44 protein-coding genes (2 of these 44 only partly in view) are annotated in these 57,671 nt (G+C 58.3%); 30 read left to right on the top strand and 14 right to left on the bottom strand.

Annotated elements, in window-relative coordinates; genetic code table 11:
- Positions 1–794, top strand: the end of a protein-coding gene (locus ACZZ0G_RS00975) for an AMP-binding protein (protein ID WP_463554978.1). The gene continues 904 nt to the left of window position 1, outside the view; 794 of the gene's 1,698 nt are visible here — the last part of the coding sequence; its start codon lies off the left edge, out of view; its stop codon occupies positions 792–794.
- A gap of 670 nt (positions 795–1,464) precedes the next feature.
- On the opposite strand, the gene ACZZ0G_RS00970 is transcribed toward ACZZ0G_RS00975, so the two are convergent.
- The 3 genes from ACZZ0G_RS00970 to ACZZ0G_RS00960 all read right to left on the bottom strand — a co-directional run bounded on the left by ACZZ0G_RS00970 (position 1,465) and on the right by ACZZ0G_RS00960 (position 3,983).
- Positions 1,465–2,364, bottom strand: coding sequence for a hydroxymethylglutaryl-CoA lyase (locus tag ACZZ0G_RS00970; protein WP_463554977.1), 900 nt, complete (start codon positions 2,362–2,364; stop codon positions 1,465–1,467).
- Between the two features lie 143 nt (positions 2,365–2,507).
- The gene (locus ACZZ0G_RS00965; RefSeq protein WP_463554976.1) at positions 2,508–2,906 is read right to left on the bottom strand and encodes a MerR family transcriptional regulator; all 399 of its coding nucleotides are present in this window, start codon (positions 2,904–2,906) and stop codon (positions 2,508–2,510) included.
- Between the two features lie 141 nt (positions 2,907–3,047).
- Complete coding sequence (locus tag ACZZ0G_RS00960; protein ID WP_007917233.1) at positions 3,048–3,983, bottom strand: LysR family transcriptional regulator; 936 nt, start codon at positions 3,981–3,983, stop codon at positions 3,048–3,050.
- Between the two features lie 171 nt (positions 3,984–4,154).
- On the opposite strand from ACZZ0G_RS00960, the gene ACZZ0G_RS00955 reads away from it, so the two are divergent.
- Positions 4,155–5,384: an acyl-CoA dehydrogenase family protein gene (locus tag ACZZ0G_RS00955; RefSeq protein ID WP_016986545.1), complete on the top strand. Its 1,230-nt coding sequence runs from the start codon at positions 4,155–4,157 to the stop codon at positions 5,382–5,384.
- A 62-nt stretch (positions 5,385–5,446) separates the two neighbouring features.
- Here ACZZ0G_RS00955 and ACZZ0G_RS00950 read toward each other — a convergent pair whose 3' ends face one another.
- The 3 genes from ACZZ0G_RS00950 to xthA all read right to left on the bottom strand — a co-directional run bounded on the left by ACZZ0G_RS00950 (position 5,447) and on the right by xthA (position 9,127).
- Complete coding sequence (locus tag ACZZ0G_RS00950; protein ID WP_463554975.1) at positions 5,447–6,637, bottom strand: NHL repeat-containing protein; 1,191 nt, start codon at positions 6,635–6,637, stop codon at positions 5,447–5,449.
- Positions 6,638–6,790: 153 nt separating this feature from the next.
- Positions 6,791–8,125, bottom strand: a complete 1,335-nt coding sequence (locus tag ACZZ0G_RS00945; RefSeq protein WP_463554974.1) for a substrate-binding domain-containing protein — start codon at positions 8,123–8,125, stop codon at positions 6,791–6,793.
- A 189-nt stretch (positions 8,126–8,314) separates the two neighbouring features.
- Positions 8,315–9,127: an exodeoxyribonuclease III gene (gene xthA / locus ACZZ0G_RS00940; RefSeq protein WP_008082104.1), complete on the bottom strand. Its 813-nt coding sequence runs from the start codon at positions 9,125–9,127 to the stop codon at positions 8,315–8,317.
- Positions 9,128–9,423: 296 nt separating this feature from the next.
- Here xthA and ACZZ0G_RS00935 point away from each other — a divergent pair, with 296 nt between their 5' ends.
- The 8 genes from ACZZ0G_RS00935 (at position 9,424) to ACZZ0G_RS00900 (ending at position 22,059) form a co-directional block, all read left to right on the top strand.
- Entirely contained in the window at positions 9,424–10,074 is a 651-nt protein-coding gene (locus tag ACZZ0G_RS00935) for a GNAT family N-acetyltransferase (protein WP_064389274.1), read from the top strand.
- A gap of 66 nt (positions 10,075–10,140) precedes the next feature.
- Positions 10,141–11,868: an autotransporter assembly complex protein TamA gene (locus tag ACZZ0G_RS00930; protein WP_463554973.1), complete on the top strand. Its 1,728-nt coding sequence runs from the start codon at positions 10,141–10,143 to the stop codon at positions 11,866–11,868.
- Positions 11,865–15,539: a translocation/assembly module TamB domain-containing protein gene (locus tag ACZZ0G_RS00925; RefSeq protein WP_463554972.1), complete on the top strand. Its 3,675-nt coding sequence runs from the start codon at positions 11,865–11,867 to the stop codon at positions 15,537–15,539. The genes ACZZ0G_RS00930 and ACZZ0G_RS00925 overlap by 4 nt, the downstream gene beginning before the upstream one ends.
- A gap of 118 nt (positions 15,540–15,657) precedes the next feature.
- On the top strand, positions 15,658–16,977 hold the full coding sequence (locus ACZZ0G_RS00920) for a hypothetical protein (RefSeq protein WP_463554971.1): 1,320 nt from the start codon (positions 15,658–15,660) through the stop codon (positions 16,975–16,977).
- 255 nt (positions 16,978–17,232) lie between these two features.
- Complete coding sequence (locus ACZZ0G_RS00915; RefSeq protein WP_077573642.1) at positions 17,233–17,715, top strand: MarR family winged helix-turn-helix transcriptional regulator; 483 nt, start codon at positions 17,233–17,235, stop codon at positions 17,713–17,715.
- Positions 17,705–19,174 (top strand): efflux transporter outer membrane subunit, encoded by a 1,470-nt coding sequence (locus tag ACZZ0G_RS00910; protein WP_463554970.1) that lies wholly within the window; start codon positions 17,705–17,707, stop codon positions 19,172–19,174. Before ACZZ0G_RS00915 ends, ACZZ0G_RS00910 begins: the two co-directional genes overlap by 11 nt.
- A 15-nt stretch (positions 19,175–19,189) precedes the next feature.
- Positions 19,190–20,392 carry an HlyD family secretion protein gene (locus ACZZ0G_RS00905; RefSeq protein WP_008082123.1) on the top strand — a complete coding sequence of 401 codons (1,203 nt, stop codon included), beginning with the start codon at positions 19,190–19,192 and terminating at the stop codon, positions 20,390–20,392.
- Positions 20,393–20,529: 137 nt separating this feature from the next.
- Positions 20,530–22,059, top strand: a complete 1,530-nt coding sequence (locus tag ACZZ0G_RS00900; protein ID WP_166224055.1) for a DHA2 family efflux MFS transporter permease subunit — start codon at positions 20,530–20,532, stop codon at positions 22,057–22,059.
- A gap of 219 nt (positions 22,060–22,278) precedes the next feature.
- Here the strand turns inward: ACZZ0G_RS00900 and lpxH are convergent, their stop codons facing one another.
- A complete protein-coding gene (gene lpxH / locus ACZZ0G_RS00895; protein ID WP_463554969.1) occupies positions 22,279–23,025 on the bottom strand; it encodes a UDP-2,3-diacylglucosamine diphosphatase in 747 nt (248 codons plus the stop codon).
- Complete coding sequence (locus tag ACZZ0G_RS00890; protein ID WP_102901282.1) at positions 23,022–23,528, bottom strand: peptidylprolyl isomerase; 507 nt, start codon at positions 23,526–23,528, stop codon at positions 23,022–23,024. The genes lpxH and ACZZ0G_RS00890 overlap by 4 nt, the downstream gene beginning before the upstream one ends.
- Before the next feature lie 249 nt (positions 23,529–23,777).
- Between ACZZ0G_RS00890 and ACZZ0G_RS00885 the strand changes: the two genes are divergently transcribed.
- The 4 genes from ACZZ0G_RS00885 to ACZZ0G_RS00870 all read left to right on the top strand — a co-directional run bounded on the left by ACZZ0G_RS00885 (position 23,778) and on the right by ACZZ0G_RS00870 (position 29,840).
- Positions 23,778–25,475 carry a glutamine--tRNA ligase/YqeY domain fusion protein gene (locus ACZZ0G_RS00885; protein WP_463554968.1) on the top strand — a complete coding sequence of 566 codons (1,698 nt, stop codon included), beginning with the start codon at positions 23,778–23,780 and terminating at the stop codon, positions 25,473–25,475.
- A 21-nt stretch (positions 25,476–25,496) separates the two neighbouring features.
- A complete protein-coding gene (gene cysS / locus ACZZ0G_RS00880) occupies positions 25,497–26,879 on the top strand; it encodes a cysteine--tRNA ligase (protein ID WP_463554967.1) in 1,383 nt (460 codons plus the stop codon).
- A 504-nt stretch (positions 26,880–27,383) separates the two neighbouring features.
- Positions 27,384–28,601: an MFS transporter gene (locus tag ACZZ0G_RS00875; RefSeq protein ID WP_463554966.1), complete on the top strand. Its 1,218-nt coding sequence runs from the start codon at positions 27,384–27,386 to the stop codon at positions 28,599–28,601.
- A 97-nt stretch (positions 28,602–28,698) separates the two neighbouring features.
- Positions 28,699–29,840 (top strand): IS3 family transposase gene (locus ACZZ0G_RS00870; RefSeq protein WP_463554965.1). Its coding sequence is split into 2 segments (ribosomal slippage): positions 28,699–28,951 and positions 28,951–29,840, totalling 1,143 coding nucleotides; the frame shifts between segments, so codons are not numbered across the junction.
- A gap of 197 nt (positions 29,841–30,037) precedes the next feature.
- On the opposite strand, the gene ACZZ0G_RS00865 is transcribed toward ACZZ0G_RS00870, so the two are convergent.
- Positions 30,038–31,876, bottom strand: coding sequence for a sigma-54-dependent Fis family transcriptional regulator (locus ACZZ0G_RS00865; RefSeq protein WP_463554964.1), 1,839 nt, complete (start codon positions 31,874–31,876; stop codon positions 30,038–30,040).
- A 340-nt stretch (positions 31,877–32,216) separates the two neighbouring features.
- On the opposite strand from ACZZ0G_RS00865, the gene ACZZ0G_RS00860 reads away from it, so the two are divergent.
- Genes ACZZ0G_RS00860 through ACZZ0G_RS00835 form a run of 6 tightly spaced genes read left to right on the top strand, consistent with a single transcriptional unit; the run spans position 32,217 to position 38,163 of the window.
- Positions 32,217–33,311 (top strand): ABC transporter ATP-binding protein, encoded by a 1,095-nt coding sequence (locus ACZZ0G_RS00860; protein WP_007912480.1) that lies wholly within the window; start codon positions 32,217–32,219, stop codon positions 33,309–33,311.
- Entirely contained in the window at positions 33,311–34,417 is a 1,107-nt protein-coding gene (locus tag ACZZ0G_RS00855) for an ABC transporter ATP-binding protein (protein ID WP_463554963.1), read from the top strand. Before ACZZ0G_RS00860 ends, ACZZ0G_RS00855 begins: the two co-directional genes overlap by 1 nt.
- On the top strand, positions 34,414–35,280 hold the full coding sequence (locus ACZZ0G_RS00850) for a carbohydrate ABC transporter permease (RefSeq protein WP_007912484.1): 867 nt from the start codon (positions 34,414–34,416) through the stop codon (positions 35,278–35,280). Before ACZZ0G_RS00855 ends, ACZZ0G_RS00850 begins: the two co-directional genes overlap by 4 nt.
- 9 nt (positions 35,281–35,289) lie before the next feature.
- Positions 35,290–36,090 (top strand): carbohydrate ABC transporter permease, encoded by an 801-nt coding sequence (locus tag ACZZ0G_RS00845; protein ID WP_090284391.1) that lies wholly within the window; start codon positions 35,290–35,292, stop codon positions 36,088–36,090.
- A 10-nt stretch (positions 36,091–36,100) separates the two neighbouring features.
- The gene (locus tag ACZZ0G_RS00840) at positions 36,101–36,373 is read left to right on the top strand and encodes a DUF2160 domain-containing protein (RefSeq protein ID WP_007912485.1); all 273 of its coding nucleotides are present in this window, start codon (positions 36,101–36,103) and stop codon (positions 36,371–36,373) included.
- A gap of 47 nt (positions 36,374–36,420) precedes the next feature.
- Positions 36,421–38,163, top strand: a complete 1,743-nt coding sequence (locus ACZZ0G_RS00835) for an ABC transporter substrate-binding protein (protein ID WP_064389298.1) — start codon at positions 36,421–36,423, stop codon at positions 38,161–38,163.
- Positions 38,164–38,468: 305 nt separating this feature from the next.
- On the opposite strand, the gene ACZZ0G_RS00830 is transcribed toward ACZZ0G_RS00835, so the two are convergent.
- From ACZZ0G_RS00830 to ACZZ0G_RS00820, 3 genes are all read right to left on the bottom strand, one after another.
- Positions 38,469–38,672: a hypothetical protein gene (locus ACZZ0G_RS00830; RefSeq protein ID WP_463554962.1), complete on the bottom strand. Its 204-nt coding sequence runs from the start codon at positions 38,670–38,672 to the stop codon at positions 38,469–38,471.
- A 393-nt stretch (positions 38,673–39,065) separates the two neighbouring features.
- Positions 39,066–40,499 carry a heavy metal sensor histidine kinase gene (locus ACZZ0G_RS00825; RefSeq protein ID WP_463554961.1) on the bottom strand — a complete coding sequence of 478 codons (1,434 nt, stop codon included), beginning with the start codon at positions 40,497–40,499 and terminating at the stop codon, positions 39,066–39,068.
- Entirely contained in the window at positions 40,496–41,170 is a 675-nt protein-coding gene (locus ACZZ0G_RS00820; protein ID WP_463554960.1) for a heavy metal response regulator transcription factor, read from the bottom strand. The genes ACZZ0G_RS00825 and ACZZ0G_RS00820 overlap by 4 nt, the downstream gene beginning before the upstream one ends.
- 535 nt (positions 41,171–41,705) lie before the next feature.
- Here ACZZ0G_RS00820 and ACZZ0G_RS00815 point away from each other — a divergent pair.
- The 10 genes from ACZZ0G_RS00815 (at position 41,706) to ACZZ0G_RS00770 (ending at position 55,523) form a co-directional block, all read left to right on the top strand.
- Entirely contained in the window at positions 41,706–42,953 is a 1,248-nt protein-coding gene (locus ACZZ0G_RS00815; RefSeq protein WP_463554959.1) for a TolC family protein, read from the top strand.
- Positions 42,954–43,002: 49 nt separating this feature from the next.
- Entirely contained in the window at positions 43,003–44,190 is a 1,188-nt protein-coding gene (locus ACZZ0G_RS00810; RefSeq protein WP_463554958.1) for an efflux RND transporter periplasmic adaptor subunit, read from the top strand.
- Between the two features lie 15 nt (positions 44,191–44,205).
- Complete coding sequence (locus tag ACZZ0G_RS00805) at positions 44,206–47,361, top strand: CusA/CzcA family heavy metal efflux RND transporter (protein WP_463554957.1); 3,156 nt, start codon at positions 44,206–44,208, stop codon at positions 47,359–47,361.
- A 200-nt stretch (positions 47,362–47,561) separates the two neighbouring features.
- Positions 47,562–49,055 (top strand): RHS repeat domain-containing protein, encoded by a 1,494-nt coding sequence (locus ACZZ0G_RS00800; RefSeq protein WP_463554956.1) that lies wholly within the window; start codon positions 47,562–47,564, stop codon positions 49,053–49,055.
- Between the two features lie 183 nt (positions 49,056–49,238).
- Positions 49,239–50,465 carry an RHS repeat-associated core domain-containing protein gene (locus ACZZ0G_RS00795; protein WP_463554955.1) on the top strand — a complete coding sequence of 409 codons (1,227 nt, stop codon included), beginning with the start codon at positions 49,239–49,241 and terminating at the stop codon, positions 50,463–50,465.
- 108 nt (positions 50,466–50,573) lie between these two features.
- The gene (locus tag ACZZ0G_RS00790; protein WP_463554954.1) at positions 50,574–53,393 is read left to right on the top strand and encodes an RHS repeat domain-containing protein; all 2,820 of its coding nucleotides are present in this window, start codon (positions 50,574–50,576) and stop codon (positions 53,391–53,393) included.
- Positions 53,394–53,823: 430 nt separating this feature from the next.
- Complete coding sequence (locus ACZZ0G_RS00785; RefSeq protein WP_150730408.1) at positions 53,824–54,027, top strand: co-regulatory protein PtrA N-terminal domain-containing protein; 204 nt, start codon at positions 53,824–53,826, stop codon at positions 54,025–54,027.
- A gap of 78 nt (positions 54,028–54,105) precedes the next feature.
- Positions 54,106–54,438, top strand: a complete 333-nt coding sequence (locus tag ACZZ0G_RS00780) for a DUF2790 domain-containing protein (protein WP_463554953.1) — start codon at positions 54,106–54,108, stop codon at positions 54,436–54,438.
- 373 nt (positions 54,439–54,811) lie between these two features.
- Positions 54,812–55,192, top strand: a complete 381-nt coding sequence (locus tag ACZZ0G_RS00775; protein ID WP_463554952.1) for a DUF6124 family protein — start codon at positions 54,812–54,814, stop codon at positions 55,190–55,192.
- 85 nt (positions 55,193–55,277) lie between these two features.
- Positions 55,278–55,523, top strand: a complete 246-nt coding sequence (locus ACZZ0G_RS00770; RefSeq protein ID WP_077573626.1) for a hypothetical protein — start codon at positions 55,278–55,280, stop codon at positions 55,521–55,523.
- Positions 55,524–55,986: 463 nt separating this feature from the next.
- On the opposite strand, the gene ACZZ0G_RS00765 is transcribed toward ACZZ0G_RS00770, so the two are convergent.
- Together ACZZ0G_RS00765 and ACZZ0G_RS00760 are read right to left on the bottom strand one after the other, a co-directional pair.
- Positions 55,987–57,312 carry an OprD family porin gene (locus ACZZ0G_RS00765; RefSeq protein ID WP_463554951.1) on the bottom strand — a complete coding sequence of 442 codons (1,326 nt, stop codon included), beginning with the start codon at positions 57,310–57,312 and terminating at the stop codon, positions 55,987–55,989.
- Positions 57,313–57,596: 284 nt separating this feature from the next.
- Positions 57,597–57,671: the end of an RHS repeat domain-containing protein gene (locus ACZZ0G_RS00760; RefSeq protein WP_463554950.1), read on the bottom strand. Its footprint extends 2,538 nt past the window's final position; the window shows 75 of its 2,613 coding nt (coding positions 2,539–2,613); its start codon lies off the right edge, out of view; its stop codon occupies positions 57,597–57,599.

Genomic DNA, 57,671 nt, shown 5'->3' with positions numbered 1-57,671 from the left:
ACGGCGTACCGACCATGTTCATCGCCATGCTCGACCAGCCACAGCGCGGCGAATTCGATCTGTCGAGCCTGCGCACCGGGATCATGGCCGGCGCAACGTGCCCGATCGAAGTGATGCGCCGTGTCATCAGCGAGATGCACATGAGCGAAGTGCAGATCGCCTATGGCATGACCGAAACCAGCCCGGTGTCACTGCAAACCGGGCCGAACGATGAGCTGGAACTGCGCGTCACCACCGTCGGCCGCACCCAGCCACAGCTGGAGAGCAAGATCATCGACGAAGCCGGCAACCTCGTGCAGCGCGGCACCATCGGCGAACTCTGCACTCGCGGTTACAGCGTGATGCTCGGCTACTGGAGCAATCCGCAAGCCACGGCCGAAGCCATTGATGAAGCGGGCTGGATGCACACCGGCGACCTGGCGAGCATGAACGAGGACGGTTACGTCAACATCGCCGGGCGCAACAAGGACATGATCATTCGTGGCGGCGAGAATATTTACCCGCGTGAGCTGGAGGAGTTTTTCTTCACCCACCCGGCCGTGGCGGATGTTCAGGTGATCGGCATTCCGTGCTCGCGTTACGGCGAGGAGATTGTTGCCTGGATCAAATTTCACCCCGGCCACAACGCATCCGAACTGGAACTGCAAACCTGGTGCAAGGAGCGTATCGCGCACTTCAAGACGCCACGGCACTTCAAGTTCGTTGAAGAGTTTCCGATGACGGTCACGGGCAAGATTCAGAAATTCAGGATGCGTGAGATCAGTATCGAAGAACTGAAAACTATCGAGCGGTAACCGCAACCTCTGTGGGAGCGAGCTTGCTCGCGAAGGCGTCAGGTCAGCCAATATCTTTGTTGATTACACACCGCATTCGCGAGCAAGCTCGCTCCCACAGGGGCTAGGTGTTGAGGAAAAAAGGAATTACAGAAAGCACAAAGGGGAGCCGAGGCTCCCCTTTAATTTTGTCGTCGCGTGCTCTTTTTTATTATTGAGGGTCGGTCTGTTGTTGTTTTTGGCAACCGTGGCCCTTTACCGCTGTTTTTGGCGACCCCCATCCGGGGTCAAGAGCAAACGTATTTTTTTGAGCGCTGATCTGCTTTCTCGCTAAGCGATCCAACCGATTCGGGAGCTACCTGAAGGTAGTTTTATTGTTCTCTGCCCGGTTGCGGGTCACTCCTGAGAGCACCCTGAAAAGCACACCTTCTCCAAAAAAATCTGTTAGCTGCGTCTCTGCCGTGTTGTTTTTGTTATGTCAGAGTCGGTACGTCTTATTTTTATTGGTTTGCTGCTTTTTATTCTTGTTATGCCATAGAGATAGCAGAAGCCGTGCCAACTTTTAAAAGTCCTTATAAATCAATAATTTGTGAATTTGTAAGATTTTTCGGTCAGACGAAACCAGACAATTTGTTTCCGTGTTACTCGCTTAAGCCCCACATTCCGGACACAGCGGTAACACCTTTGCCCGTCACTGTGCGCTGCGAGCCTTGGCCACGCGCGAACCGCTCGGGCGACCGAGCACTGCGCTGATCTGCTGACCCGCAGCAATCAAGGCGTCCAGGTCGATTCCGGTCTTGATACCCAGCCCGTTGAGCAGGTACACCACGTCTTCGGTAGCAACGTTACCGCTCGCGCCTTTGGCGTACGGACAGCCGCCGAGGCCGGCGATAGAGCTGTCGAACACCGAAATGCCTTCGAGCAGGCTGGCGTAGATGTTGGCCATGGCCTGGCCGTAGGTGTCGTGGAAATGCCCGGCGAGTTTGTCCCGTGGCACGTGTGCCGACACCACTTCGAACAAGCGGCGAGTCGCACCCGCAGTGCCGGTACCGATAGTGTCGCCCAGCGAAACCTCGTAGCAGCCCATCGCGTACAACTCGCGGGCAACCATCGCCACTTGCTCCGGTGCGACCGTGCCTTCGTACGGGCAACCGAGCACACAGGACACGTAACCGCGCACGGTAACGCCGTGCTGTTGCGCCGCTTCCATGATCGGCGCAAACCGCGCCAAGCTCTCGCTGATCGAGCAGTTGATGTTGCGTTGTGAGAAGGCTTCGGAAGCAGCGGCGAACACCGCAACTTCCTTGACCCCGGCAGCGATGGCATCTTCAAAGCCGCGCAGGTTTGGCGCCAGTGCTCCGTAGGTTACGCCGGGTTTGCGCTGGATCTGCGCGAACACGTCGGCGGAACCAGCCATTTGTGGCACCCATTTGGGCGAAACGAAACTGCCAACTTCTATATAGCCAAGGCCCGCGGCGCTGAGGGCGTCGACCAGTTGTACCTTGTCGGCAACGCTGATCGGTTGGGCTTCGTTCTGCAGGCCATCGCGCGGGCCGACTTCGATCAGGCGTACTTGGGAGGGGAGGGACATGGGCTGACCTGCTCTTTTGAATTCGTGGAGAACCCTGTGGGAGCGAGCTTGCTCGCGAATGCAATCTGTCATTCAACATCTATGGTGATTGACCCGGCGCATTCGCGAGCAAGCTCGCTCCCACAGGGGATTTGTGTTGTCGGCTAGATCGCCTGCTGGCTCTTGAGGGTTTGTTCAAGCGCCTGCACGCAGCGCTCTTCAGCGGTATCCAACTCCAGCTTCATCTGTTCGATATCCAGCAACTGCTGCTCAAGCTGCTCGCGGCGCTCAGTGATTTTCGCCAGCATGCTGTTGAGCTGTTTGGTGTTACCGCTGGACGGGTCGTAGAGTTCGATCAGTTCGCGACATTCGGCCAGCGAAAAACCGATGCGTTTGCCGCGCAGGATCAGCTTCAGGCTGACCTTGTCGCGCGGCGAATAGATGCGTTCCTGGCCACGGCGCTCAGGGCTGAGCAGGCCTTGCTCTTCATAAAAGCGGATCGCCCGGGTGGTGATGTCCAGCTCGCGGGCGAGGTCGGAGATGCTGTAAGTCTGGTTGCTCATGGAAGCGCTCGAAAAAGGTCTTGGCGCTAAGCTAATGGCGAGTTGACGTTTACGTCAAGCAAGAAAAAGATCGCAGCCTTCGGCAGCTCCTACACCAATCTATGTAGGAGCTGCCGCAGGCTGCGATCTTTTGATCTTTCCTCAAACCACCTGCTTATCGAGCTTCTTCTCCTGCGCCGTCACCTGCTGGCACAACTCGATCATCTGCTCACGCATCCAGCGATTCGCCGGGTCCTGGTCAGTGCTTTCATGCCAGTACAGATGCGTCTCCACCGGCGGCACATCATTCACCGGCAGATTAAACGCCTGCAATTCATGCCGACGGGCAAAGCGCTCCGGTACGGTCATGACCATGTCGGTCTGCTGCATCACTTGCGACGCCATCAAATAATGCTGTGAGCGCAGGGCGATCTTGCGCTGAATGCCCATTTTGCCCAGCGCCAGATCGACATACCCCAAGCCACTACGACGGCTGGAAATGTGGATATGGGTCAGCGACAAGTAATCATCCAGCGAGAGCTTCTCCTTGCCCGCCATTGGATGACCCTTGCGCATCGCACACACGTAACGGTCCTCCATCAGTTTGACGTGGCGCACTTGCGGGTCGGTATTAAGCGGCGCATCCACGGCAAAATCCAGACGCCCGGCAGCCAGCTCTTTAGTGGTTTCGCGGCGTTTCGACAGAAAACTTTCGATGATCACCGTCGGCGCCAAACGGCGCAAACGCTGGAACAGCGGCGGCAGAATCACCGCTTCGGTGAGGTCGGTCATGCTGATGCGGTAGGTCTTCACCGCTTGCGCCGGGTTGAAAATGCGGCTTTCCTGAACCGAAACCCGCAGCAGCGACAGGGCGTTGCGTACCGGGCCGATGATGTTCTGCGCCATGGGAGTCGGCACCATGCCCTGCGCCGTGCGCACGAACAGCGGATCGTTGAAGGTCTCGCGCAACCGGGCCAAGGCGTTGGACACCGCCGGCTGAGTAATGCCGACAATCTGCCCGGCGCGGGTCAGGTTGGCTTCGGTGTAGATCGCGTCGAAGACGATGAAAAGGTTGAGGTCGACCTTACTCAGATTCATAACGCGGCTTCTCTTGTTATTTAGGGCGGTGTTTTGGGGGCTGGCAATCAGCCGATCATATATCGGTGATGAATGTTTATACACGCCGAGAATAGGCTAGGTAAATTATCAACGCTGTTCTAGCATCGATTGCATGACTTGAACAACCTCTGCCCAAGAAGGTAATTGATCATGGATTTCGCTTATTCGCCCAAGGTGCAAGAACTGCGTGAGCGCGTGACCGCGTTCATGGACACTTACGTTTACCCGGCCGAAGCCGTGTTCGAGCGTCAGGTTGCCGAAGGCGATCGCTGGCAGCCGACCGCGATCATGGAAGAGCTCAAAGCCAAGGCCAAAGCCGAAGGCTTGTGGAACCTGTTTCTGCCGGAGTCGGAACTCGGTGCCGGCCTGAGCAACCTCGAATACGCGCCATTGGCAGAAATCATGGGGCGCTCGCTGCTCGGTCCCGAGCCATTCAACTGCTCGGCGCCGGACACCGGCAACATGGAAGTGCTGGTGCGCTACGCCAACGAAGAACAGAAACAGCGCTGGCTTGAACCGCTGCTGCGCGGCGAGATTCGCTCGGCGTTCGCCATGACCGAACCTGACGTTGCTTCGTCTGACGCCACCAACATGGCCGCCCGCGCCGAGCGCAATGGTGACGAGTGGGTCATCAACGGCAAAAAATGGTGGACCTCCGGCGCCTGCGATCCGCGCTGCAAGATCCTGATCTTCATGGGCCTGAGCAATCCCGATGCACCGCGCCATGCGCAGCACTCGATGATCCTCGTGCCGGTCGACACCCCCGGCGTGAAAATCGTCCGTCCGTTGCCCGTATTTGGTTATGACGACGCGCCGCACGGCCACGCCGAGGTGTTGTTCGACAATGTGCGCGTGCCGTACGAAAACGTTCTGCTCGGTGAGGGCCGCGGTTTCGAAATCGCTCAGGGTCGTCTTGGCCCAGGCCGGATTCACCACTGCATGCGTTCGATCGGCATGGCCGAGCGTGCATTGGAATTGATGTGCAAACGCGCGGTGAGCCGCACTGCATTCGGTAAACCGCTGGCGCGTCTGGGCGGCAACGTCGACAAGATCGCTGACTCGCGAATGGAGATCGACATGGCACGCCTGCTGACGTTGAAAGCAGCGTACATGATGGACACCGTGGGTAACAAAGTGGCGAAAAGCGAAATCGCGCAGATCAAAGTCGTCGCACCTAACGTCGCGCTGCGGGTGATCGACCGGGCGATCCAGATGCATGGCGGGGCAGGAGTCTCCAACGACTTCCCGCTGGCCTACATGTATGCCATGCAACGTACTTTGCGCCTGGCCGACGGCCCGGACGAAGTGCACCGCGCGGCAATCGGAAAGTTCGAAATCGGCAAATATGTGCCGAAGGAAATGTTGCGTAGCGGTCATTAATGATCAAATGCGCCAGCACAGGGATGTAGCTGGCGCATTGTTTTTTTGAATCAAAAAAGACGTCAGCGTTGTACGCCGTAGAGGACAGCCGTTTCAGGTCCTGAAGACCGACCTGCGATGATGAAACGTCCAGGTTGCATCACGATGTCGAAGGGTATCCCGCTAAGTCCCTTCGACCAGCCTTTGGTTCCAAAGCTGTCGTCGCTCGAACCGTCTTCATTCAGCCGCCCCCAGAACATCCGGATTGAGGAGGTTATGTCCCAACCAGCGGCAACAATTTTTCCGTCTTCAGGTTGTACTGCCACGGCGGATAATGTCCCATTGTAAGAATCAGCATCAATCAAAACTTCTTTGCCGCCGTTGAATGTCGGGTCGGGACGACCGTCCGAATCAAAGCGCATCAACAATGCTTTGTAATTACCGATACCGCCGGAGCAGACCAGTTTACCGTCCGGGAGAGCGATCAGTTTTTGAAGCTGATACGAACGGTCTTCCTCTCCTAGATAAGCAATTCCGTCAACACCAAAAGTTTTGTCCAGTTCGCCGGTGCTCAGGTAACGCGTAAGGATGATACGAGAGCTTCCTGGAGAGAGTTTCACGTAATTGGCACCAATGACTATCTTGTCGTCTGGTTGAATCGCCACACTGACCATTCGATTGATATCTTTTCCCCAATCGATTACGACGTGCCCTTCATCGCCAAAGCTGGTGTCGGGGTTGCCGTTTGCCTGAAAACAGGTCAACTGACCCTTATCATGCATCAGGTGGTCTTCGGTTCGCTGGCTCAGGATCAGGATTCGTCCATCCCCAAGCACGTCTCCATCGCTGGCGTCGCCGTTGGAAGATATCGCCGGAAGCGGCACCAGAGCCGGTTGGAAAACCAGATCCGGGCTACCACTTTCATTCAGTCGTTTGGCGGCAGGCGTTCCTAGCACTCCACTCGGCAGGGCATCACCCACGATAATAATCTTCTTGTTTCGCGCGATCAGGCGAGTAGGTTTGGAGTTTTGATTGTCTCTGAACTGGCCTTGGACATTCTCCCCGTTGCCAAAAGAAGTATCGGGCTGCCCGCCAGGCAACAAACGGTGAATATGATAAAAACCCTGATGATGTGTCGCGTAAACCAACTTCCCGTCGGGTTGAGCGACTATAGAATAGTTGATTGCACCAGCCGGGCCAGAAACAACACCATTCACAGCAAATTGTGTGTCGAGATCGCCGGGCTTTCTTGGTAATGCACTTTGAGTGTTCATGACCGATCCTTGAGTTTTACCCAGGGCACTGACAGCACCTGTCTCGTGGGCATTCAACAGGTCAGTCGTGCCGATTCTAGGCAGAACACTACGGTTCACACACCTGTCAACTCTGACAGTATCCAGATTCCTGCGGCGTGGAGTTTGCCGCTCTCAATACACCCAAACCTCAACCCGCCGATTCTTGATCCTTCCTTCATCCGCATTGTTCGCCGCCACCGGCATCAACGCGCCAAAGCCACGAACCTCACGCAGCACCACGCCGTTCTTCACCAGTTCCCGGCGCACCGCCATCGCCCGCAGCTTCGACAGCAGATCCGCCCGTGCCGGGTCATCCTTGGCATCACCAAAGCCGACCAATGTCACCGCGCGTTCGGTTTTGTCACGCCGCTTTATATAGTCGATCACCCGAGCCAGATCCTGCCGCGCCTTGTTATCCAGACTCGCGCTGCCTTCCTCAAAACGGAAATTCACTGTCAGACGCTGGGCGTGACGGCTGAGGGATTGATAACCCTCGGGCATCAGCGCATTCGGTGCCACCGTCATGGCGTGCACGGTCTGACTTATAAATCCGTTGGCCGCGACAATCGCCTGACCCTGACGACTTTGCGCAAACGTTACCAAGGCCTGTGCCCACGGATTGTTGCTGTCGTGCGGTAGATAAAAAAACAGCCGTCGTGACAGTGGGTAGTCTTCGGTCGCGATCAAGCTGTTGAGCGGCAGCATCGATTGCGACGCACCGTCGGCAATGGCCACGGCTTTGGCCTGACGCACGTAGGGCAAACCGATAAAACCTATGCCCTGCGGATCGGCGCTGACGGCATCGGACAATTGCTCGCTGGATTCAAAGCGTTTCGCGGCGTTGCTCAGACTTTTCCCACGACGACTCAGGACCAACTCCTTAAACGTGTCGTAGGTGCCCGACTGATCATCCCGCGCATATAAATGAATCGCACCGCCACGCCCGCCGAGGTCCTCCCAGGTCTTCACCTCGCCGGCGAAGATCCGCGCCAGCTGCTCAGTGTCGAGTTGCTGCAGTGGATTGTCGGGATGAAGAATGATTGCCAGGCCGTCGATGGCGATGACTTGCTCGGCGGCGACGCTTTTCAGATCGCCCAGTGATTGCAGCGTTTGCAACTCACTGTCCTTGATCTCGCGGGAAGACGCGGCGAGATCGGCGCTGGCATTTTTCAACGCGGTGAAACCGGTGCTGGAACCGTGGGCGGCGACTTCGACGACCACGCGTTTACCTTCGCTGGTCTGGCCGACGATGCGCAGTTCGTTGGCGGTGTCTGGGGTTTCGCGGTGGATTTTCAGCAGACCCTGTTCTTGCAACAGGCCTTCGACCAGTGCCGGTCCAAGTTCGGCGCCGATGGTGTTGGAGCCTTGAATACGCAGCGCCGGGCCGTTTTCAGGAAGGGGCAGGGCGGCGGCAGAAACCGTCAGCCACGCACTCAAGAGAAAAACGCACAGAACACGCAGGGTCATGCCGGCACCGAATCAAGCCAAGGGGATTGCCGGGGAGATTAAGTCAGAAAAGTTACTTGAAGATGACAGTGATCTAAATGTGGGAGCGAGCCTGCTCGCGAATGCGGTGTGTCAGTTACAAAAATGTTTCTGATACACCGCATTCGCGAGCAAGCTCGCTCCCACAGGGGATTTCAGGCGACTCGTAAATCAGGCCAGTTCAAGCCAGATCGGCGCATGGTCGGAAGGTTTTTCCATCCCGCGCAATTCATAGTCGACACCGGCGGCCTTCACCCGTGGCAACAAACCATGGGACGCCAGAATCACATCGATGCGCAGGCCACGCTTCGGCTCATCTTCAAAGCCACGGCTGCGGTAATCGAACCAACTGAACATGTCGGTTACGTCCGGGTTCAAGTGGCGATAGCTGTCGGTCAAACCCCAGTTCTTCAGGCGTGCCATCCACTCGCGCTCTTCCGGCAGGAAGCTGCATTTACCGGTTTTCAGCCAGCGCTTCATGTTGTCCGGGCCGATGCCGATGTCGCAGTCTTCCGGGGAAATGTTTACATCGCCCATCACTACTACGGGCTGTTCGTTGTGGAACTGGCTTTCCAGCAACGCTTGCAGATCGCTGTAAAAACGCTGTTTAGCGGGGAATTTGGTCGGGTGGTCGCGGCTTTCACCCTGCGGGAAGTAGCCGTTCATGATCGTCACCGGTACGCCATTGGCGTCAGCGAACGTGCCCCAGATAAAGCGCCGCTGGGCGTCTTCTTCGTCGGTGGCGAAACCTTTGTGAATGGCGATCGGTTCCTGGCGCGACAGCATCGCCACGCCGTAATGGCCTTTTTGGCCGTGGAAGTACACGTGGTAGCCGAGGGCACGGACTTCTTCGAGCGGGAACTGGTCGTCGTGGACTTTGGTTTCCTGCAGGCCGATGACGTCCGGCTGGTGTTTTTCGATCAGCGCTGCCAGCTGATGCGGACGGGCGCGCAGTCCGTTGATGTTGAAGGAAACGATCTTCATGGTCGGCAGTCCTGGCAAAAGGGCGATGCTAGCTGACATGTGGGATGGGGGCCAGTGTGGGAGAAATCATTTTGGCCTGTGGGATTTGTGTTGCGGGTAAGTGCCTCTTCGCGAGCAAGCTCGCTCCCACAGGGGAATGCGTTCCAAATGTGGGAGCGAGCTTGTTCGCGAAGGCGTCCGCCCAGTCGATGAAGATCCCGACTTGGTCTATACCTGTGGGGAACCACGCCACCCGCAAAAGGTTCGTACCAACAAGAGCGCCGCCATTTGCACGCGCCCCGGGGAGAATCACCGTTATGCCTGAAACCCAGACCGCCATCGCCGACATTCATATGCTCGACCGCGGTTATTCCCGCGAAGCTCGATCGCTGCTCTATCAGGCCTATCGCCATGAGCCAACCTTCGGCTACCTGTTCGAAGCCGAGCGTCCCGGCTACGAGCAACGGGTGCGGGCGACGGTGCGTGAGCTGGTCAAACAACACTTCCTTCAGGATCTGCCGGCCATCGGCCTGCTGGTCAACGATCGCTTGATCGGCATCGCCCTGATCGCGCCGCCGCAACGCCGTTTGGGTATCACCGAAAGTTGGGCGTGGCGTTTGCGTATGGTGCTCAGCACCGGTTTCCGCTGTACCCGCCGTTATCTGGAATACCACGACGCGGTCGCCGCCTGCGTGCCCAGCGATTCGGTGCACATGCTGCCGCTGCTGGGGATTCACCCGCAATTTCAAGGCAAACATTTCGGTGAACAACTGCTGACGGCGGTACACAACTGGTGCGCAGTCGATGAAACCTCGCAAGGCGTGGTGCTCGACACGGGTAACCCGCGCTATCTGGAATTCTATAAAAGGCAGGGTTACCAAGAGATCGGCGAAGTTGCCGTCGGGCCGGTGCGTGAACACGTATTTTTTCACGCCAATCCGCAGGTGTTACAAACTGCAACAGCATGACAATCGAACTTCTTGGGAAATTTCCTGTTCTATCACGCTCCCAAGCCCGTGATAGCATCCGCGCCTATGAAGTTTCCAGGAAGATTTACCAGTGGCGTGCTCCTGCTGTTAACCAGCTGCACGGCGCTGGCGCAAAGTGAATTGGATGTGCGGATCAAACCGTCCAACGATGAACTCAAGGCCAATATAGAAGGCTATATCGGCAGCCTCGGCGATCGTGACGAAGAAGCGCTGCAGCGCTTCAGTCGCGGTGCCGAAGAGCAGGCGCGCAAGGCGGCCCAGGCGTTGGGCTACTACCAGCCGCAGATCGAAAGTGACGTCAAGGGCGGCGAAAAACTGCGCCTGGTGTTGAATATCGATCCCGGCGAGCCGATTCGCCTGCGCAACGTGACCATCCGTGTCGACGGCCCGGCGGCCTCCCTCAAATCCTTTCGTGTACCGAAAAGCGACGTGCTGAAATCTGGTGCGGTGCTCAATCATGGGCGTTATGAAGACGCCAAAAGAATTATTCAGAATCAGGCTTCACGCTTCGGCTTCTTCAGTGGCCATTTCACCAGCCAGAAACTTTTGGTCGATCCGCGCGCCGGTGTCGCCGATGTAGAACTGATCTACGAAAGCGGCCCGCGCTATGCGCTGGGCAAGGTCACATTCGAAGGCGACACGCCGTTCGACGAAGACCTGCTGCAACGCATGGTGCCGTTCAAGGAGGGCGAACCCTACGACTCCGAGCTGATCGCTGAACTCAATCGCGATCTGCAATCGAGCGGTTACTTCGAGGGCGTACGCGTCGATGCCGCACCGACCACGGCGAAAAATGACGTGATCCCCGTGGACGTCAAACTCGACACGCGCAAACCACGGACCATGGGCCTGGGCCTGGGTTATTCGACCGACGTCGGCCCGCGCATCAAAGCCAACTGGACCCGCCATTGGGTCAACCCGCAAGGCGACAGCTATGGCTGGGAAGCCGAACTGTCGGCGCCACGGCAAAACGTCGGGCTGTTCTACGACATCCCGCTCGACCCGCCACTGACAGACAAACTGCGTTGGGCCGGCGGTTATCAGTTCGAAGACATCGACGGTTCCGACACGCTCAGCAAACTGCTGACCTTCGGCCCGGAATGGCACAGCAAGTTGCCAAGCGGCTGGCAGCGGGTGATCTCGCTGAAATGGCAGCGCGAAGAATATGAGCTGGGCGACGACTCGGGTCTGAGTACCTTGCTGATGCCCGGCATCAGTTATTCCTACCTGAAAAGCGACAACCGCATCGACCCGCACAACGGCTATCGCCTGAGCTTCGAAAGCAAAGTGGCCAAGGAAGGCATCGGCTCGGACAACAACCTTTTATATGGCACCGCGCTGGTCAAAGGCCTGACCACAGTGTTCGATAAACACCGCTTCCTCGGCCGCGTGCAGGTCGGCGGCAGCGCCACCAACGGTTACAACTCGATTCCGCCGTCGCTGCGCTTCTTTGCCGGTGGCGATCAGAGCGTGCGCGGTTACGACTACCAGAGTCTGTCGCCGAAAAACTCCGACGGTGATCGGATCGGCGGCCGTTACATGGTCGCTGGCAGCGTCGAGTATCAATATTCGATCGCCGAGAAATGGCGCGTCGCGACTTTCGTCGATCAGGGCAACTCCTTCAATAAACTCGAACTGCCGAACCTCAAGACCGGGGTCGGTATTGGTGTGCGCTGGGTCTCGCCGGTGGGGCCGATCCGCCTCGACCTGGCCCACGCACTCGACGACGATGGCGGCATCCGGCTGCACTTTTCCATGGGGCCTGAGCTGTGAAGCGTGGTTTGAAAATAACGGCGCTGGCGTTGTTGGCGCTGGTGTTGTTGATTGTATTGAGTGTCACCGCCGTACTCGGCACGGCGGCTGGCAGCCGTTGGGTGCTGGGCCTCGTGCCCGGCCTCAGCGTCGAGAATTTCCAGGGTCGCCTCGGCGGGCAGTGGAGCGCCGATCATCTGTTGTGGCAGCAGGACAGCAGTCGCGTCGAACTGAGCAAGGCGATCTTCGCTTGGTCGCCGTTGTGCCTGACGCGCATGACCCTGTGCATCGAACAGCTCAAGGCTGATCAGGTGATTCTGCAATTTCCACCGAGTGAAGAAGCCACCGAAAGCGGCCCGATCAAACTGCCGGATCTGCAATTGCCGGTGGCCATCGAACTGGGCGACGTAAAGGTCGGCAGTCTGCTGTTCAATGGCAGCGAACAGCTCAAGGGTTTGCAACTGGCAGCGCATTGGACTGCCCAGGGTATGCAGATTGAAAGTATCAAATTGCAGCGCGACGACCTCAGCCTGAACCTGTCCGGAACACTCACGCCGACCGGCAACTGGCCGCTGAACATCGCTGGTGACCTGACGTTGCCATCTCCCGGCACGGGGCCGTGGACATTGGCGTTGAAAGTCGACGGCGACCTGTTGAAAACCCTCAACCTGCACGCCGACAGCCGTGGCTACCTCGACGGTCAGTTGAGCGGCGAGCTGCAACCGCTGGCGGAAAACCTGCCGGCCAAGGTGCGCATCACTTCCGAGGCATTCAAGCCGAGCGCCGACCTGCCGGACACCCTGCAACTCAACCAACTGGTGCTGACCGGCGAAGGCGACCTGAAAAACGGTTACCAGCTCAACGGCAACGCGACGCTGCCCGCCGACAAAGGCCCGGTGGCGCTGCTGCTCAAAGGCAAAGTCGACGCCAGCGGCGCGCAGATTGCCGGCCTTGATCTGACAGCCAACGACAAGCAAAGCCTGAAGCTCACTGGCAGCGTCGATTGGAGCAAAGGCCTCAGCGCGCAAGCCAATATCAACTGGCAGGATTTCCCGTGGCATCGGCTCTATAACGAAATCGACGAACCTGAGGTCGCTTTACGTACCTTCACTGGCGAAGTCTCCTACACCGACGGTCAATACCTCGGCAACTTCGCCGCCGCACTGGATGGGCCGGCGGGCGCGTTTACGTTGAGCAGTCCGTTCAGCGGCAGCCTTACACAAATCGCTTTGCCTCAATTGAAAATGCAAGCCGGGCAGGGCAAGGCTGAAGGGCACGTCAACGTACAGTTCGCCGACGGCATTGCCTGGGACACGGCGCTGGATCTGTCGGCGCTGAATCCGGCTTATTGGGTTGCGGAATTGCCGGGCACTTTGGCCGGGCCGCTGAAGAGCAAGGGCGAAATGAAGAACGAACGCCTGAGCCTCACCGCTGATCTCGACTTGAAAGGCAAGCTGCGCGGTCAACCAGCGATCCTCCAGGCCAAGGCCGACGGCGCTGGCGAGCAGTGGAATCTCAACGCCCTGCAAATCCGGCTCGGCGACAACATCATTAACGGCAAGGGCAGCCTGCAACAGAAACTCACCGGGCAGATCGACATCAAGTTGTCGCGTCTGGCCCAGCTCTGGCCGCAGCTGCGTGGGCAGATCACTGGCCAGGTGAACGTCGCCGGTACGCTGAAGGCACCGCAGGGCAAACTCGACCTGCAAGGTTCGCAACTGGCGTTCCAGGACAATCGCCTGCAAAGCCTCAACCTCGATGCCACTCTCGACAGCGCACAGCGGGCGAAAATCGATCTGAAGGGCAGCGGCATTCAGGCCGGCAATACCTCGTTGGGCACGCTGACCGCCAGTGCTCAGGGCGATATCAAAAGCCAGAAACTCAACCTCGACCTGATCGGGCCGAAGCTGAAACTGGCCCTCGGTCTGGACGGCAATCTGGACAAAGGCAACTGGCGTGGGCGGCTGGCCAGCGGTGACATTCAGGCCGGCGGCCAGGACTGGAAACTGCAGAACCCAGCCAAGCTCGAACGTCTGGCTGACGGCAAGATCAACTTTGGCGCGCATTGCTGGATGTCCGGCGACGCCAGCCTGTGCGGTGAAGATCAGCGCCTGATGCCGGAGCCGAAACTGCGCTACCACCTCAAGCAGTTCCCGATCGAAAGCCTCGCACAGTGGATGCCAAAAGATTTCGCCTGGAAGGGCAAGCTCAACGCCGATCTGCAACTGGATCTGCCGGCCAGCGGCCCGAACGGCGTGGTCAGCATCGACGCCAGCGGTGGCACCTTGCGCATGAAAGAAAAGGATCAGTGGCTGGATTTCCCCTACCAGACGCTGAAACTCACCAGCAAATTGACGCCGAAGCGCGTCGACACCGAACTCAACTTCGTCGGCGGCAAGCTCGGCGAACTGATGGTGCAAGCGCAGCTCAATCCGCTGCCAAAAAACAAACCGCTGAGCGGCTCGTTCCGCCTCTCCGGGCTGGATCTGTCGGTGGCGCGGCCGTTTGTGCCGATGGTCGAGAAACTTACCGGGCGCCTCAACGGTAGCGGCACCATTTCCGGCGGACTGCTCGCGCCGTTGGTCAACGGCACCGTGCAACTGAGCGACGGCGAAGTGTCCGGCGCCGAGTTGCCGATGGAGCTGCAGAATCTGCAACTCACCGCAATGATTGCCGGCGAATCGGTGCGCCTCGACGGCGGCTGGAAAAGCGGCAAGAGCGGGCAGGGCAGTCTGAACGGCAATGTGGCCTGGGGTCAGGCACTGACAGTTGATCTGGCGCTCAAGGGCACGCAACTGCCGGTCACCGTCGAGCCGTACGCCAAGCTGGAAGTGGCGCCGGACCTGAAGATTTCCATGGCCGGCGATGAGTTGGCGATTGCCGGTAAAGTGCTGGTGCCGCGAGGCGAAATCACCGTGCGCGAATTGCCGCCGTCAACGGTGAAAGTCTCCGATGACACGATCATCGTCGGTGCGCAGACCGAAGAGGGCAAACCACCGATGGCGATGAAAATGGATATCGACGTGGTGGTCGGCGAAGACAAACTGGCCTTCGCCGGTTTCGGCCTGACCGCCAACGTGAAAGGGCACGTACACATCGGCGACAACATGGACACCCGTGGCGAGCTGTGGCTCAACGACGGCCGCTACAGTGCCTACGGCCAGCGCCTGCAAGTGCGGCGCGCGCGTCTGCTGTTCGCCGGCCCCCTCGATCAGCCATATCTGGACATCGAAGCGATTCGCCAGACCGACGACGTCATCGCCGGTATTCGCCTGAGCGGCAGCGCCGAGCAGCCGACCACACAGATCTTCTCCGAGCCGGCGATGAGTCAGGAGCAGGCGCTTTCCTATCTGGTCCTCGGCCGACCGCTGAGCACCAACGGCGAAGACAACAACATGCTCGCGCAAGCGGCGTTGGGGTTGGGCTTGATGGGCAGTTCCGGAGTCACCAGCAGCCTGGCCAAGGATCTGGGGATTCAGGACTTCCAGCTCGACACGGCGGGCAGCGGCGATGCCACCAGCGTGGTGGCCAGCGGCAATATTACCGAGAAGCTCAGTTTGCGTTATGGCGTGGGCGTGTTTGAACCGGCCAGCACCATTGCGTTGCGTTACAAGCTGAGCAAGAAGGTTTACGTCGAGGCGGCCAGTGGCGTGGCCAGTTCGCTGGATATTTTCTACAAGCGCGATTTCTGACGCGCGTTTCCCCCTGCCGGGTCGCGTCGCTGCGATCCGGCTTTTGCAGAATGAATTAGACTCAACGCTACTTGAATGCTGCGCGGTTGGCGGCTGCCCGAAAACAACAGAGACGCCTATGGTCCGCTTGAGTATGGTCTTGCTCGGTCACGAATTCGTCCGCAAGCGTTGGTCTGCGCTGGCGCTGACGGGCATCGTCTGGGGCGCGGCCGGCGTGGGCATCTTCATTGATGCGCTGGACGGGGTTTTGTATTTCCCGCTGCATCTTTTCGGTTATCTGTTGTTGCTCGAAGCCCTGATCCTGCTGCTGGTGCCGGCACCAACAGCCGGAACCGCTGCGGCCCTGCGCAGAGCGCGCGGACTGGCTTTTCTCTTGCTGGGACTGCTGATCGTCGACCGGCAACATGCCGCCGGGCTGATTCTGGCGGTGCTATTTGGCGGGGCTTTCATAATTGATGGGGTCTTCAGGCTGGCGGCTGCGGTGGTGGTGCGCTTTGTCGGTTGGCAAGTGTCGCTGCTGGCGGGGTTGTTCGAAATCGGCTTTGGCGTGTTTATCCTCGAACCGTACCCGACGCTGTACAAGGGCACGGTGCCGTTCTGCATCGGCATGAGCCTGTTTCTCACCGGTTGCGCCTTGTTGCGCCAAGCCGTGCGCTTCAAACACCAGCCGCCGCTGACCAGCCCTTTGTCGGTCAGTGCGCCGGCCAGCAGCGGCGCATTGGTGATTCACGTCTGGACCCCCAGTGGCACCGTCGACGACACCTTGGTGCGCAATCGGCTGCTCAACCGCTACATTGCGGCGGTCGATATCAACGGCGTGATCTCCGCCGGCCATGCGGCACTGGAATGTGGTCCGGACATTTACATCAGTCATTACCCGCAGGACGACATTGATCGTTCGGCGGGGGATTTCGTGCGCTTGCTGCGGGCGACGCCGAACAACGATGTCGCCGGCAGATTTTTGCCGGATTATGCCGGTGAGGTGGCGGACTGGTGCCCGTCTTCGGTGCAGGTCAGTTTTGCCCATTACGACGCCCGGCGCCTGCATGCGTTCTGGACGGAGTATCGGCAGAACAGCACGTACAACCTGACCAGCCGCAACTGTTCCAGCGCCGTCGCGCATAGCCTCGAAGCTGCGCTGGAAGGGGCGATGAACCGAGGTCATTCGAGCATGCTCGACTTCGCCCGAGTCATTTTCAGCCCCGAGTTCTGGGTCGCCGCGCAAGTGCGCAAGCGTGCCGAAGTGATGGCGTGGACGCCCGGGCTGGTGCTCGACTTTGCGCGAGCGTTGCATGCCGCCATCGAGCCGGCACCGCCGGGCTGGCACAGCATGTATGCGGTGACCAAACGTGCCTGCGGGTATGTGGCGACTGGCTTGCGCGGGCGCGAGGTGCATCCTGTGCAGCCGCCGCCTGTGCAGCCTTCTGACGAGTCCTGACCGACGTTACACCGAGTCGCGGCCTTCGCGAGCAGGCTCGCTCCCACAGGTTTTGTGTCGTTGCCAATATTGTTTGGCTGACGCAGGACCCTGTGGGAGCGAGCCTGCTCGCGAAGGCGTCCGCCTGTGCGACACAAAAACCAACTCCATTGCTCAACTAATTACCAAGCTTCCTAACTATTCCATTGACATTCGCTGCCTAGGCAGTAACATCTCGACATACATTCACTGCCTAGGCAGTTATTAGGTGAGCAAATGAAGCATTTCACCCCGGACGAATTCAAACATTGCCATCTCGGCCTGTTGCTTGGCCGTGCGGCGCTGCTCAAGGACCGGATCATCGACACCCACATGGAACCCCACGGCATCACCGCCGCGCAGTTCAAGGTGTTGATCATCATGGCCCAGTTCGGCGTCGATACCCCGGCCGAGCTGTGCCGGCATCTGTCGCTCGACAGCGGTTCGATGACGCGCATGCTCGATCGTCTGGAGCAGAAAGGCTTTCTGGCTCGTCAGCGCAGCGAAGGCGATCGCCGTCAGGTGCAGTTGAAACTGACCGAGCAAGGCCAGCAACTGGCCGATCGCCTGCCGCATATCGGCGCCGATGCGATGAATGAACTGGCCGGCGCCGTCACTCCGGACGAGTTGAAGACCCTGGAATACATCCTCAAGAAAATCCTGCTGGCAGCCGGTGACCCGATCACCATCCAGCGCTTAGGTGAACACAATGAGCGGTAAAACCTTGCGCAGCAGCCTGACGCTGGTGCTGTCGGCGATGATCCTCGCCGGTTGCGCCAATTACAGCGGCCTCGACACTCAAGGCCAGAACCTTGACCCCAAAAGCCTGAAAGTCGGCCAATCCCTCAACGGCGTGACCCTGTCGCCGGCCGCGTGGCCGAAAAGCGACTGGTGGACCAGCCTCGGCGATCCGCAACTCGATGGCCTGATCCGCGAAGCGCTGCACGACAGCCCGGACATGCAGATCGCCGAAGCGCGCGCCCATCAGGCCAGCGCCGCCGCGTATGCCGCCGATGCCGAGCGTTATCCGACCCTCGACGCCAGCGCCGGCATCAGCCGTTCGCGCCTGGCCAAGGATCAGGATCCGCTGGGGCAGGGCGATGCCTACGCCACCGTGCGTAACGTCAGCGCCGGTTTCAACTACAACTTCGACCTCTGGGGCGGTCAGCGTGACGCCTGGGAAGCTGCACTCGGTCAGGCCCGCGCGGCTGAAGTTGATCGTCAGGCCGCGCAGTTGACCCTGGCTGCCGACGTCGCCCGTGCCTACAGCGATCTCGGTCAGGCGCACATCGTTTACGACCTGGCTAACGACGACCTCAAGCGCACCAAGCAAATGCTCGACTTGAGCCAGCGTCGCCTGAGTTCCGGGATCGACAGCCAGTACCAGTTCCAGCAAACGCAAAGCCTGGAAGCCAGTTCCGAAGCCAGCCTGATCGACGCGGAAAAACGTCTGAACAGCGCCAAAATTGCCTTGGCCGTGCTGCTCGGCAAAGGCCCGGATCGCGGCAACGAAATCGCCCGACCGAAAGTCCTGCAAGCCAGCGCTGTCGCCGTGCCATCGGTGTTGCCGGCAGAACTGCTCGGTCGTCGCCCGGATCTGGTTGCTGCGCGCTGGCGCGTCGAAGCGGCGAGCAAAGACATCGACTCGGCGAAAACGCAGTTCTACCCCAACTTGAACCTCACGGCCTCGGCCGGTGCCGAATCTTTGTTGGGTGACGCGATGTTCGGCTCGGCCAGTCGCTTCTTCAACATTGCCCCGACCATCTCGGTGCCGATCTTCGACGGCGGACGCCTGCGCGCCAACCTCGATGCCCGCGACGCCGATTACGATCTGGCGGTGGCGCAGTACAACAAAAGCCTGGTGAAAGCACTGGGCGATGTCAGCGACACGATCAACCAGTTGCGTGACATCGACCGGCAGATCGGTGCGCAGCAACACGCCACCGACATTGCTCAGGACTCTTACAACACCGTCGTCCAGCGTTACGGTTCCGGCATCGGCAACTACCTGGACGTGCTCAGCATTGAGCAGCAATTGCTGCAGGCCCAGCGTCAACTGGCCAACCTCAATGCCGAGCAGATCGACCTGTCGATTCAACTGATGCAAGCGCTGGGCGGCGGCTTCCAGGGTGACACCCTGACCGCAGCCAACGCCAGCCCAGCCACGCCGCACAACTAATTCAAGGTACTTGTCATGGCCACTGCCGAAAACACTCAAGCTCAAGGCAACACCCCGGACACCGGCAACCCGCGCAAACGCAAAGTGATGCTGCTGGTGCTGGCCGTTGTGGTTGCACTCGCCTGCGCCGGCGTCTGGGCGTATCACGAATTCATCGGGCGCTTTAACGAAAGCACCGACGACGCCTACGTCAACGGTAACGTCGTCGAAATCACTCCGCTGGTCACCGGCACCGTGGTCAGCATCGGCGCTGACGATGGTGATCTGGTTCACGAAGGTCAGGTGCTGATCAACTTCGACCCGAACGACGCTGAAGTCGGCCTGCAAAGTGCCCAGGCGAAACTGGCGCGCACCGTGCGTCAGGTGCGCGGTTTGTACAGCAACGTTGACGGCATGAAAGCCCAGGTCAACGCGCAACAGGCCGAAGTGCAGAAAGCCCAGGACAACTACAACCGCCGGAAGAACCTGGCGCAGGGCGGGGCGATTTCCCAGGAAGAACTGTCTCACGCTCGTGACGACCTGACCTCGGCGCAAAACGCTCTGGCCAACGCCAAGCAGCAACTGAAAACCACCAGCGCGCTGGTCGACGACACCGTGGTGTCGTCGCACCCGGACGTGATGTCGGCCGCCGCCGATCTACGTCAGGCCTACCTGACCAATGCCCGCAGCACCTTGATCGCGCCGGTCACCGGTTACGTCGCCAAACGCACCGTGCAACTCGGTCAGCGTGTGCAGCCGGGCACGGCGTTGATGGCGGTGATTCCGCTGGATCAACTGTGGATCGACGCCAACTTCAAGGAAACCCAATTGCGTGACATGCGTATCGGTCAGCCAGTTGATATCGAATCCGACATCTACGGCAGCGACGTGAAATACAGCGGCACCGTCGACAGCCTCGGCGCCGGTACGGGTAGCGCGTTTGCCTTGTTGCCAGCGCAGAACGCCACTGGTAACTGGATCAAGATCGTGCAGCGTGTACCGGTGCGCATTCACATCAACGCCGAAGAACTGGCCAAGCATCCGCTGCGCGTTGGTCTGTCGACCAATGTTGAAGTGAACCTGCACGACCAGAGCGGTCCGGTACTGGCGCAGCAGCCACCGCAGAAAGCGTCGTTCAGCACCAACGTCTACGACCGCCAACTGGCTGAAGCCGACGCGATGATTGCGCAGCTGATCCACGACAACAGCGCCGCGGTGAGCAAAACCGCGCAACGCTGAATCTTTCCCCTGTGTGAGCGAGCCTGCTCGCGAATGCTGACTGATATTCAACTTGGAAGTTGTCTGACACAGCGCTTTCGCGAGCAGGCTCGCTCCCACAAAGGGCACGGCGACAACCTGGTTTCATAGGATTCACAATGAGCAATAACGCCTCTTTCACGCCGCCCAGCCTGTTGCTCAGCACCATCGGCCTGTCGCTGGCGACGTTCATGCAAGTGCTCGACACCACCATTGCCAACGTGGCGCTGCCGACGATTTCCGGCAACCTCGGGGTGAGTTCGGAGCAGGGCACCTGGGTGATCACCTCGTTTGCCGTGAGCAACGCGATTGCGCTGCCGCTGACCGGTTGGCTCAGCCGCCGTTTCGGCGAGGTGAAACTGTTTTTGTGGGCCACCATTCTGTTCGTGCTGGCCTCGTTTCTCTGCGGTATCTCGACATCGATGCCGGAACTGATCGGCTTCCGCGTGCTGCAAGGTCTGGTCGCCGGACCGTTGTACCCGATGACGCAAACCCTGTTGATCGCTGTCTATCCACCGGCGAGGCGCGGCATGGCCCTGGCGTTACTGGCGATGGTCACGGTGGTCGCGCCGATTGCCGGGCCGATTCTCGGTGGCTGGATTACCGACAGTTACAGCTGGCCGTGGATCTTCTTCATCAACGTGCCGATCGGCATCTTTGCGGTGATGGTGGTGCGCTCGCAACTGGCCAAACGTCCGGTGGAAACCAGCCGTCAGCCGATGGATTACGTCGGTCTGATCACGCTGATCATCGGTGTCGGCGCGTTGCAGGTGATCCTCGACAAGGGCAATGATCTGGACTGGTTCGAGTCGAACTTCATCATCATCGGCGCGGCGATTTCGGTGATTGCACTGGCGGTGTTCGTTATCTGGGAAATGACCGACCAGCATCCGGTGGTCAATCTGCGGTTGTTCGCCCACCGCAACTTTCGCATCGGCACACTGGTGTTGGTGCTGGGTTACGCCGGGTTCTTCGGCATCAACCTGATCCTGCCGCAATGGTTGCAAACGCAGATGGGCTACACCGCGACCTGGGCCGGTCTGGCCGTGGCGCCGATCGGCATTCTGCCGGTGCTGCTGTCGCCGTTTGTCGGCAAGTACGCGAACAAGTTCGACCTGCGTTTGCTGGCCGGGCTGGCGTTTCTGGCGATTGGCTTGAGTTGCTTCATGCGCGCTGGTTTCACCAATGAAGTCGACTTCCAGCACATCGCACTGGTGCAGCTGTTCATGGGTATTGGTGTGGCGCTGTTCTTCATGCCGACCTTGAGCATTTTGATGTCGGACTTGCCGCCGAGCCAGATTGCCGATGGTGCCGGTCTTGCGACTTTCCTGCGGACGTTGGGCGGTAGCTTTGCGGCGTCGCTGACCACGTGGATCTGGATTCGTCGGGCCGATCAGCATCATGCCTATATGAGCGAGAGCATCAGCACCTTCGAACCGGCGACTCGCGAGACCTTGAATCATTTGGGCGGGGCGAGCCAATCGGCTTATGCGCAGATGGATCAGATTTTGACCAGCCAGGCGTACATGCTCTCCACCGTGGATTACTTCACGCTGCTGGGCTGGGGGTTTATGGGGTTGATACTGATTGTGTGGCTGGCGAAACCGCCGTTTGCTGCCAAGGCAGGGCCGGCGGCTTCAGGGCATTAAGGTCAAAAGCCCCTCACCCTAACCCTCTCCCGGAGGGAGAGGGGACTGACCGTGGTTTGCTTTCGAGGTACGCCGACCTGAGCCACCGAGTTGAACTCTGGTTTGGGGAAAGCACGATTTGAGATTGTGAGTCGAACTCAGGTTTGAACAACATGAAGATCGGCTCCCTTCCCCCTCGCCCCCTTGGGGGAGAGGGCTGGGGTGAGGGGGTAGCGATCCTCAGCCGTGCGGCAAAGCCAGCGGCGGGGCAAAGTCGAACGGCGCCAACGCATACCCGCTCTCATCCACCTGCAACGCCCAACCCTGACGATCCCAATCCCCCAGCACAATCCGCTTCGCCGCCTGCTCACCGAGCTGCAACTTGTGAATCGCCGGGCGGTGGGTGTGCCCATGAATCAGGGTTTTCACGCCAAACTCCTGCATGATCCGCGGAATCTCCTCAGGCGTGACATCGACAATGTCATTGGCCTTCATCCGCGTCTGTGCCTTGCTCTCGCTGCGCAGTTTGCGCGCCAGTTTGTGGCGGCTGCTCAGCGGCAGATTGCGCAGGATAAACAGGGTGATCGGGTTACGCAGATAGCGGCGCAGCTTCATATAGCCGACGTCGCGGGTGCAGAGGCTGTCGCCGTGCATCAACAGCACCGGCTCGCCGTAAAACTGCACGACACTCGGATCCTTCAACAACGTACAGCCGGCCTGCTTGCAGAAGGCCTTGCCGAGCATGAAGTCGCGATTGCCGTGCATCAGAAAAATCGCCGTGCCGCTGTCGCTCAAATCGCGCAGGGCCTGGCAGATGGAGCGCTGGAACGGTGTCATGGCGTCGTCGCCAATCCACGCTTCGAAGAAGTCACCGAGAATGTACAACGCACTCGCCGAGCGGGCGCGTCCGGCGAGCAAATCCAGAAACGCCCGGGTTATGTCCGGGCGCTCCTCTTCCAGATGCAAGTCTGAAATCAGCAATATCACGCTTCGATGATCTCGGCTTTCTCGATGATCACGTCGTCTGCTGGTACGTCCTGGTGGCCGGCCTTGGAAGTGGTCGAAACACCTTTGATCTTGTCGACAACGTCAGTGCCGGCGGTGACTTTACCGAATACCGCGTAGCCCCAGCCCTGAGTGTTCTTGCCGCTGTGGTTGAGGAAGGTGTTGTCGGCAACGTTGATGAAGAACTGCGCGGAAGCCGAATGCGGCTCCATGGTGCGGGCCATGGCAACGGTGTACTTCTCGTTGGAGAGACCGTTGTCAGCTTCGTTCTGGATGCTTGGACGCTTGTCTTTCTTTTCCTTCATGCCTGGCTCGAAGCCGCCGCCCTGGATCATGAAGTTGCCGATGACACGGTGGAAAACGGTGTTTTCGTAGTGACCGGCCTTGACGTACTCGATGAAGTTGGCGACGGTGATCGGCGCCTTTTCAGCGTTCAGTTCGATGACGATGTCGCCATGATTGGTGGTCAATTTAACTTGAGTCATGATCGCTACTCTTTATAAGGAATTCGTGGTTCTGGGACATTCAGCCCCACAACCGGTTCAGCCTGCATCGGCCAAGGTGCGCAGTTTAGCGTGACAGACGCGAATTTCGAGGCTGTTTTTCAATTCCCGGCGATTAAATGCGCTCCTTTATAGGCCGTGCTCTGTCAGGCCCTTGACAGCATCGGCTATGATAGCGGCTTTGTTTTGTCTGGCCCCTCTGCGGCCGCGCACCTGTAAGTCAAGGATCCTATGAGCAAGCCCACTGTCGACCCTACCTCGAATGCCAAGTCCGGCCCTGCCGTGCCGGTCAATTTCCTGCGGCCGATCATCCAGGCAGACCTGGACTCGGGCAAGCACACGCAGATCGTCACCCGTTTCCCGCCTGAGCCCAACGGCTACCTGCACATCGGCCACGCCAAGTCGATCTGCGTGAACTTTGGCCTGGCCCAGGAGTTCGGCGGCGTCACGCACCTGCGTTTCGACGACACCAACCCGGCCAAGGAAGACCAGGAATACATCGACGCGATCGAAGCCGACGTCAAATGGCTGGGCTTTGAATGGTCCGGCGAAGTGCGCTACGCCTCGCAGTATTTCGACCAGTTGCACGATTGGGCCGTTGAGCTGATCAAGGCTGGCAAGGCCTACGTCGATGACCTGACGCCTGAACAAGGCAAGGAATACCGTGGCAGCCTGACCGAGCCGGGCAAAAACAGCCCGTTCCGCGACCGCTCCGTCGAAGAGAACCTCGACTGGTTCGCCCGCATGCGCGCCGGTGAGTTCCCGGACGGCGCCCGCGTGCTGCGCGCGAAGATCGACATGGCCTCGCCGAACATGAACCTGCGCGACCCGATCATGTATCGCATCCGTCACGCGCATCACCACCAGACCGGTGACAAGTGGTGCATCTACCCGAACTACGATTTCACCCACGGTCAGTCGGACGCCATCGAAGGCATCACCCACTCGATCTGCACCCTCGAGTTCGAAAGCCATCGTCCGCTGTACGAGTGGTTCCTCGACGCCTTGCCAGTGCCGGCGCACCCGCGTCAGTACGAGTTCAGCCGTCTGAACCTCAACTACACCATCACCAGCAAGCGCAAGCTCAAGCAACTGGTCGATGAAAAGCACGTGCATGGCTGGGACGATCCGCGCATGTCCACGCTGTCGGGCTTCCGCCGCCGTGGCTACACGCCAAAATCGATCCGCAACTTCTGCGAAATGATCGGCACCAACCGTTCCGACGGCGTGGTCGACTTCGGCATGCTCGAATTCAGCATCCGTGACGACCTCGACCAGACCGCACCGCGCGCGATGTGCGTACTGCGTCCGCTGAAAGTGGTGATCACCAACTACCCGGAAGGCCAGGTCGAGAACCTCGAACTGCCGCGCCACCCGAAAGAAGACATGGGCGTACGCGCACTGCCATTCGCCCGGGAAATCTACATCGACCGTGACGACTTCATGGAAGAGCCGCCAAAGGGTTACAAGCGCCTGGAACCGGCCGGTGAAGTGCGTCTGCGCGGCAGCTACGTGATCCGTGCCGACGAAGCGATCAAGGACGCCGACGGCAACATCGTCGAACTGCGTTGCTCGTACGACCCGGAAACGCTGGGCAAGAACCCTGAAGGTCGCAAGGTCAAAGGCGTGATTCACTGGGTGCCGGCTGCCGCCAGCGTCGAGTGCGAAGTGCGTCTGTACGATCGTCTGTTCCGTTCGGCCAACCCAGAGAAGGCTGAAGACAGCGCGAGTTTCCTCGACAACATCAACCCTGATTCGCTGCAGGTACTCACCGGTTGTCGTGCTGAGCCATCGCTTGGCAATGCACAGCCGGAAGACCGTTTCCAGTTCGAGCGCGAAGGCTACTTCGTTGCTGATTTGAAGGACTCGAAACCAGGTCAGCCGGTATTCAACCGTACCGTGACCCTGCGTGATTCGTGGGGCCAGTGATTCAGCGTCAAGGGAAATAACGTGCTAACGATCTACAACACGCTCACCAAGAGCAAAGAAGTTTTCAAGCCGCTGGATGGCAACAAGGTGCGCATGTACGTCTGCGGGATGACCGTGTACGACTACTGCCACCTCGGCCACGGCCGCAGCATGGTCGCGTTCGACCTGGTGACCCGCTGGTTGCGGTTCAGCGGTTACGACCTGACCTACGTGCGCAACATCACCGACATCGACGACAAGATCATCAATCGCGCCAACGAGAACGGTGAATCGTTCGAAGCGTTGACCGAGCGCATGATCGCCGCGATGCACGAAGACGAAGCGCGCCTGAACATCAAGAAGCCGGACATGGAACCGCGCGCCACGGATCACATTCCGGGCATGCACGCGATGATCCAGACCTTGATCGACAAAGGCTACGCCTACGCCCCGGGCAATGGCGACGTGTACTACCGCGTCGCCAAGTTCATGGGCTACGGCAAACTGTCGCGCAAGAAAATCGAAGACCTGCGCATCGGCGCGCGGATCGAAGTCGACGAGTCGAAACAGGATCCGCTCGACTTCGTCCTGTGGAAAGCCGCCAAACCGGGTGAGCCAAGCTGGGAATCGCCGTGGAGCGCCGGGCGTCCGGGCTGGCACATCGAGTGCTCGGTGATGTCCACCTGCTGCCTCGGCGAGACCTTCGATATTCATGGCGGCGGCAGCGACCTCGAGTTCCCGCACCACGAAAACGAAATCGCCCAGAGCGAAGCGGCCACCGGCAAGACCTACGCCAACGCGTGGATGCATTGCGGCATGATTCGCATCAATGGCGAGAAGATGTCCAAGTCCTTGAACAACTTCTTCACCATCCGCGACGTGCTGGAAAAGTACCACCCGGAAGTCGTGCGTTACTTGCTGGTGTCGAGCCATTACCGCAGCGCGATCAACTACTCGGAAGACAACCTCAAGGACGCCAAGGGCGCTCTCGAGCGTTTCTACCACGCGTTGAAAGGCCTGCCGACAGTGGCGCCGGCTGGCGGCGAAGCGTTTGTTGAACGTTTCACCACGGTGATGAACGACGACTTCGGTACGCCGGAAGCCTGTGCGGTGCTGTTCGAGATGGTGCGTGAGATCAACCGCCTGCGCGAGAGTGATCTTGAGGCGGCGGCGGGTCTGGCGGCACGTCTGAAAGAGCTGGCCAGCGTGTTGGGTGTGTTGCAACTTGAAGCGGATGACTTCCTGCAGGCGGGCGCTGAAGGGCGTGTCGATGCGGCTGAGGTTGATGCACTGATTGCGGCGCGTCTGGCGGCTCGGGCGGGCAAGGATTGGGCTGAGTCGGATCGGATTCGTGATCAGCTGACGGCGATGGGCGTTGTGTTGGAAGACGGCAAGGGTGGGACTACCTGGCGTTTGGCTGACTGAGATCAGGGACGCGGAGCGTCCCGGGCTGCATTCCCACGCGGAGCGTGGGAACGATCAACAAAACCCGCCTTGTGCGGGTTTTTGTTTGGCCGCGAGAAAAGCCCCTCACCCTCACCCTAACCCTCTCCCGGAGGGAGAGGGGACTGATTGGGGGATGCTCAAGAGATACGCCGACTTGAACGTGCTGCTTTGAATCCATAATCGACTGGTTTTTTCAGGTCGCCGCATCAAGCCAGACACCTCGGTCAGCCCCCTCTCCCTCCGGGAGAGGGCTGGGGTGAGGGGAATGGTGTCAAAGAGATCCACCGACCTCAATGCTCCGTACTACATCCATAATCGACTGGTTTTTTCAGGTCGATGTACAACGCCAGACACCTCGGTCGGCTCCCTCTCCCTCCGGGAGAGGGCTGGGGTGAGGGTTGCTTTTGACGTTCGCGTAGGTCTTGATGTCGGCAGCGCGTTCAGCCGGATGCTGATCAGCGACGATCATGTAAGGGAAACACCATGGCCAATCACTACCGCGAGCTGCTAACGACCCCTGGCGCCACGGGATTAGTGCTCGCGAGCTCCATCGCACGCTTGCCACAGGCAATGATCGGCATCGGCATCATCACCATGCTGGTTGAACAAACCGGGGTTTACTGGCTGGCCGGCGCAGTCGCCGGCACGTTCACTCTGGCCAATGCGCTGCTCGGCCCGCACATCTCTAGACTGGTCGATCAACATGGCCAAAGCCGCGTGCTGCCCGTTGTCACCGCGTTCAGCATTGCCATGTTGCTGGCCCTGATCCTCGCGGTTTACATGCGGGCACCGGCTGCACTGCTGTTTGTGCTGGCGGGACTGGCGGGAACGATGCCGAGCATGCCGTCGATGATCCGCGCGCGATGGACGCAGTTGTTCCGAGGCAAGCCGCAGCTGCACACGGCGTTCTCGCTGGACACGGTTCTCACCGAAATGGCCTACATCGTCGGTCCACCACTGGCGATCGGTTTGAGCGTGAGTTTTTTTGCCGAAGCCGGGCCGCTGGTCGCGGTCGGGCTGCTCGCCGTCGGGGTGACAGCGTTTCTCCTGCAACGCCAGACTGAACCCAAGGTTGTCGTGGGGCACGCCAGCCATAGCGGCTCAACCCTGCTGATCCCCGGCGTTCGCACCATTGTCCTCGCGCTGTTGGCGATGGGCGTCATTGGTGGAGCAATCGACGTCGCCGTCGTGGCCTTCGCCAATGCACAAGGCTGGCCAGCGTCGGCGACCTTCATCCTCGCTGCTTATGCGTTCGGCTCACTGGTGGCGGGCCTGACGTTCGGTGCGATGAGGGTTTCGCTGGCGATTGAAAAACAATTCCTGATCGGGATATTGGTCACGGCGTTCACCGGCGTGTTGCCGATTTTTGCAACGGACGTTTATGTCCTGTCGGCGACGCTGTTTATCGCCGGTATCTCGTTTGCGCCAACGATGGTCGTGGTCATGAAGCTGGGGACGATCATCATCCCGCCGTCGCGGATCACCGAAGGGCTGACGTGGATGACCACGGGTATCAGCATCGGCGTTGCGCTCGGTGGCATGCTGGCGGGATTGGTTATTGATGCCTGGGGCGCACGGGCAGGTTTCGGCGTGGCCATTGGTGCAGGGATCATGATGGTGGTGGTTGTGCTGGTCGGGTTGCGTACATTGGGGGCGGCTTCGGTTGCGCATGTTGAGCCGGAATTTTCGCCCTCACCCTAGCCCTCTCCCCCAGGAGAGGGGACTGAATGGTGATCTGGCTTAATGATTCTGGACACCCCTAAAGGGCGTTAATCTACGCCCAACGACGAGGTGTGATTTGACCAGACGCTATTTTTCGACAGATTTCAAACGGGACGCGGCTTGCCTGGTTTTGGATAAAGATTATTCGGTGAGCGAAGCCTGTGAAGCAATGGGTGTAGGCCCTACAGCTCTGCGCCGCTGGGTTGAGCAACTGCGTTCAGAGCGCAGCGGGAAGACACCTGAGAAGTCCAAGGCCATGACCGCTGACCAACAACGCATCCAGGAACTGGAAGCAACAATCCGACGGATTGAGCGCGAGAAGGAAATTTTAAAAAAGGCTACTGCTCTCTTGATGTCGGATTCCCTCGATCGGTAAGGCTGGTCGAGGAGTTAAGCGAGCAATATCCAAGATCCGAGTTGTGTGGCGTATTTGGTATCAACCGCAGCAGTTATTACGAGCGTCTGAAACGGCGGACAAAAGTGGATGTCGAGCGCGATCGACTCAAGATCAAGGCTGCCGAATTACATGAGCAAAGTCGCGGCTCAATGGGCGCGCGCAGCCTGGCAAAGGCGTTGTGTAACGAAAAGGAGTCGGTAGGTCGTTACATGGCTCGTAGCCTGATGCGCGAGATCGGATTGAAGAGCCAGCAACGGCGCAGGCATCGTTACAAACCTAGCGGCGCGGAGGCTCAATACGCCCCTAATCATTTGCAGCGTAAATTCAACGTTGAGGCGCCCAATCAAGTGTGGTGTGGCGACGTGACTTACATTTGGGCCGGTACTTATTGGGTTTATCTGGCTGCGGTACTAGACCTGTATGCCCGACGCATCGTCGGCTGGGCGATATCCAGAAGTCCCGATTCGGCTCTGACCTGTAAAGCGTTGAAGATGGCTTTCGAGTCGCGAGGACGCCCTGAAAACTTGATGTTCCATTCGGATCAGGGCTGTCATTACAGCAGCAAAATGTTCCGTGAAACGCTGTCGGAGATGCGGATAAAACAAAGCATGAGTCGACGAGGAAACTGCTGGGATAACGCCCCGATGGAGCGTTTCTTCGGCAGTTTGAAATCTGAATGGATACCCAAGGCTGGCTACCGAAACGAAGACGAGGCCAGTACCGATGTGTTGCGCTACCTGACCCACTATTACAATCGGATCAGGCTACACAGTTACAACGGCTATCGAACTCCCGTAGCCATGGAAGCCCTGGCGGCATGAAAAAGGGTAAAACCCTATAACCGTGTCCAGTATCGTTTGACCAGATCAATGGGAAGATGTTCACGACATACAGCGACCTGGTCGATTTGCGCCGAATCCATAATCAACTGGATCTTTCAGGTCGATGGATCTCTTCAGACACCTTGGTCGGCTCCCTCTCCTGGGGGAGAGGGCTGGGGTGAGGGGAAGGGGTTCACTCAACCTTCAATCTGCCGCAACCGTTTGTAGAGGGTGTTGCGGCTAACCCCCAACCGTCGCGCGAGATGCGAAATATTGCCCCCGGAAGCCTTCAACTCCCGGTTCAACGCCTCAACATCATTCAAATCCAGCCCCAACGGCGCCGCGCTCTCCACCGGCTCCATCTCCAGATCCACAAAAAAATCATCCGGCAAATGCTCCAGCCTCACCGGCTGCTCCTCAGCCATCGCCAACGCCACCTGCATCACGCTGCTGACTTGCCGTAAATTCCCCGGCCACGGATGACGACTGAACAGCTCCAGCACCTCCTGGCTCAACCCCGCCCACTGCGTCGGCTCACGATGCTGCTCCCACAGTCGTTTAAACAACGCCTCCTTGTCACTGCGCTCGCGCAATGGCGGCAGTTCCAGCGTCAGGCCACCAATGCGGTAATACAAATCCTCCCTAAACCGGCCTAATTGCACTTGCTCGCGCAACGAACGGTTAGTCGCCGAGATAATCCGCAAATCCACCGGGAACAACTCGCTGCTGCCCACCGGCTGCACGCAGCGCTCTTGCAGGACCCGCAATAACCGCGCCTGGGTCGGCAACGGCATATCACCGATTTCATCAAGGAACAACGTGCCTTTGTCTGCCTTGCGAATCAGCCCGATGCTGCCTTTCTGATTCGCGCCGGTGAACGCGCCTTTCTCGTAGCCGAATAACTCGGATTCCACCAGTTCGGCGGGGATCGCCGCGCAGTTGACGGCGATAAATGCCTGTTTGCTGCGCGAGCTGGCCTGATGCAGGGCTTTGACGAAGACTTCCTTGCCGACGCCGGTTTCGCCATGGATCAGCAGCGGAATGTCTTTCTCCAGTAACCGCTCCGCCTGACGCACGGCTTTTTCCACGCGGCTGTCACCGAAGTGCAGGGTGTTGAGACTGATGGCGGTGGACGCGGCAGTTTTGGCTTCAGCAGCAAAAACGCGCGGTTGAATCGACGCCTGTTTCGGCCGCTTCAACAAACACTGAAAGCGGTTACGCCCGGAGGTCTGCAAGGCAAACGGCATCCCGTTCGGCTGATTGATCAATTCCAGCAGCGACACCTTGAACAGGCTCTCAACGCTGACCCGCGACAAACGTACGCCTAGCAGATTGTCGGCGCGGCGATTGGCCGACAACACCTGACCGCTCTCATCAAAGATCAACAACCCGGCCCACTGACTGTCGAGGTTGTTCAACCCGGTGTTGAAGGTCAGTTGAAAATGTTGGCCATGGAACAGGTTGAGGATCAGTCGGTTCTCCACGGTCTGGCTCATCATCTTGACCATGCCCAGCGTGTGCGAGGGTGGCAGATAGCTGTCGCTGGACACGTCGAGCACCGCGATGACCTTGCGCTCGGCGTCGAAAATCGGTGCGGCGGAACCGGTCATGAAGCGGTTGGCTTTCAGAAAATGTTCATCGTGTTCGATATGCACCGCCTGCTCGCAGGCCAGCGCCGTGCCGATCGCGTTGGTGCCGCTGGTGCGCTCCACCCAACTCGCACCGGCCTGAAAGCCGCGCGCCAGATTCGGCTCGATAAAGCGCTGCGTGCCCCACGAGGTCAGGACCTGGCCCTGATTGTCGGCGAGCATGATCAGGCAGTTGGAGTTGCTGAGGATGTTTTCGTAATAGGGCAGGACTTCCTGGTGCGTGGTCTGCACCAGCGAGTGATGGCTGTCGAGCAGATGGGCGATCCCGGCGGCGGGCAGTTGATCGAAGGCCGGCGTGCTTTGGTGGTCGAGACCGAATGCGCGGCAACGTTGCCAGGAACTCTGGACGATCGCGTCGTGGGACAGCGGCGGGGCAGGTGCGGCCATGGCAGTGGGCCTCTGATGCAGCATTTTATTATTGTTATGCGATCCCCTGTAGGAGCTGCCGCAGGCTGCGATCTTTTGATCCTGTTTTTTGACAATCAAGATCTAAAGATCGCAGCCTGCGGCAGCTCCTACAGGGGGATCGGTTCGCAAAAAGCGTTCATAGAGTGTTGTTCACTATTGTTCATTGTCAATCGCCCAACTGTTCAAATGTGTTCAGCAATGAACGCCCAATCGCCGCGCTTTCAACGATTTTCACGACAAATCAACCACTTGCCATTTTTGGCACGAAACTCGCTCCCGTGCACAGGTCGCTTGACTCCAATAATAAAAAGGCCGAGCCATGTCACTCACCCTGGAGCACGTCAGCCGCACCGTCGAGGGCCAGACCTGGATCGACGATGCGTGCCTGAAATTCGAACCCGGTTCGTTCAACGTTTTGCTCGGCCGCACGCTGTCCGGCAAAACCAGCCTCATGCGTTTAATGGCCGGGCTCGATAAGCCCGACAGCGGCCGCATCCTGATGAACGGCGTCGACGTCACCCAGCGCCCGGTGCGCCTGCGCAACGTGTCGATGGTCTATCAGCAGTTCATCAATTACCCGACCATGACCGTGTTCGAGAACATCGCCTCGCCGTTGCGTCAGGCCGGAGTTTCGAAAGAGATCATCCACAGCAAAGTGCAGGAAACCGCGAAGATGCTGCGCATCGAGAAGTTTCTGCAGCGCTATCCGCTGGAACTCTCCGGCGGCCAACAGCAGCGCACGGCCATGGCCCGCGCGCTGGTCAAGGACGCCGAGCTGATTCTGTTCGATGAGCCGCTGGTCAACCTCGACTACAAACTGCGTGAAGAGCTGCGTCAGGAAATGCGCGAGCTGTTCAAGGCGCGCCACACCATCGCCATCTACGCCACCACCGAACCCAACGAAGCGCTGGCACTCGGCGGCACCACGACGATTCTTCACGAAGGCCGGGTGATTCAGAGCGGCCCGTCCACTTCGGTCTATCACCAGCCGCAAACCGTGCTCGCCGCCGAATTGTTCTCCGAACCGCCGATCAACCTGATGCCCGGGCGCATTGCCGGTAACGAAGTGAGTTTTGCCAACTTCGTACACTTCCCGTTGAACGTCGATCTGCGCCCGGTGGGCGAGGGCGAATTCCGTTTCGGCGTACGCCCCAGCCATATCTCGCTGGTGCCGAGCAACGATGACGACCTCGAACTGGCGGTCACCGTCGAAGTCGCCGAGATCAGTGGTTCGGAAACCTTCCTGCATGTGCGCAACGAGCATTTCCTGCTGGTGCTGCACCTGCCCGGCGTTCACGAATACGACGTCGATGCGCCGATCCGCATTTACATCCCGACCCACAAACTGTTCGTTTTCGATGCGCAGGGCCGTCTGGTGCAGGCACCGGGCCGGCGTGTCGCGAGGGTTGCCTGATGGCCGAAATCCGTTTGCAGCACCTCGCCCACAGCTACAGCAAAACCCCGAGCGGCGCCGAGGATTACGCGATCCGCGAGATGGATCACGTCTGGGAGCAGGGCGGCGCTTACGCTTTGCTTGGGCCATCGGGTTGCGGCAAGTCGACCTTGCTCAACATCATTTCCGGCCTGCTCAGCCCTTCGCAGGGTCATGTGTTGTTCGACGGCAAAGCGGTCAATGACCTGACGCCGGAGAAGCGCAACATCGCCCAGGTTTTCCAGTTTCCGGTGGTCTACGACACCATGACCGTGTTCGACAACCTGGCTTTCCCCCTGCGCAATCAGGGCATGGCCGAGGCGAAAGTGCACAGCAAGGTGCAGGAAATTGCCGAAGTCCTCGACCTGCAAAAGCTCCTGAGCAAGAAGGCGCGCAATCTCACCGCCGACGAAAAACAGAAAGTCTCCATGGGCCGTGGTCTGGTCCGTGACGACGTTTCCGCAATCCTGTTCGACGAGCCGCTGACGGTGATCGACCCGCACCTGAAGTGGAAACTGCGGCGCAAGCTCAAGCAGATCCACGAGCAGTTCAACATCACCATGGTCTATGTCACCCACGATCAACTCGAGGCCTCGACCTTCGCCGACAAGATCGCGGTGATGTACGGCGGCCAGATCGTCCAGTTCGGCACGCCACGGGAATTGTTCGAGCGGCCGAGCCACACCTTTGTCGGCTATTTCATCGGCAGCCCGGGGATGAACCTGATCGAGGTGCAGCCGCAGCCCGGCGGCGTCGGTTTCGCCTCGACGCACCTGCCGTTGTCCGACGCCATGCAACGCCATATCGAGCACGGTCAGTGGAAAAATCTGAAGGTCGGCATCCGCCCGGAGTTTATTCACGTGTGGGACGAGCCGTTTGATGACGCGATGCAGGCCAGGGTCGTACACGTCGAAGACCTCGGCACCTACAAGATCATGACCCTCGACCTCGACGGCGCGCCGCTGAAAGTGCGGCTGGCCGAAGACAAGCCAGTACCGCAGGGCACCGCGTACATCAGTTTCCCGGCGCAGTGGCTGATGGTCTATGCCGATGAATTTCTGCTTGAAGCCGACGAGGTGCAGCCATGAACAAGGTGCAGAACAACAAGGCCTGGTGGCTGGTGTTGCCGGTGTTCCTGCTGGTGGCGTTCAGTGCGGTGATCCCGATGATGACCGTGGTCAACTACTCGGTGCAGGACATCTTCGACCAGTCCAGCCGCTACTTCGTGGGCGCCGACTGGTACAAGCAAGTGCTGCTCGATCCGCGCCTGCATGACTCGTTGCTGCGCCAGTTCATCTACTCGGCGTGTGTGTTGCTGATCGAAATTCCGTTGGGCATTGCCGTCGCGCTGACCATGCCGACCAAGGGTCGCTGGTCGTCAGTGGTGCTGATCATTCTGGCGATCCCGTTGCTGATCCCGTGGAACGTGGTCGGTACCATCTGGCAGATTTTCGGCCGGGCGGACATTGGTTTGCTGGGGTCGAGCCTCAACGCCATGGGCATCAGTTACAACTATGCGGCCAACACCATGGACGCCTGGGTGACGGTGCTGGTGATGGACGTCTGGCATTGGACTTCGCTGGTGGCGCTGCTGTGTTTCTCCGGTTTGCGCGCGATTCCTGATGTGTATTACCAGGCCGCGCGTATCGACCGGGCCTCGGCCTGGGCGGTGTTCAGGCACATTCAGTTGCCCAAGTTGAAAAGCGTGCTGCTGATCGCGGTGATGCTGCGCTTCATGGACAGTTTCATGATCTACACCGAGCCATTTGTGCTCACCGGCGGCGGGCCGGGTAACGCCACGACCTTCCTGAGTCAGACGTTGACCCAAATGGCCGTAGGGCAATTCGACCTCGGTCCGGCAGCGGCGTTTTCGCTGGTGTACTTCCTGATCATCCTGTTGGTGTCCTGGCTGTTCTACACCGCCATGACGCACTCCGACGCCAACCGCTGAGGCCCGGCCATGAGCAAGAGAAAGCTTATTCCGTTGCTGGTGTACATCCTGTTTCTGCTGGTGCCGATCTACTGGCTGCTGAACATGTCGTTCAAGAGCAACACCGAAATCCTCGGCGGCCTGACACTTTTCCCACAGGCGTTCACGCTGGCGAACTACAAAGTGATCTTCACCGATCCGAGCTGGTACACCGGTTATCTCAATTCGCTGTATTACGTCAGCCTCAACACCGTGATCTCGCTGAGCGTGGCGTTGCCGGCGGCGTATGCGTTTTCGCGCTACCGTTTTCTCGGCGACAAGCACTTGTTCTTCTGGCTGCTGACCAATCGCATGGCGCCACCGGCGGTGTTTTTGCTGCCATTCTTCCAGTTGTATTCGTCGATCGGTCTGTTCGATACGCACATCGCCGTGGCCTTGGCGCACTGTCTGTTCAACGTGCCGTTAGCGGTGTGGATTCTTGAGGGCTTCATGTCCGGTGTGCCGAAAGAAATCGACGAAACCGCCTACATTGACGGCTACAGTTTTCCCAAGTTTTTCGTGAAGATTTTCATCCCGTTGATCGGTTCCGGCATCGGTGTGACGGCTTTTTTCTGCTTCATGTTTTCCTGGGTCGAACTGCTGCTCGCGCGCACGTTGACCTCGGTAAACGCCAAGCCGATTGCGGCGGTGATGACGCGTACGGTTTCAGCATCGGGTATCGATTGGGGCGTGCTGGCAGCGGCGGGGGTGTTGACCATTCTGCCGGGCATGCTGGTGATCTGGTTTGTTCGCAACCACGTGGCCAAGGGCTTTGCCCTCGGTCGGGTCTGAGGGGCTGATGATGGAATGGATGAGTTGGACCACGCCTACCGCAGCTTTCTTCATCGTCATCGGCCTGATTCTGGTCGGCATGACGACGTGGGAATTGCGCTCGCCGAGCATCCTGCGGCGAGGTTTTCTGCCGATTGCCACCACCCGTGGCGATCGCTTGTTTATCGGTCTTCTCGGCAGCGCCTACCTGCATTTGCTGGTGATCGGCGCCACCGACTGGAGCATCTGGGTGGCGTCCGCGTTGTCCCTGGTGTGGCTGTTGGCTGTGATGCGTTGGGGCTAGTCGAGTCGTTCGGCAATGCGGCTCCACAACTTAAACAGGAGGTCTCTATGTTCGACAAAAACAATAAGCTGCGACATAGCATTTCATTGGCAGCCATGCTGGCACTCAGCGGTTTGAGCGCATCCGCCTGGGCCGATGCCTACGAGGACGCGGCGAAAAAATGGATCGGCAGTGAATTCAAGCCGTCGACCCTGACGGCCGAGCAGCAACTCGAAGAACTGAAGTGGTTCATCAAGGCCGCCGAGCCGTTTCGCGGCATGGACATCAAGGTCGTTTCCGAGACCCTGACCACCCACGAATACGAGTCGAAAGTGCTCGCCAAGGCGTTCAGCGAAATCACCGGGATCAAACTCACCCACGACCTGCTGCAAGAAGGCGACGTGGTGGAAAAAATGCAGACGGTGATGCAGTCCGACAAGAATATCTATGACGGCTGGGTCAACGACTCGGACCTGATCGGTACGCACTTTCGCTACGGCAAGACCGAATCGATCACCGACCTGATGGCCAACGAAGGCAAGAATTTCACCTCGCCGACCCTCGACATCAAGGACTTCATCGGTATCTCGTTCACTACCGCGCCGGACGGCAAGATCTATCAACTGCCCGACCAGCAATTCGCCAACCTGTACTGGTTCCGTGCTGACTGGTTTGAACGCGCTGATCTGAAAGCCAAGTTTAAAGAAAAGTACGGCTACGAATTGGGCGTGCCGGTGAACTGGTCGGCCTATGAAGACATCGCCAAATTCTTCAGTGAAGACGTCAAGGAAATCGACGGCAAACGCGTTTACGGGCACATGGACTACGGCAAGAAAGATCCGTCGCTGGGCTGGCGTTTCACCGATGCCTGGTTCTCCATGGCCGGCGGCGGCGACAAAGGTATTCCCAACGGTTTGCCGGTGGACGAGTGGGGGATTCGCGTCGAGGACTGTCACCCGGTCGGTTCCAGCGTGACCCGTGGCGGCGACACCAACGGCCCGGCGGCAGTGTTCGCCACCACCAAGTATGTCGACTGGCTGAAGAAGTACGCGCCACCGGAAGCGGCGGGCATGACTTTCTCCGAGTCCGGCCCGGTGCCGTCGCAGGGCAATATCGCTCAGCAGATTTTCTGGTACACCGCGTTCACCGCCGACATGACCAAACCGGGCCTGCCGGTGGTCAACGCCGACGGCACGCCGAAATGGCGGATGGCGCCATCGCCGCGCGGGCCGTATTGGGAGGAGGGCATGAAGCTTGGTTATCAGGACGTGGGTTCGTGGACGTTCATGAAATCCACGCCTGAGAAACAGAAACTGGCAGCGTGGTTGTACGCGCAGTTCGTCACCTCGAAAACCGTATCGCTGAAGAAAACCATCGTCGGCCTGACGCCGATTCGCGAGTCGGACATCAACTCGCAGGCGATGACCGATCTGGCGCCGAAACTCGGTGGTCTGGTCGAGTTCTACCGCAGCCCGGCCCGCGTGCAATGGACCCCGACCGGGACCAACGTGCCGGATTATCCGCGTCTGGCGCAACTGTGGTGGAGCCACATCGCCGAAGCGGCCAGTGGCGAGAAAACCCCGCAACAGGCGCTCGATGGTTTGGCCAAGGATCAGGACGCGATCATGACGCGCCTCGAACGCTCCAAGGCCCAGGCCGTTTGTGCACCGAAGATGAATCCGGAACGCGATGCCCAGTACTGGTTTGATCAGCCAGGCGCACCGAAACCGAAACTGGCCAACGAGAAGCCGAAAGGCGAGACCGTGAGCTACAACGAACTGCTGAAATCGTGGGCGGATGCGCGTAAGTAAACGCTGAAATGTGAAAGGCAAACGGCACCGGAAGGTGCCGTTTTCTTTGCTGTCTGATCTACCGTATTCGCGAGCAGGCTCACTCCCACATTGGATCTGTATCGTTCATAGGTTCCGATCACAATCGAGATTACTGTGGGAGCGAGCTTGCTCGCGAATACGGTCTGCCATTCAGCATGGATAATGACTGACACGCCGCCATCGCTTGCAGGCAAGCAATCCCACAGATTGCAGTGGTGTTCACAAAACTCAAAAACACCCTGCCCACTGCAGCAGCTACTAAAGGGCATCGGTCAATGCCAGCTTCATGCTTGAATTTCTTCAAAGGTATCAAGCATGGCGTCAGGCAATGGCGAATCAAAATCTTCAGGCAGCACCAGCTTGCCTTTCATAGCGCCAATTCGTGGTGTGCCGGTTTTTTCTGTGTAAGCGAGAAGGCGCTGCGCCCGACCTTGGACTGCCAGAGTCTCGATTTCTGCAACCAACTCACAAAACATGTCTCCGCTCATAGTGCCCCCATCGTTCTTCTACCTGCAAAGACCTTCACCATAGAACTACCCACTCAAGGCTGGCTGTAGGACGAAACGGATGTTAGGGCGGGAGCTTTCGGAGTTTGTGCGGAGACGAGAGCGTATCGGTAAGAAATCGTACAAAACTCCCGATTCCCATTCTGACATTCAACATGGATATCGCCTGATCCGACGCTTTCGCGAGCAAGCTCGCTCCCACAGGTTTTGGCGGCGTCCACACATTTTGTGGATGACTACTGTCCCTGTGGGAGCGAGCTTGCTCGCGAAGGCTGAGTATCAGGCAGTGCAGATGTTGAAGAACCCACCGCCATTGCGAGCAGACGAAGGCCTACAGATTTCAGTGGTGCGCACAAAACCTGAGTACCCCGCAAATCACTGTGGGATCTTGCCTGCAAGCGAAGGGGGCGTTGGCGGCACCGAAGGAAACCCGAGCCGGAACACGGTCATCGCCCCCGGCAAGCTCTTAACCTCCGCCACCCCCTGATGCAGGCTCATGATCGAGCGCACGATCGCCAGGCCCAACCCGGTGCTGCCCTGCGAGCGTGAGCGGCTGGTGTCGACGCGGTAGAAACGGTCGAACAGGTGTGGCAGATGTTGCGCCTCAATGCCGACGCCGGGGTTGCTGACCAGCAGGGATGTTTGTGTCGCGCATTGCTCAATCAGCAGCGTCACGGTTTTCCCGTTCGGGCAATGACGCAACGCGTTGGACAGCAGATTGGAAATCGCCCGCTGAATCATCAGCCGATCGCCCATCACCGTCGCACTGCCAACGACATTCAAATGAATGTTCTTATCCTGCGCCGACAACGAGAACATCTCGGCCACCTTCGCCACTTCAACCTCCAGCGCCACCGATTCAAACGGCGCCAGCGCTGACGGATGACTGACCTGCGCCAGAAACAACATGTCGGAAACGATCCGCGCCACGCGCTCCAGTTCCTCGGTGCATGACACCAGCACATCCTTGTACTCATCGACACTGCGTTCGCGCGAAAGGGTCACCTGCGCCTTGCCCATCAGGTTGTTGATCGGCGTGCGCAGCTCATGCGCCAGGTCATCGGAGAACTGCGACAACTGCTGCACCCCCGCATCCAGCCGATGCAGCATGAAGTTGATGCCTTGCGCCAGTTCGCTCAATTCCTGCGGCATGTTCACCGCCGACAGCCGATGCTCGAGGTCCTGGGTCGAGACCATCGCTGCCACTTTGCGAAACTCGCGCAGCGGCGCCAACCCGCGTTGCACCGCGCCCCACGCGGTCAGGCCGATGAACACCAGCAGCAACGGCAAGGCCATCAGCGTCGAGCGTAGATAAGCGCTGAGCAAGGCCTGATCGTGTGCGTTGTCCATCGACAGCAGAACCGGCACGCTGTTGCCATCCTTGAGGCGAATCAGCTTGGAAACCGTGAGGAATTTCGCCCCTTCAGCATCGATGTTCTCGGAGTAAGCCAGTTGCTCGGTGGTCGCTCGTACGGCTTTCAATTCAACCCGTGGATCGCTCAAGCCGCTGCCGGATTTGAGCAACGGTGAACGCAAACTCAAGCGGTCATAGATCGTCAACGTCAGGTTGTCATGCCCCATCACTTGATCGAGCAACATGTGCGGTTTACCGGTGATTTCATTGGCGTCGGCGTACAGCGACAGGCTGTGTTCGACCTGCGCCATCTTCTTCTCAAGACTGTCGCGGGACAGCGCATTGAGTTCATGAGTCAACGCGAAGTAGGCAAGGATCGCCAGAAACACCACCAACAGCGCGCCAAGAATACTCACCGTCAAACCGAGGCGCATCGACAGGCTCGCTGGCTTCATTCGCGCGCCTCCAGCACATAACCGACACCGCGCAGGGTGTGGATCAACTTGCTGTCGAACGGGTCGTCGATCTTCGCCCGCAAGCGGCGGATCGACACTTCGACCACGTTGGTGTCGCAATCGAAATTCATGTCCCACACCAGCGAGATAATTTGTGTGCGCGTCAGCACTTCGCCGGACTGGCGCATCAGCAGATGCAGCAGGGCGAATTCCTTGGTGGTCAGGTCGATACGCTGTGGCCCGCGAAACGCGCGATGGCGGCCCGGATCGAGTTCCAGGTCAGCGACTTTCAGCACCTGCGGCACCGGGATGTTTTCGCTGCGACGCATCAACGTGCGCACCCGCGCCAGCAGTTCGGGAAACTCGAATGGCTTGACCAGATAATCGTCGGCGCCCAGATCGAGGCCGCGAATCTTGTCGGCCAGACGCCCGCGCGCGGTGAGCATCATCACCCGCGTGGAGTGAGTGCGACGCAGTTGTTCCAGCACGCCCCAGCCATCCAGTTCCGGCAGGTTCACGTCGAGAATAATCAGGTCATACGCTTGTTGTTGCGCCAGATGCAGGCCATCGGCACCAGTGGCGGCGTGGTCAACGACATAACCACTTTCGGTCAGACCCTGATGCAAGTATTCGGCAGCTTTAAGCTCGTCCTCGACGACAAGGATTCGCATGATCTTTCACCACTTTTATTTAATGGGTATTTAATTAAGAAGGCCCCTCACCCTAGCCCTCTCCCGGAGGGAGAGGGGACTGAATGCGGGATATTTCAGAACTACGCCGACGTGAAAAGTCTTTACTGAATCCTTAATCGGCTAGATGTAACAGGTCGATGGAAAGTGTCAGACACCTCGGTCGGCCCCCTCTCCCTCCGGGAGAGGGCTGCGGTGAGGGGAGTGCGGACAATAAAGGTTGAAGTGGCTACAGGGTCAACCGCCACGCGCTTTAATACAGTGCTCTGCGACAGCCTGTCGCATTAAGAACGTCAGGATTCTCATGGCTTTGATTCCGGCAAGTGCTGTTCAGCGGATAACTACGGAGTATTTGTTTCGATGCATTACGGAAATGCCCTTTGCACTTCGCATCCTAGAACAAAACAACTTCGGCAAACCGTGGATAACGGATTTGTAATGTTCCAGTCACCTTGTCGATAAGTTCAAAACCCTACCGTGGCGGCATTGAAGATTCTTGAATAAAGGAAGTCTGCCTTTGCCCGGTTTAATTGAACTGACGGCGCGATCACGCCTGAAAAAAACAGTCAGCGGCATCCTGTTGTTGGCCTGTAGCAGCCTCGCAAACGCCGCGACGCTAACGCTGGATCAAGCCCTGCAAACTGCCGTCGCCGGCAACCCGGAACTGGCCGCCGCGCAATGGGAAATCGGCATCGCCGAAGGTGACCGCCAACAGGCCGGGCTGATCCCCAACCCCGAAGTGTCGTGGGAGGCCGAAGACACTCGCCGCGAGTCGCGCACCACCACGGTGATGCTCAGTCAGCCAATTGAACTGGGCGGCAAGCGTGGTGCGCGCATTGATGTCGCCAGCCGCGCGCAGGACGCTGCCGGGATTGAACTTGAGCGCAAGCGCAATGCCTTGCGTGCCGATGTGATTCAGGCATTCAACAGCGCGCAAACCGCGCAGCAACGTTTGCAGCTGTCACGCCAGTCGCTGCAACTGGCCGAGCACGGTGTACGCGTGGCGCAGGGGCGCATCGAGGCGGGTAAGTCGTCGCCGGTCGAAGGCACGCGGGCGCAAGTGCAGCTCTCGGAAGTGCGCCTTGAATTGAGCCGGGCAGAGCGCGATCAGGCCACCGCCTACCAACAATTGGCGCAAGTCATGGGCGCGCCGTTGCCGACGTCGACCAAGGTGCAGGCACCCACGCAAAGTATGCCGGCCGTTCCTCCACCGACAAGATTGCTCGAGCGCTTGAACGAGACCGCCGAGCTGCGTCTGGCCAGGTTGCAGATCGATCAGCGCGAAGCGTCACTGGGCCTGGAGAAGTCCCAGCGCATTCCCGATCTCACCGTGAGCATCGGCAGCCAATACAGCGAAACCGAGCGCGAACGGGTCAACGTGGTCGGACTGTCGATGCCGATTCCGCTGTTCAACCGCAATCAGGGCAACGTCCTCGCGGCGGCACGCCGCACCGATCAGGCGCGGGATCTGCGCAACGCCACCGAGCTGCGATTGCGCACGGAAATCCAGACCAGCCTTGAGCAATGGCAGACCGCCAATGGCGAAGTCACAGCGTTCAACCAGACCATCCTGCCCGCCGCGCAAAGTGCGGTCGACAGTGCCACGCGTGGTTTCGAAATGGGCAAGTTCGGCTTCCTCGATGTACTCGACGCCCAACGCACGCTGATCGCCGCGCGCAGCCAGTACATCCAGGCCGTCAGCGAGGCGACAGACGCCCGCGTACGCATCGAACGGATCTTCGGCGAGCTCGCCGTCAGCCCTTGAATTTCACCTTTCACATCACTGCGCGCAGGTACGGCGCAGAGGAGTTTCCATGGATAAAAAACTGATGGTGGTCGCGGTGGCGACGTTGGCGCTGGGCATTGGTATCGGCTCGCAGTGGTCAGGTAACGCAAGCATCGACGCGCATGCCGACGAGGCTTCCGAGCATGCCGATCACGCTGAAGAAGGCGCAGCGGCTGAACATGCCGAAGAAGGGCATATCGAATTGAGCGCCGAACAGATCACGGCTGCCGGCATTCAAATCACCGAAGCGAAGGCACAAACCATCAGCCGTGGCCTGCCGTTCCCCGGCGAAGTGCGCTTCGACGAAGACCGCACTGCCCACGTCGTGCCGCGTGTCCCAGGCGTGGTCGAGTCGGTGGCAGTCAACCTCGGGCAAACCGTGAAGAAGGGCCAGTTGCTGGCGGTGATCGCCAGTCAGCAGATCTCCGATCAGCGCAGCGAGCAAGCCGCCGCGCAACGTCGTTTGGCCTTGGCGCGCACCACTTATGAACGCGAGAAAAAACTCTGGCAGGACAAGATCTCTGCCGAACAGGATTTCCTCCAGGCGCGCCAGGCACTGCAAGAAGCCGAAATCGCCGTGAGCAATGCGCAGCAAAAGATCAGCGTGCTCAGCGGCAGCGTGGTCGCCACTGGCGGCAACCGCTACGAATTGCGCGCACCGTTCGACGGCGTGGTCGTGGAAAAACACCTGACGCCGGGCGAGGTCGTTGATGAAAGTACAGCGGCGTTCACCCTCTCGGATCTGTCGCGAGTGTGGGTGACGTTCGGCGTTTCACCGAAGGATCTGAACAAGGTTCAAGTAGGCAAAGCGGTCACCGTCAGTGCCCCGGAGTTGAACGCGGAAGTCGTTGGCAGGGTGGCTTACGTCGGCAGTTTGCTCGGCGAACAAACCCGCACCGCGACCGTCCGCGTGACGCTGGACAACCCGCAGGGTTCATGGCGTCCCGGTCTGTTCGTCACCGCGCTGGTCGCCACTGACAGCCGCGAAGCGCAAGTCGCCGTGCCGGAAACCGCGATCCAGACCGTCGAGGACAAACCCACGGTGTTTGTGCGCACCGACGATGGTTTCGAAGCGCGCCCGGTTGAATTGGGCAGTCGTGCGGCGGGGCAGGTGGAAATCACCCAAGGCCTGGAACCGGGCGTGCAAGTCGCCAGCGCCGGCAGCTTCGTCCTCAAGTCGGAGCTGGGCAAAGCCTCGGCCGAGCATTCCCACTGATCCCGGAAGGCCCTCATGTTCGAACGCCTGATCCAGTTTGCCATCGAGCAGCGCATCATCGTCCTGCTCGCCGTTCTGCTTATGGCCGGCCTCGGCATCGCCAGTTATCAAAAACTGCCGATCGACGCCGTGCCCGACATCACCAACGTCCAGGTGCAAATCAACACCGGCGCCGCCGGGTTCTCGCCGCTGGAAACCGAGCAGCGCATCACCTTCCCGATTGAAACCGCGATGGCCGGTTTGCCGGCACTCGAACAGACCCGTTCACTGTCGCGCTCGGGCCTGTCGCAAGTCACGGTGATCTTCAAGGACGGCACCGACCTGTTCTTCGCCCGCCAATTGGTCAACGAACGTTTGCAGATCGCCAAGGAGCAATTGCCTGAAGGCGCTGAGGCGGTGATGGGGCCGATTTCCACTGGCCTCGGCGAGATTTTTCTGTGGACGGTCGAGGCCAAGGAGGGCGCGCTCAAGGACGGCGGCACAGCCTACACGCCGACCGATCTGCGGGTGATTCAGGACTGGATCATCAAGCCGCAATTACGCAACGTGCCGGGTGTCGCCGAGATCAACACCATCGGCGGTTTCGCCAAGGAATATCAGATTGCGCCGGACCCGAAACGCCTGGCCGCCTACAAGCTGACGCTGACCGATCTGGTCACCGCACTTGAGCGTAACAACGCCAACGTCGGCGCCGGCTACATCGAGCGCAGCGGCGAGCAGTTGCTGATCCGCGCGCCGGGGCAAGTGGCGAGTACCGAGGACATCGCCAACATTGTCATGGCCAATGTCGACGGCACGCCGATCCGGGTGAAGAACGTAGCAACAGTCGAAATCGGCCGCGAATTGCGCAGTGGCGCGGCCACGGAAAACGGTCGTGAAGTGGTGCTCGGCACCGTGTTCATGTTGATCGGCGAGAACAGCCGCACGGTCTCGCAAGCGGTGGCCAGCAAGCTTGAACAGATCAACAAATCTCTGCCGGAAGGCGTGATCGCCGTGCCGGTTTACGACCGCACGCACCTGGTCGACAAAGCCATTGCCACGGTGAAAAAGAACCTCATCGAAGGCGCGATTCTGGTGATCGCGATTCTGTTCCTGTTTCTCGGCAACATCCGCGCGGCGCTGATTACCGCGATGGTGATTCCGCTGTCGATGCTGTTCACCTTCACCGGGATGTTCAGCAACAAGGTCAGCGCCAACCTGATGAGCCTCGGCGCGCTCGACTTCGGCATCATCGTCGATGGCGCGGTGGTGATCGTCGAAAACACCCTGCGCCGCTTGGCCCATGCGCAGCAACATCACGGACGATTGTTGACCCGTGCCGAGCGTTTCAAGGAAGTCTTTGCAGCGGCGAAAGAGGCGCGGCGACCGCTGATTTTCGGGCAGTTGATCATCATGGTCGTGTACCTGCCGATCTTCGCCCTGAGCGGCGTCGAAGGGAAAATGTTCCACCCAATGGCGTTCACTGTGGTCATCGCATTGCTTGGCGCGATGCTGCTTTCCGTGACCTTTGTGCCAGCGGCAATTGCATTGTTCGTCACGGGCAAGGTCAAGGAAGAAGAGGGCGCGGTAATGCGTGGCGCGCGTCGCGTTTATGCGCCGGCGTTGGCCTGGGTGATGAGTCATCGCGCTGTCGCGGTGGGCGCTGCTTTGGGCGTGATTGTCCTTAGTGGTGTGCTCACAAGCCGCATGGGCAGCGAGTTTGTTCCTAGCCTGAGCGAAGGGGATTTTGCCCTGCAAGCGCTGCGCGTGCCGGGTACCAGCCTGACGCAATCGGTGGACATGCAGCAGCGTCTGGAGACGTTGATTCTGGCGAAAGTGCCGGAAGTTGAACGTGTTTTTGCCCGCACCGGCACCGCTGAAATCGCGTCCGACCCGATGCCGCCGAACATCTCCGACAGCTATGTGATGCTCAAGCCGAAAGAGCAGTGGCCGGATCCGCGCAAGTCGCGCGAAATCCTGATGGCCGAACTGCAAACCGCAGCCGCCACGTTGCCGGGCAGCAACTATGAACTGTCGCAGCCGATTCAGTTGCGCTTCAACGAATTGATTTCTGGCGTGCGCAGTGATGTCGCGGTCAAGGTATTTGGCGACGACATGGACGTGCTCAATGCCACGGCTGCGAAGATTGCCGCAGCGATGCAGAAAGTGAATGGCGCGTCTGAAGTGAAGGTCGAGCAAACCACCGGGTTGCCGGTGCTGACCATCAACATTGATCGCGACAAGGCTGCGCGTTATGGGCTCAACGTCGGTGACGTGCAGGACACCATTGCCGTTGCGGTGGGCGGGCGTCAGGCGGGAACGTTGTATGAGGGTGACCGGCGTTTCGATATGGTCGTGCGCCTGTCCGATGCGATGCGCAAGGACATCGACGGCTTGTCGGCGCTGTTGATTCCGGTGCCGGCGCCTCTGAATGCAGCGGCCAATCAGATTGGTTTCATCGCGCTGCAAGACGTCGCCAGCCTCGACCTGGTGCTCGGGCCGAATCAGGTCAGCCGCGAGAACGGCAAGCGTCTGGTGATCGTCAGCGCCAACGTGCGCGGGCGTGATATCGGTTCATTCGTCAGCGAGGCCGGTGAGGTGATCGAGCGTGATGTGCAAGTCCCGGCCGGTTACTGGACCAGTTGGGGCGGACAGTTCGAGCAACTGCAATCGGCGGCCAAACGCTTGCAGATTGTCGTGCCGGTGGCGTTGCTGTTGGTGTTCGGGTTGTTGTTCATGATGTTCAACAACCTGAAGGACGGCTTGCTGGTATTTACCGGGATTCCGTTTGCCTTGACCGGCGGGGTCATGGCGTTGTGGCTGCGCGATATTCCGCTATCGATTTCGGCAGGTGTCGGGTTTATCGCGTTGTCCGGGGTGGCGGTGTTGAATGGTTTGGTGATGATTGCGTTTATTCGTAATTTGCGTGAGGAGGGGCAGTCGCTGTCGGACGCGATTCATGAGGGTGCGTTGACGCGTCTGCGGCCTGTGTTGATGACGGCGTTGGTTGCGTCGCTGGGCTTTATTCCGATGGCGCTGGCGACCGGCACAGGTGCGGAGGTGCAGCGGCCACTGGCGACCGTGGTGATCGGCGGGATTTTGTCCTCTACGATCCTGACGCTGCTGATCTTGCCGGCGCTCTATCAACTCGCCCATCGCCGGGATGAGGACACCGCACTCATGTCTAAGTGATCGCCCCTGTGGAAGCTCGTCTGCTAGCGATGGCTGTCCTACAGCCAAGGCCAGAATCGGGATGGGCGCTGAACCCTGAATATGCCGCAGCGCTGGAAACGATGGCGACAAATGGCTGGCGGCACCTGTTAGTTCTTACAGTATCGGGCCAGGGAAAACAGGTTCATTCTTGGTTCATGATGCCAAGGACTCGCGTCACCATGAATTCACACCATGACACAGCCACTCCGACCTTGTCGGTCATGGACCCGCGAGCATTGGCGATTCGTAGTGTTGCCTATTGTCGGCATCCGGACCAATCCGACATCGAATCGCGCATTACCCGGCAGCTCTTTGATGCCGCAAGGCGGCAAGTGGCGTCGTGGGATCCACGCTTGTGGGGCGCTGCGCCGAATCCGAATCTGGCCACCCTCTACACGTTGAGCGGACAAGCGGTACTGACAGACAGCGTTGACGCCGGTTGGCAGTTGAGCCTGTTGAGTGAAGCGGGTTCGATGTGTTCTCGCTGGGATGCGCGGGGCAACCAGAGCCATCATCAATACGATTCGCTCCAGCGGCCGATAGCGCTCATCGAGCAAGCGCACGGTGGGCCATCTCAGGTGGTTGAGCGTCGGGTTTATGGGGATGCCACGGATGAATGCGCGCTGCACAATCAGTGTGGCCAACTGATTCGCCATGACGATCCTGCCGGCAATCGGCACTTCAATGATTATGGCCTTGGCGGCGCAGTGCTGGTGGAGTCGCGGCGCTTTTTGATTGAGCTTGCGCCGCCCGACTGGCCACCCGAACCCGTCGACCGGGAAGAGTATCTCGAAGAAAAAGTGTACGTCACCCGCCAGACATTCATCCCGACAGGTGAGCTTCAGCGTCATACCGATGCGGTGGGTAACATCAAAACGGCGCATTACGACGTGGCTGGAAAGCCTCGCGCGACCTGGCTTCTGCAGGCCGGCGGGGGCAAGACGCCGAAATGCCTGGTCAGCGAAATCTGTTACAACGCTCAGGATCAGGTCGAAAGTGAAGCGGCTGGTAACGGTGTTATTGCCCGTGCCGAGTACAGCAGTGAAGACGGCCGGTTACTTAGATTAGTGGCAGCTGCCGGCGTACAAAAACCCTTGCAGGATCTGAACTACAGCTATGACCCGGTGGGCAACATCGTCGGTCTGGAAGACAAAACCGTGGCGGTAAGTTACTTCAACAATCAACGTGTCGAACCGGTCAGCCGATATCGCTACGACAGCCTGTACCAACTGATTGAAGCCAAGGGCTGGGAAGTCAGTAACCCAAGCCACGGCCCGGCATTGCCGGATCTGTTGCCGACTCCGCTGGACCCCAATCAACGACGCAATTACACCCAGACATTTGATTACGATGCGGCGGGTAATCTGATCACTCGTCACCACAGTGGCACCCCGGGTTTTTCGATGTTTACCTCTGCCGGCAACAATCGAAGTCTGGGGCAACGTGATGACGGTTCTCTGCCAGAAGAGAGCGATATCGTTAACGGATTCGATACCTGCGGCAATCAGTTGGAGTTGTTACGCGGGCAGACAATGGTTTGGGATATACGCAATCAGCTGGATCAGGTCACTCTGGTTTCGCGTGAAAACAGCACTGATGACTGCGAATGTTTTCGCTACGACCGACATGGGCATCGTTTGCGCAAAGTGTCCATCAAGCAGGCTTCCGGTTGAACCCTTCGCAGCGAGGTTCGCTATCTCGATGGTCTTGAATTACGTTACAGCGCCGGTGAGGGCGAGTATCAGGTCATCAATGTCGAGCTCGGTCGAACTTCTGTACAGATACTCCATTGGCCTGACGGTGCTCATGCCGATCAAGTTCGCTACAGCTATGGTGATCTTGTTGGTTCCTCTACGTTGGAGCTGGATTCGCAAGCCGGCATTCTGACACTGGAACACTATTACCCTTTCGGTGGTACAGCATGCTGGGCCGGAAAAAGTGGGCAGGTGGCGACATACAAAACCAATCGGTATTCAGGCAAGGAACGGGACGCAACGGGGCTTTATTACTACGATTTTCGGTACTGCGCACCTTGGTTGCAGCGTTGGATGAGCCCGGATCCGGCCTTTGATGGACTTAACCTGTTTGCAATGGTCGGAAACAACCCGATAAGCATTGTTGACTCCGACGGTTTGGAGGGGAGCGATGCGCAGAACAGATGGCGTAGGGCATACGCTGGAGTCGTGGCATCAATAGATGGTGTATGGGTACGCACTGTTGGCCCGGGAATAATTGCAGTCGACATCACTGGCGGTAATAAGCTTTTCAACCGCATGGGAATGGATATGGGACGCTCCGTCAAAGGTGACAGGAGTCTTGCCTATTTGTCTCTTGATCCATCAATGCGAGGCAAAGTGGCTGGGACCGAACTGGGTATTCGTCTGAATACAGTGTCGGGAGAAAACATAAAGTTGCAAGCAGGTCTTCAGAACTCGGCTGTCGTAGCCTATGTAAATGGTGGTTTTTTCAACCTGAAAAATCAGGCTAGCAAGTACGTCTCGCCCTTTGCGTCGATCGGCCCCAGTAAGATCGGAGGTCAAAAGCAGATTTATGCGCCTGTACCTTCTGACTATCGAAGACATTTTGTGACAGTCCGAATGAGAGACGGCTCGAGGATTGAAGCCGGACCTCTTCTGTCGCAGGGCGGCGAAGCTGCTTTTCCGGAAAGCATGTTAGGTCAGACCAAGTTTCTCTTTGACCCCAAGAACAATCAGCCGGGAAAGTTGAGTCATGCAGGTTCACCTAACATTCGTTCGGGAATCACTTTGCCCGGCGGATCAGAAACCGGGCAGCGTACGCGTCTGGCATGGGGCAACAGCACCGGACGTAACGAAACGGCTACGGGCTATACCATGCCTGAATGGTCCAGAGTGATGGCCAGGCTTGATGGTATGAGTGGGGCTGGAGGATGGTCAGTGAACCTTGATGGCGGATATTCCGCCGGGATTGGTGTGGTTGGCGCGCAGGGTGATGTGCTCTACAGGCGACCTCAGGAGGGCGCGCCAGTCAGATCCATCGGCAACTTCTTTGCCTACTATCAAAAGCCCCAGAAGCAGGGTTTTTTCAAAAAATGGTTTTCATGAGTATTGGCGGATGAGCCTTTTTTCCATCGCACCTGTTAGTTCTTACAGTATCGGGCGAAAGAAAACAGGTGCAGTCTTGGTCCACTGATGCCAAGGACTCGCGTAGCCATGAAGACTCACCATGACACCGCCACTCCGACCTTGTCGGTCATGGACCCGCGAGCATTGGCGATTCGCAGCGTTGCCTATTGTCGGCATCCGGACCAAACCGACATCGAATCGCGTATTACCCGGCAGATCTTTGATGCAGCGGGGCGTCAGGTGGCATCGTGGGATCCGCGGTTGTGGGGAGCGGCGCCAAAACCGAATCTGGCCACGGTATACGGACTGAGCGGGCAGGCATTGCTGATGGACAGCGTCGACGCCGGGTGGCAGTTGAGTCTTCCGGATCAGGCCGGCTCATTGCGTTGTTCCTGGGACGCCCGAGGTAGCGAATGCCATCGCGACTATGACGACCAGCAGCGCCCGATTGTTGTGACGGAGCAGGCCCGTGGCGAACAGCCTCGTGTGGTTGAGCGTTTGACTTACGCCAGCGCTGGCGATGCCTTCGCTCAGCACAATCAGTGCGGTCGCCTGATCCGCCATGACGATCCTGCGGGGACCCGGCTCATCCACGACTATGGTCTAGCCGGTGCCGAACTGGTCGAATCGCGGCGCATGCTGACGGACCTCGATCTGCCCGACTGGCCCAGCGCCCCTGAACACCGTGACGGGTTTCTGGAGGAACAGTCCTACGTCACCCGCTACCTCTTCTTTCCGACCGGTGAACTCCAGCGGCAGACCGATGCCATGAACAATGCCCAAACCTTCCATCACGACGTGGCGGGCAGACTTTCTGCGATGTGGCTTCACCCGGCCGGCGCGGATAAGCAACCCAAGTGCCTGGTCAGTGCTATCCGTTACAACGCGCACGAGCAGATCGAACGTGAGACCGCCGGTAACGGAGTCATGAGCCGCGCAAAGTACAGCCCTGAAGATGGCCGGCTGCTTAAGCTCAGCGCAGCCGTCGGCGAACAAACACCCTTGCAGAATTTGCACTACGTCTACGACCCGGTGGGCAATATCCTCAGCCTCGAAGACCAAACCCAGGCCGTGACTTACTTCAATCAGCAGCGCATCGAACCGGTCAGCCGCTATCGCTATGACAGCCTGTATCAACTGGTCGAAGCCAAGGGCTGGGAGGTCAGCCAGCCGAGCCATGGCCCGGCATTACCGGATCTGCTGCCCACACCGCTGGACCCCAATCAGCGGCGCAACTACACACAGACATTCGATTACGACGCGGCGGGCAATCTGCTCTCCCGTCATCACAGCGGTGCGCCGGGTTTTTCGATGTTTACCTCTGCTTGCAGCAATCGAAGTCTGGCCCAGCGCGACGATGGCTCTCTGCCGGGAGAACCGCAGATTTCGCAAGGATTTGATCGCGCTGGCAATCAGTTGCAATTGCAGCGCGGACAGGCCATGAGCTGGGATGCGCGCAATCAACTGAGACGAGTGACGCTGGTGCAACGTCAGGACGAGCCGAATGACGACGAAGGTTATGTTTACGATCGACCCGGCCATCGCTTGCGTAAAACTCGCCTCAGTCAGACATCCGGGCAAACCCTGAAATCAGAAGTGCGTTATCTGCCGGGTCTTGAGGTGCATCGCGAAGCGAACGGAAAAGAGCGGCATGTGATCAGTGTCGAAGCTGGGCGTAATCAGGTGCGAATGCTGCATTGGCCTGATGGCGCGGAAAGCGATCAACTGCGTTACAGCCTGAGCGATCATCTTGGTTCCAGCGTTCTGGAGTTGGATGATGGCTCGGGGATTTTGAGTCAGGAGCACTATTACCCGTTTGGTGGCACGGCGTGCTGGGCGGGTAAAAATGCAGTGGCGGCGAAAAGTAAAACGATTCGCTACTCAGGGAAAGAGCGGGATGCGACCGGGCTTTATTATTATGGATATCGATATTACGCGCCGTGGTTGCAGTGCTGGATAAGTTCTGATCCTGCGGGAGCAATTAATGGATTGAATTTATTTTGCTTTGCTGCGAATGCGCCTGTTGTTAATAAGGATCTGGATGGGAGGTGGTTTTATGAGGGCGAAGATGATTTTATTGAAACGTCTCTCGTCAAATCAGGTAAACAGATCGTGTCACGCGGACTTGATCAGTTTCCTACGCATCTATCAGCCATCATAAACTTACAGTTGTCTGAAATGGGGCGGGTATTTTCTGAAGCAATTTATGCATCAGCGCAGGGCTATACAGAATATTCAGATGTTTTACAAAGTTACTTCGGCCCTGAATACACGGCTATAGAAAATCAACTTCCACAAGTTTGGATGCGTGGGTTAGATCTGACAAATGCGTATGGCGGGCAAGCAGCAAGAGGGAAATTCTTAGGTTTTATCGGTGGGCCGGGACCTGAGAGGCACTCAAATGCGGAGGTCCGGCCAGACGATTTTTATGGACGAATTGCTATTAATTTATCCAGGATTGGTGGTGAGTTTGATATGGTTTTGGGGCACGAATTAATGCATTTGAACAGGGTTAACAGAATTGTACCTGTCGGGCCGAATGCGATGGATAATTTCTACTTGAACTCTAGAAGTCCTGAAATTTTGAACTATCCAGTGATGCAGTACGAACTCTCGGCTAGAGGGATTTCAGAGGCTATTATGAATGGTGGTTTAACTCTGGAGTTTTCAGAAAGGTATCCGGCATCCCATCGTGATTTCATGACGTCCGTTGAGAATTATATGGGGCTGCCAGGTATGCTGGATCTTGAAACTTCGATTTCCATTTTTAATGAGGCTCCTCACATGCGAGCGCAAATGGCATTAAATAACGCGGACAGTATTGTTTTTGCGGCAAAAAGTATGAGTCAGCTTTATCGGGCGAGGCAGGAGAACAGTAGTTTATTTTACAACTTGATTAATGGCTGAAAACTGCCATTTATTCAAATCTCTAATTGGCGAAATGCAGCGGAAAGTCCGCCCCGGCGGGCTGCACAAAGTGAAAGGTCGATCCCGCCGATGGAGAAAGTTGGCGCTGTACTCAGCCCTTGTTGAGCCCCCGCGCCAACAGGTCCCCCCCCAATGAACCACCGCCACCAACGCCACCCGTAAGACAATCACCGCCAACATGATCTGGCTCGCACCGCAGGCCGAGAATCGATTGCGTGGTTTCGGGCCGAAAAAGGAGGCTCAGTAAAAGCGAGCGCTTATCGCCAGCAGGCTGGCTCCCACAGTTGGTTTTGTCTCCGGCTTCGAAAGAGTCCCCGGCACATAACGGATCTGTAATTTCCCCGCCACCGTCACGCAAGGTTCGGATTGTTACCTTGATCCCGTCAGCTACTTAAACGAGGAATCAACGATGAAACTTGCCCAACTCAGTACTTTCGCAGCCGCTCTGGCGATCTCTTCCGTGGCGTTGGCCGAAGGCGGGGGTGACCGCACATTCGAGCGGATGATGACCAGCAACGACCGTTCCATGGAGTTGTTCGTGGCCAAGGAAAAAGCCGCCGGCAACCCGGTGGTCGTCAACGACAAGAAAGACGACAAGACCCGCGATCTGTAAGCCTGCTGCAGCTGAACAAGCCCTACATCGCGCATCGATGCCGGGCTTTTTTTACGCCCGGACGGGAAGGAAATGGATATGAAAGTACTCAAGTTGATCGCCTTCGCCGCAGTCATGGCGATGTCGCTGAATGTGCTGGCCGAAGGCGGTGGTGACCGCACCTTTGAACGCGCGCTCAGCGCCAACAGCAAAGCCATGGAACAGTACGCCGTCAACCAGGGCAAAGCGCCGCCGGTGGTGAAGGATTATGAATATGGAATGAAGCTGGACGTGGTCGAGGTTGTGAGCGTGGTGAAGCCGCAGGCTGCGTGCAATGTCGTGCCCACTGCCATGACGTATGAGGATTCCAAAGGCCAGCTCAATACCATCAAGTACAGCGTGATGGGCGTGTGTCGGAACGGCGGGAGCTGAATCTACGGAGGCCGATGTTCAGTATCACGATACGTATTTCAATTCGTGATGTTTAAAGGTTGTGTGGGAAGTGCGGAACCTTCCCACAATGTTTTCAGGTTGTCCGTCGGACGCCAGCTCTCTAGCCTGTGTGGGTCGCTGCCAATTCAGCGATCGGGATTGGAACCCCGTGGCTTTACAGAAAGCGAAAGCACTTTTCATGACGTATGCTTGCACACCTTTGATGGTATGCAGTTCGTTATGGCAGCTGTGCGCGGGAGACTTCGAGTCTGTCGGGTTTTCTGTTCCCCGGGTTCCAACCTGCGTACAGCTGCCACCCTTTCGATTGGAACCGAATGGGCCAGCTCCACTATCAGAACAGAAGATGAACCTTATGAAAAAGCCAACCCCAAATCCCCCCGAAGCAGACGCAATCCCCGACGCCAACTCAACATCCCCTTACGCCTCCGACGACACCCGAAAACTCCACGAAGCCGCCGACCGCGCCCTCGACTTCTACCTCAAACCATCGGCCGCCATCATGTCCGCGCCGTACATCCCCAACCAGATGTTCCTGGTCAATCCCAAAGCCGACACCGAGTCCTTGCTGGCCAACGCCAGCGAATCCCTGGCCTCGGCCACGGTCATGCTCGGTGACTTCGCCGCGCTATTAGGCGGCACCCATCGCAAGACCCTGCTCGGTATCGCGCAGGTCGTCATGCTTGGCGAACTTGCGGTGAACAAAGCGCTGGATAACGTAGATCCTGCTCAATAGGTCACTGACAAAGTGGCGGGAGTTGTATTTCTCGCCACGCCGTGGCTAACGCAGGCCAATGCCCGAACACAACGGAGACAGGTCAATGCCTAGTCCAATTGAGCGTGACGTGATTACCGATCTCTTTTCAAGCTGTCGAAGAACAGATCGAAAGAAACAGCACGTGAATGTTCTTGCACCCGTCATGTGCCAGCAGACGATTCTGGAGGCGCAACCGTATCTTCTCGATGACGTCGCATTCAACGCATTCGAGCAGACTATCGAAGCTAACCCCGCCCGAAGCAATATTCGCTTACACCAATTGAAAGCTCGCCCAAAACGTTGGAGCTGACATTAACCGTCGCTGGGTGTGCTGCCGAAATCAGGTGACGTTTTTCGAGGCGTGCAAGTCGTAATGATTGGCGAACTGACGGTGAGCAGTGCGCTCGATGATGTCGAGCCTGTGGCTTATTTACCGAGGGTCGATTTTATTTGTGTTGCGTGAGGCTCTCACAATCCCTCATCTGCCCTTTTCGAAGCGGTGGACAACCCCAAAGGAGAAAGGGAACAGATCTTCAAGCCATTCAAAACCAGAGTACGCCTCGGTTTTTCAGGTCGATGTATTTCCACTAAGCAGCTCGGTCAGTCCCCTCTACCTCTGGGAGAGGGCTAGGGTGAGGGCCGGGCCTAAACCTGAAAAACATAACCACGGCAAAACACAGAGCAAAAAAAAGCGCCCCGAAGGACGCCAAAAGATTCACCTCTTACCAAAGGAGCAAGGAGCTTCTAAAGGTGAATTTGCATCAACCGCGCAATCAAAGAATCGCCAGCGGATACTCGACAATCACCCGCACTTCATCCAGATCCGACTCGAACGCCGTGGCGCGGGTGGTGGCCTGGCGCAAGCGTAGCGACAAGTCTTTCATCGAGCCGCTTTGCACCACGTATTTGACTTCGATATCGCGCTCCCAACGCTTCTGATCGGTCAGCGGATTACCCTCGGCATCGCGACGTATGTACACGGCGTTGGCGTTGGAATAATCAGCGTCGGTGCCACGCGCGTAGCGAGTCATGAACGACAAACCGGGTACGCCGTAAGTGCTCATGTCGAGGTCATAGCGCACCATCCACGAACGCTCTTTCGGCGAGTTGAAGTCGCTGTACTGGATCGAGTTGTCGAGGAAGATCGAGTCGGACTGGCGCAGGTAATCGAAGTCGTCATTGCCGTTGTTGCGCTGGTGGGAGAGGGCGACCGAGTGGGCGCCGAGTTTCACACCGACACGACCGCTCCAGATGTTGTTGTCGAACTCGCCGAGCAGTTGTTTGCCCTCGTCGACGGCCTTGTAATAGTTCAGGCCACCGAATAGCGACAGGTCATCCGAGAGCGGATAAGTCCAGGCAGTGCCGGCGTAATACTGATTCCACGCATCCTTGAGGCGACTCGAATACAGGCTGAAACTGAGATGCTTGTTCAGCACATAATCGCCGCCGCCATAAGCGATCCACGGCGAATTGACCGGCCCGGCGTAGAACGTGGCGAAGTTCTCGCGCATGTCGCTGGACACCGGTTGGCTCATCGCGTGCAACCGACCGCCCTGCACCGACAGACCTTCAATGCTGGTGTTGCTCGCCGTCACCCCGCGAAAGCTTTCCGGCAGCAAGCGCGAGTCACCTGCCGCGACCATCGGATTGGCCGGGAACACATCACCGACCTTGATCACCGTATCGAACGCCCGGATTTTCGCAGCGCCACCAACCTTGGTGTATTCATCGCGCGCCTCGCCATCACTATTGACCGGCAACACATCAAACGAACTGCGCCCGCCGTTGCGCCCGTCACCGCTGTCGAGTTTCAGCCCGATCATCGCAAACGCATCAACCCCGACTCCGACGGTGCCTTGGGTAAAACCGGATTCGAACTTGCTGATCACGGCATGCGCCCAGGCTTCGGAATAACCGTTGTCGGTCGGGCTGGACTGGCCGTTGCGATGATCACGATTGAAGTAGAAGTTGCGGTTGAGCACTGTCAGGCTGCTGCCTTCGATAAAGCCTTCAGGCTTGTCTTCAGCAAACACCGTGGACGGCCCGGCGCCGACCACCACCGCTAACGCGGCCATCGATATTTTTGTAGGGTTAACCATCAAACACTCCTTGGGTTCGGCAGAACGGGAACGTGCTTCGGCGTGGGTTTTGTTGTGCGACAGGCAAGGGCCCGCCGGCATTGGTCGCCGGGTCACATCGTTGCAAGCTGCGGATAACGCGGAGGTGATGGGGGAATTACAATTTCGTCACGTAATAGGAATCCTGCGGCAGAGGTGTTCGCAATCGTAAGATGGCCTTGGCGATGTTCGTGTTTTGCCTAGAGCTGTGCTGGAACAGCGAAGCGGCTGCTAGCGGTCGGATGTTTTATCTGGCTCGTAGACGGCTATGCGTTCGACAAGTGCCTGGCCTGATCAAGACCGATCATTTGTACTCTCTTGGCATAGCTTGAATCGGGTAC

Source organism: Pseudomonas sp. AC169 (assembly GCF_979258515.1).
Note: the sequence above shows the minus strand (reverse complement) of the source record. Positions and strands in the feature narration are given on the sequence as shown.

Excerpts from the sequence above, each read along its gene's own strand:
- ACZZ0G_RS00970 (WP_463554977.1), bottom strand. The coding sequence starts at position 2,364 with ATGTCCCTCCCCTCCCAAGTACGCCTGATCGAAGTCGGCCCGCGCGAT.
- ACZZ0G_RS00965 (WP_463554976.1), bottom strand. The coding sequence starts at position 2,906 with ATGAGCAACCAGACTTACAGCATCTCCGACCTCGCCCGCGAGCTGGAC.
- ACZZ0G_RS00960 (WP_007917233.1), bottom strand. The coding sequence starts at position 3,983 with ATGAATCTGAGTAAGGTCGACCTCAACCTTTTCATCGTCTTCGACGCG.
- ACZZ0G_RS00955 (WP_016986545.1), top strand. The coding sequence starts at position 4,155 with ATGGATTTCGCTTATTCGCCCAAGGTGCAAGAACTGCGTGAGCGCGTG.
- ACZZ0G_RS00950 (WP_463554975.1), bottom strand. The coding sequence starts at position 6,637 with ATGAACACTCAAAGTGCATTACCAAGAAAGCCCGGCGATCTCGACACA.
- ACZZ0G_RS00945 (WP_463554974.1), bottom strand. The coding sequence starts at position 8,125 with ATGACCCTGCGTGTTCTGTGCGTTTTTCTCTTGAGTGCGTGGCTGACG.
- xthA (WP_008082104.1), bottom strand. The coding sequence starts at position 9,127 with ATGAAGATCGTTTCCTTCAACATCAACGGACTGCGCGCCCGTCCGCAT.
- ACZZ0G_RS00935 (WP_064389274.1), top strand. The coding sequence starts at position 9,424 with ATGCCTGAAACCCAGACCGCCATCGCCGACATTCATATGCTCGACCGC.
- ACZZ0G_RS00930 (WP_463554973.1), top strand. The coding sequence starts at position 10,141 with ATGAAGTTTCCAGGAAGATTTACCAGTGGCGTGCTCCTGCTGTTAACC.
- ACZZ0G_RS00920 (WP_463554971.1), top strand. The coding sequence starts at position 15,658 with ATGGTCCGCTTGAGTATGGTCTTGCTCGGTCACGAATTCGTCCGCAAG.
- ACZZ0G_RS00915 (WP_077573642.1), top strand. The coding sequence starts at position 17,233 with ATGAAGCATTTCACCCCGGACGAATTCAAACATTGCCATCTCGGCCTG.
- ACZZ0G_RS00910 (WP_463554970.1), top strand. The coding sequence starts at position 17,705 with ATGAGCGGTAAAACCTTGCGCAGCAGCCTGACGCTGGTGCTGTCGGCG.
- ACZZ0G_RS00905 (WP_008082123.1), top strand. The coding sequence starts at position 19,190 with ATGGCCACTGCCGAAAACACTCAAGCTCAAGGCAACACCCCGGACACC.
- ACZZ0G_RS00900 (WP_166224055.1), top strand. The coding sequence starts at position 20,530 with ATGAGCAATAACGCCTCTTTCACGCCGCCCAGCCTGTTGCTCAGCACC.
- ACZZ0G_RS00890 (WP_102901282.1), bottom strand. The coding sequence starts at position 23,528 with ATGACTCAAGTTAAATTGACCACCAATCATGGCGACATCGTCATCGAA.
- ACZZ0G_RS00885 (WP_463554968.1), top strand. The coding sequence starts at position 23,778 with ATGAGCAAGCCCACTGTCGACCCTACCTCGAATGCCAAGTCCGGCCCT.
- ACZZ0G_RS00875 (WP_463554966.1), top strand. The coding sequence starts at position 27,384 with ATGGCCAATCACTACCGCGAGCTGCTAACGACCCCTGGCGCCACGGGA.
- ACZZ0G_RS00865 (WP_463554964.1), bottom strand. The coding sequence starts at position 31,876 with ATGGCCGCACCTGCCCCGCCGCTGTCCCACGACGCGATCGTCCAGAGT.
- ACZZ0G_RS00860 (WP_007912480.1), top strand. The coding sequence starts at position 32,217 with ATGTCACTCACCCTGGAGCACGTCAGCCGCACCGTCGAGGGCCAGACC.
- ACZZ0G_RS00855 (WP_463554963.1), top strand. The coding sequence starts at position 33,311 with ATGGCCGAAATCCGTTTGCAGCACCTCGCCCACAGCTACAGCAAAACC.
- ACZZ0G_RS00850 (WP_007912484.1), top strand. The coding sequence starts at position 34,414 with ATGAACAAGGTGCAGAACAACAAGGCCTGGTGGCTGGTGTTGCCGGTG.
- ACZZ0G_RS00845 (WP_090284391.1), top strand. The coding sequence starts at position 35,290 with ATGAGCAAGAGAAAGCTTATTCCGTTGCTGGTGTACATCCTGTTTCTG.
- ACZZ0G_RS00840 (WP_007912485.1), top strand. The coding sequence starts at position 36,101 with ATGGAATGGATGAGTTGGACCACGCCTACCGCAGCTTTCTTCATCGTC.
- ACZZ0G_RS00835 (WP_064389298.1), top strand. The coding sequence starts at position 36,421 with ATGTTCGACAAAAACAATAAGCTGCGACATAGCATTTCATTGGCAGCC.
- ACZZ0G_RS00830 (WP_463554962.1), bottom strand. The coding sequence starts at position 38,672 with ATGAGCGGAGACATGTTTTGTGAGTTGGTTGCAGAAATCGAGACTCTG.
- ACZZ0G_RS00825 (WP_463554961.1), bottom strand. The coding sequence starts at position 40,499 with ATGAAGCCAGCGAGCCTGTCGATGCGCCTCGGTTTGACGGTGAGTATT.
- ACZZ0G_RS00820 (WP_463554960.1), bottom strand. The coding sequence starts at position 41,170 with ATGCGAATCCTTGTCGTCGAGGACGAGCTTAAAGCTGCCGAATACTTG.
- ACZZ0G_RS00810 (WP_463554958.1), top strand. The coding sequence starts at position 43,003 with ATGGATAAAAAACTGATGGTGGTCGCGGTGGCGACGTTGGCGCTGGGC.
- ACZZ0G_RS00805 (WP_463554957.1), top strand. The coding sequence starts at position 44,206 with ATGTTCGAACGCCTGATCCAGTTTGCCATCGAGCAGCGCATCATCGTC.
- ACZZ0G_RS00800 (WP_463554956.1), top strand. The coding sequence starts at position 47,562 with ATGAATTCACACCATGACACAGCCACTCCGACCTTGTCGGTCATGGAC.
- ACZZ0G_RS00790 (WP_463554954.1), top strand. The coding sequence starts at position 50,574 with ATGAAGACTCACCATGACACCGCCACTCCGACCTTGTCGGTCATGGAC.
- ACZZ0G_RS00785 (WP_150730408.1), top strand. The coding sequence starts at position 53,824 with ATGAAACTTGCCCAACTCAGTACTTTCGCAGCCGCTCTGGCGATCTCT.
- ACZZ0G_RS00780 (WP_463554953.1), top strand. The coding sequence starts at position 54,106 with ATGAAAGTACTCAAGTTGATCGCCTTCGCCGCAGTCATGGCGATGTCG.
- ACZZ0G_RS00775 (WP_463554952.1), top strand. The coding sequence starts at position 54,812 with ATGAAAAAGCCAACCCCAAATCCCCCCGAAGCAGACGCAATCCCCGAC.
- ACZZ0G_RS00770 (WP_077573626.1), top strand. The coding sequence starts at position 55,278 with ATGCCTAGTCCAATTGAGCGTGACGTGATTACCGATCTCTTTTCAAGC.
- ACZZ0G_RS00765 (WP_463554951.1), bottom strand. The coding sequence starts at position 57,312 with ATGGTTAACCCTACAAAAATATCGATGGCCGCGTTAGCGGTGGTGGTC.